Annotated in this window: 55 protein-coding genes and 1 tRNA gene (1 of these 56 cut by a window edge); 33 read left to right on the top strand and 23 right to left on the bottom strand. The window is 61.2% G+C overall.

The window, feature by feature from the left end; all coding sequences use genetic code 11:
* A protein-coding gene (locus I9P22_RS04625; RefSeq protein ID WP_009503776.1) for an NAD(P)-dependent alcohol dehydrogenase crosses the window boundary here: on the top strand, positions 1 to 278 show its end. 703 nt of this gene lie to the left of the window's left edge; only the last 278 of its 981 coding nucleotides appear in the window; the start codon falls outside the window, past its left edge; its stop codon occupies positions 276 to 278.
* A gap of 32 nt (positions 279 to 310) precedes the next feature.
* On the opposite strand, the gene I9P22_RS04620 is transcribed toward I9P22_RS04625, so the two are convergent.
* Positions 311 to 1,024: a helix-turn-helix transcriptional regulator gene (locus tag I9P22_RS04620; protein WP_199258200.1), complete on the bottom strand. Its 714-nt coding sequence runs from the start codon at positions 1,022 to 1,024 to the stop codon at positions 311 to 313.
* 88 nt (positions 1,025 to 1,112) lie between these two features.
* Here I9P22_RS04620 and I9P22_RS04615 point away from each other — a divergent pair, with 88 nt between their 5' ends.
* The 14 genes from I9P22_RS04615 (at position 1,113) to I9P22_RS04550 (ending at position 15,810) form a co-directional block, all read left to right on the top strand.
* On the top strand, positions 1,113 to 2,057 hold the full coding sequence (locus I9P22_RS04615; RefSeq protein WP_199258199.1) for an alpha/beta fold hydrolase: 945 nt from the start codon (positions 1,113 to 1,115) through the stop codon (positions 2,055 to 2,057).
* Between the two features lie 121 nt (positions 2,058 to 2,178).
* Positions 2,179 to 3,066 (top strand): LysR family transcriptional regulator, encoded by an 888-nt coding sequence (locus I9P22_RS04610; RefSeq protein WP_009503779.1) that lies wholly within the window; start codon positions 2,179 to 2,181, stop codon positions 3,064 to 3,066.
* Between the two features lie 107 nt (positions 3,067 to 3,173).
* Entirely contained in the window at positions 3,174 to 3,797 is a 624-nt protein-coding gene (gene wrbA, locus I9P22_RS04605; RefSeq protein ID WP_150282710.1) for an NAD(P)H:quinone oxidoreductase, read from the top strand.
* Positions 3,797 to 4,435 carry a DsbA family oxidoreductase gene (locus I9P22_RS04600; RefSeq protein WP_199258198.1) on the top strand — a complete coding sequence of 213 codons (639 nt, stop codon included), beginning with the start codon at positions 3,797 to 3,799 and terminating at the stop codon, positions 4,433 to 4,435. Before wrbA ends, I9P22_RS04600 begins: the two co-directional genes overlap by 1 nt.
* Before the next feature lie 183 nt (positions 4,436 to 4,618).
* Positions 4,619 to 5,608 carry an EamA family transporter gene (locus tag I9P22_RS04595; RefSeq protein ID WP_199258197.1) on the top strand — a complete coding sequence of 330 codons (990 nt, stop codon included), beginning with the start codon at positions 4,619 to 4,621 and terminating at the stop codon, positions 5,606 to 5,608.
* Entirely contained in the window at positions 5,608 to 6,306 is a 699-nt protein-coding gene (locus I9P22_RS04590; protein ID WP_199258196.1) for a DUF4386 domain-containing protein, read from the top strand. Before I9P22_RS04595 ends, I9P22_RS04590 begins: the two co-directional genes overlap by 1 nt.
* A gap of 99 nt (positions 6,307 to 6,405) precedes the next feature.
* Entirely contained in the window at positions 6,406 to 6,921 is a 516-nt protein-coding gene (locus I9P22_RS04585) for an AAA family ATPase (protein WP_150282707.1), read from the top strand.
* A gap of 757 nt (positions 6,922 to 7,678) precedes the next feature.
* Positions 7,679 to 8,608: a DUF2493 domain-containing protein gene (locus I9P22_RS04580; RefSeq protein WP_199258195.1), complete on the top strand. Its 930-nt coding sequence runs from the start codon at positions 7,679 to 7,681 to the stop codon at positions 8,606 to 8,608.
* 539 nt (positions 8,609 to 9,147) lie between these two features.
* Entirely contained in the window at positions 9,148 to 9,354 is a 207-nt protein-coding gene (locus I9P22_RS04575; protein WP_007120662.1) for a hypothetical protein, read from the top strand.
* A gap of 560 nt (positions 9,355 to 9,914) precedes the next feature.
* Positions 9,915 to 10,508, top strand: a complete 594-nt coding sequence (locus I9P22_RS04570; protein WP_199258194.1) for a helix-turn-helix domain-containing protein — start codon at positions 9,915 to 9,917, stop codon at positions 10,506 to 10,508.
* On the top strand, positions 10,495 to 12,828 hold the full coding sequence (locus I9P22_RS04565) for a relaxase/mobilization nuclease domain-containing protein (RefSeq protein ID WP_199258193.1): 2,334 nt from the start codon (positions 10,495 to 10,497) through the stop codon (positions 12,826 to 12,828). Before I9P22_RS04570 ends, I9P22_RS04565 begins: the two co-directional genes overlap by 14 nt.
* A gap of 8 nt (positions 12,829 to 12,836) precedes the next feature.
* The gene (locus tag I9P22_RS04560; RefSeq protein WP_199258192.1) at positions 12,837 to 14,837 is read left to right on the top strand and encodes a type IV secretory system conjugative DNA transfer family protein; all 2,001 of its coding nucleotides are present in this window, start codon (positions 12,837 to 12,839) and stop codon (positions 14,835 to 14,837) included.
* A gap of 290 nt (positions 14,838 to 15,127) precedes the next feature.
* Positions 15,128 to 15,571, top strand: coding sequence for a hypothetical protein (locus tag I9P22_RS04555; protein ID WP_199258191.1), 444 nt, complete (start codon positions 15,128 to 15,130; stop codon positions 15,569 to 15,571).
* A 14-nt stretch (positions 15,572 to 15,585) separates the two neighbouring features.
* Positions 15,586 to 15,810: a PQQ-dependent sugar dehydrogenase gene (locus I9P22_RS04550; RefSeq protein WP_199258190.1), complete on the top strand. Its 225-nt coding sequence runs from the start codon at positions 15,586 to 15,588 to the stop codon at positions 15,808 to 15,810.
* An 8-nt stretch (positions 15,811 to 15,818) separates the two neighbouring features.
* On the opposite strand, the gene I9P22_RS04545 is transcribed toward I9P22_RS04550, so the two are convergent.
* Together I9P22_RS04545 and I9P22_RS04540 are read right to left on the bottom strand one after the other, a co-directional pair.
* A tRNA-Gly gene (locus tag I9P22_RS04545) sits at positions 15,819 to 15,892 on the bottom strand.
* Positions 15,893 to 16,010: 118 nt separating this feature from the next.
* Positions 16,011 to 16,496 (bottom strand): fasciclin domain-containing protein, encoded by a 486-nt coding sequence (locus I9P22_RS04540; RefSeq protein ID WP_233253208.1) that lies wholly within the window; start codon positions 16,494 to 16,496, stop codon positions 16,011 to 16,013.
* A gap of 542 nt (positions 16,497 to 17,038) precedes the next feature.
* Here I9P22_RS04540 and I9P22_RS04535 point away from each other — a divergent pair.
* From I9P22_RS04535 to I9P22_RS04515, 5 genes are all read left to right on the top strand, one after another.
* On the top strand, positions 17,039 to 18,835 hold the full coding sequence (locus I9P22_RS04535) for a sigma-54-dependent Fis family transcriptional regulator (protein WP_199258189.1): 1,797 nt from the start codon (positions 17,039 to 17,041) through the stop codon (positions 18,833 to 18,835).
* 276 nt (positions 18,836 to 19,111) lie between these two features.
* Entirely contained in the window at positions 19,112 to 21,265 is a 2,154-nt protein-coding gene (locus tag I9P22_RS04530) for a hydantoinase/oxoprolinase family protein (RefSeq protein ID WP_245794946.1), read from the top strand.
* A gap of 21 nt (positions 21,266 to 21,286) precedes the next feature.
* A complete protein-coding gene (locus I9P22_RS04525) occupies positions 21,287 to 23,596 on the top strand; it encodes a hydantoinase B/oxoprolinase family protein (protein WP_199258188.1) in 2,310 nt (769 codons plus the stop codon).
* A gap of 60 nt (positions 23,597 to 23,656) precedes the next feature.
* Positions 23,657 to 24,160 (top strand): acetone carboxylase subunit gamma, encoded by a 504-nt coding sequence (locus I9P22_RS04520; RefSeq protein ID WP_078528923.1) that lies wholly within the window; start codon positions 23,657 to 23,659, stop codon positions 24,158 to 24,160.
* Positions 24,161 to 24,333: 173 nt separating this feature from the next.
* Positions 24,334 to 25,371 (top strand): zinc-dependent alcohol dehydrogenase family protein, encoded by a 1,038-nt coding sequence (locus I9P22_RS04515; RefSeq protein ID WP_078573432.1) that lies wholly within the window; start codon positions 24,334 to 24,336, stop codon positions 25,369 to 25,371.
* A 204-nt stretch (positions 25,372 to 25,575) separates the two neighbouring features.
* Here the strand turns inward: I9P22_RS04515 and I9P22_RS04510 are convergent, their stop codons facing one another.
* Positions 25,576 to 26,025 (bottom strand): ArsR family transcriptional regulator, encoded by a 450-nt coding sequence (locus I9P22_RS04510; protein WP_199258187.1) that lies wholly within the window; start codon positions 26,023 to 26,025, stop codon positions 25,576 to 25,578.
* 143 nt (positions 26,026 to 26,168) lie between these two features.
* Between I9P22_RS04510 and I9P22_RS04505 the strand changes: the two genes are divergently transcribed.
* A complete protein-coding gene (locus tag I9P22_RS04505; protein WP_199258186.1) occupies positions 26,169 to 26,558 on the top strand; it encodes an MAPEG family protein in 390 nt (129 codons plus the stop codon).
* Here the strand turns inward: I9P22_RS04505 and I9P22_RS04500 are convergent.
* The gene (locus I9P22_RS04500; RefSeq protein WP_038149006.1) at positions 26,518 to 27,450 is read right to left on the bottom strand and encodes an IS5 family transposase; all 933 of its coding nucleotides are present in this window, start codon (positions 27,448 to 27,450) and stop codon (positions 26,518 to 26,520) included. The two genes, I9P22_RS04505 and I9P22_RS04500, sit on opposite strands and share 41 nt — an antisense overlap.
* Positions 27,451 to 27,480: 30 nt before the next feature.
* Here I9P22_RS04500 and I9P22_RS04495 point away from each other — a divergent pair, with 30 nt between their 5' ends.
* Together I9P22_RS04495 and I9P22_RS04490 are read left to right on the top strand one after the other, a co-directional pair.
* A complete protein-coding gene (locus I9P22_RS04495; protein WP_199258185.1) occupies positions 27,481 to 29,424 on the top strand; it encodes an AAA family ATPase in 1,944 nt (647 codons plus the stop codon).
* 436 nt (positions 29,425 to 29,860) lie between these two features.
* Positions 29,861 to 31,534: a reverse transcriptase domain-containing protein gene (locus I9P22_RS04490; RefSeq protein WP_199258184.1), complete on the top strand. Its 1,674-nt coding sequence runs from the start codon at positions 29,861 to 29,863 to the stop codon at positions 31,532 to 31,534.
* Between the two features lie 43 nt (positions 31,535 to 31,577).
* Here the strand turns inward: I9P22_RS04490 and I9P22_RS04485 are convergent, their stop codons facing one another.
* The 15 genes from I9P22_RS04485 to I9P22_RS04415 are packed head-to-tail and all read right to left on the bottom strand — an operon-like array spanning position 31,578 to position 43,057.
* On the bottom strand, positions 31,578 to 32,654 hold the full coding sequence (locus I9P22_RS04485) for a type IV secretion system protein (protein WP_199258183.1): 1,077 nt from the start codon (positions 32,652 to 32,654) through the stop codon (positions 31,578 to 31,580).
* Between the two features lie 12 nt (positions 32,655 to 32,666).
* Positions 32,667 to 33,080: a hypothetical protein gene (locus I9P22_RS04480; RefSeq protein ID WP_199258182.1), complete on the bottom strand. Its 414-nt coding sequence runs from the start codon at positions 33,078 to 33,080 to the stop codon at positions 32,667 to 32,669.
* Complete coding sequence (locus tag I9P22_RS04475) at positions 33,077 to 33,271, bottom strand: DUF4177 domain-containing protein (RefSeq protein WP_199258181.1); 195 nt, start codon at positions 33,269 to 33,271, stop codon at positions 33,077 to 33,079. The genes I9P22_RS04480 and I9P22_RS04475 overlap by 4 nt, the downstream gene beginning before the upstream one ends.
* Positions 33,258 to 34,253, bottom strand: coding sequence for an ATPase, T2SS/T4P/T4SS family (locus I9P22_RS04470; RefSeq protein ID WP_199258180.1), 996 nt, complete (start codon positions 34,251 to 34,253; stop codon positions 33,258 to 33,260). The genes I9P22_RS04475 and I9P22_RS04470 overlap by 14 nt, the downstream gene beginning before the upstream one ends.
* Positions 34,254 to 34,257: 4 nt before the next feature.
* Positions 34,258 to 35,637 (bottom strand): TrbI/VirB10 family protein, encoded by a 1,380-nt coding sequence (locus tag I9P22_RS04465; RefSeq protein WP_199258179.1) that lies wholly within the window; start codon positions 35,635 to 35,637, stop codon positions 34,258 to 34,260.
* Positions 35,634 to 36,329 carry a TrbG/VirB9 family P-type conjugative transfer protein gene (locus I9P22_RS04460; RefSeq protein WP_199258178.1) on the bottom strand — a complete coding sequence of 232 codons (696 nt, stop codon included), beginning with the start codon at positions 36,327 to 36,329 and terminating at the stop codon, positions 35,634 to 35,636. Before I9P22_RS04460 ends, I9P22_RS04465 begins: the two co-directional genes overlap by 4 nt.
* 2 nt (positions 36,330 to 36,331) lie before the next feature.
* The gene (locus I9P22_RS04455; protein WP_199258177.1) at positions 36,332 to 36,985 is read right to left on the bottom strand and encodes a virB8 family protein; all 654 of its coding nucleotides are present in this window, start codon (positions 36,983 to 36,985) and stop codon (positions 36,332 to 36,334) included.
* A gap of 17 nt (positions 36,986 to 37,002) precedes the next feature.
* Positions 37,003 to 37,812 (bottom strand): type IV secretion system protein, encoded by an 810-nt coding sequence (locus I9P22_RS04450; RefSeq protein ID WP_199258206.1) that lies wholly within the window; start codon positions 37,810 to 37,812, stop codon positions 37,003 to 37,005.
* Positions 37,812 to 38,966, bottom strand: a complete 1,155-nt coding sequence (locus I9P22_RS04445) for a lytic transglycosylase domain-containing protein (RefSeq protein WP_199258176.1) — start codon at positions 38,964 to 38,966, stop codon at positions 37,812 to 37,814. The genes I9P22_RS04450 and I9P22_RS04445 overlap by 1 nt, the downstream gene beginning before the upstream one ends.
* On the bottom strand, positions 38,956 to 39,123 hold the full coding sequence (locus I9P22_RS04440) for a hypothetical protein (RefSeq protein ID WP_199258175.1): 168 nt from the start codon (positions 39,121 to 39,123) through the stop codon (positions 38,956 to 38,958). The genes I9P22_RS04445 and I9P22_RS04440 overlap by 11 nt, the downstream gene beginning before the upstream one ends.
* A complete protein-coding gene (locus tag I9P22_RS04435; RefSeq protein WP_199258174.1) occupies positions 39,120 to 41,495 on the bottom strand; it encodes a VirB4 family type IV secretion/conjugal transfer ATPase in 2,376 nt (791 codons plus the stop codon). Before I9P22_RS04435 ends, I9P22_RS04440 begins: the two co-directional genes overlap by 4 nt.
* Positions 41,485 to 41,763, bottom strand: coding sequence for a type IV secretion system protein VirB3 (locus I9P22_RS04430; RefSeq protein ID WP_199258173.1), 279 nt, complete (start codon positions 41,761 to 41,763; stop codon positions 41,485 to 41,487). Before I9P22_RS04430 ends, I9P22_RS04435 begins: the two co-directional genes overlap by 11 nt.
* The gene (locus I9P22_RS04425) at positions 41,756 to 42,049 is read right to left on the bottom strand and encodes a TrbC/VirB2 family protein (RefSeq protein ID WP_199258172.1); all 294 of its coding nucleotides are present in this window, start codon (positions 42,047 to 42,049) and stop codon (positions 41,756 to 41,758) included. The genes I9P22_RS04430 and I9P22_RS04425 overlap by 8 nt, the downstream gene beginning before the upstream one ends.
* On the bottom strand, positions 42,046 to 42,660 hold the full coding sequence (locus tag I9P22_RS04420) for a lytic transglycosylase domain-containing protein (RefSeq protein WP_199258171.1): 615 nt from the start codon (positions 42,658 to 42,660) through the stop codon (positions 42,046 to 42,048). The genes I9P22_RS04425 and I9P22_RS04420 overlap by 4 nt, the downstream gene beginning before the upstream one ends.
* Positions 42,661 to 42,703: 43 nt before the next feature.
* On the bottom strand, positions 42,704 to 43,057 hold the full coding sequence (locus tag I9P22_RS04415) for a hypothetical protein (RefSeq protein ID WP_076535508.1): 354 nt from the start codon (positions 43,055 to 43,057) through the stop codon (positions 42,704 to 42,706).
* Between the two features lie 210 nt (positions 43,058 to 43,267).
* On the opposite strand from I9P22_RS04415, the gene I9P22_RS04410 reads away from it, so the two are divergent.
* The 3 genes from I9P22_RS04410 (at position 43,268) to I9P22_RS04400 (ending at position 44,292) form a co-directional block, all read left to right on the top strand.
* Positions 43,268 to 43,519 (top strand): hypothetical protein, encoded by a 252-nt coding sequence (locus I9P22_RS04410; RefSeq protein WP_072794323.1) that lies wholly within the window; start codon positions 43,268 to 43,270, stop codon positions 43,517 to 43,519.
* Positions 43,520 to 43,643: 124 nt separating this feature from the next.
* Positions 43,644 to 43,901, top strand: coding sequence for a helix-turn-helix domain-containing protein (locus I9P22_RS04405; RefSeq protein ID WP_199258170.1), 258 nt, complete (start codon positions 43,644 to 43,646; stop codon positions 43,899 to 43,901).
* A gap of 166 nt (positions 43,902 to 44,067) precedes the next feature.
* Positions 44,068 to 44,292, top strand: coding sequence for a hypothetical protein (locus I9P22_RS04400; protein ID WP_199258169.1), 225 nt, complete (start codon positions 44,068 to 44,070; stop codon positions 44,290 to 44,292).
* Positions 44,293 to 44,395: 103 nt separating this feature from the next.
* Here the strand turns inward: I9P22_RS04400 and I9P22_RS24515 are convergent, their stop codons facing one another.
* The 3 genes from I9P22_RS24515 to I9P22_RS04385 form a co-directional block, all read right to left on the bottom strand.
* Complete coding sequence (locus tag I9P22_RS24515; RefSeq protein ID WP_233253206.1) at positions 44,396 to 45,151, bottom strand: hypothetical protein; 756 nt, start codon at positions 45,149 to 45,151, stop codon at positions 44,396 to 44,398.
* 121 nt (positions 45,152 to 45,272) lie between these two features.
* A complete protein-coding gene (locus I9P22_RS04390) occupies positions 45,273 to 45,752 on the bottom strand; it encodes a thermonuclease family protein (protein WP_199258204.1) in 480 nt (159 codons plus the stop codon).
* Positions 45,753 to 45,892: 140 nt separating this feature from the next.
* Positions 45,893 to 47,191 (bottom strand): peptidoglycan-binding domain-containing protein, encoded by a 1,299-nt coding sequence (locus I9P22_RS04385; RefSeq protein ID WP_199258168.1) that lies wholly within the window; start codon positions 47,189 to 47,191, stop codon positions 45,893 to 45,895.
* 201 nt (positions 47,192 to 47,392) lie between these two features.
* On the opposite strand from I9P22_RS04385, the gene I9P22_RS04380 reads away from it, so the two are divergent.
* The 7 genes from I9P22_RS04380 to pglX are packed head-to-tail and all read left to right on the top strand — an operon-like array spanning position 47,393 to position 56,289.
* Positions 47,393 to 48,247 carry a WYL domain-containing protein gene (locus I9P22_RS04380; RefSeq protein ID WP_199258167.1) on the top strand — a complete coding sequence of 285 codons (855 nt, stop codon included), beginning with the start codon at positions 47,393 to 47,395 and terminating at the stop codon, positions 48,245 to 48,247.
* A complete protein-coding gene (locus I9P22_RS04375; protein ID WP_199258166.1) occupies positions 48,244 to 48,888 on the top strand; it encodes a DUF1819 family protein in 645 nt (214 codons plus the stop codon). The genes I9P22_RS04380 and I9P22_RS04375 overlap by 4 nt, the downstream gene beginning before the upstream one ends.
* The gene (locus tag I9P22_RS04370; protein ID WP_108641831.1) at positions 48,885 to 49,487 is read left to right on the top strand and encodes a DUF1788 domain-containing protein; all 603 of its coding nucleotides are present in this window, start codon (positions 48,885 to 48,887) and stop codon (positions 49,485 to 49,487) included. Before I9P22_RS04375 ends, I9P22_RS04370 begins: the two co-directional genes overlap by 4 nt.
* 4 nt (positions 49,488 to 49,491) lie before the next feature.
* Positions 49,492 to 53,013, top strand: a complete 3,522-nt coding sequence (brxC, locus tag I9P22_RS04365) for a BREX system P-loop protein BrxC (protein WP_199258165.1) — start codon at positions 49,492 to 49,494, stop codon at positions 53,011 to 53,013.
* Complete coding sequence (locus tag I9P22_RS04360) at positions 53,013 to 54,194, top strand: AAA family ATPase (protein WP_199258164.1); 1,182 nt, start codon at positions 53,013 to 53,015, stop codon at positions 54,192 to 54,194. The genes brxC and I9P22_RS04360 overlap by 1 nt, the downstream gene beginning before the upstream one ends.
* On the top strand, positions 54,191 to 54,691 hold the full coding sequence (locus I9P22_RS04355; protein ID WP_199258163.1) for a hypothetical protein: 501 nt from the start codon (positions 54,191 to 54,193) through the stop codon (positions 54,689 to 54,691). Before I9P22_RS04360 ends, I9P22_RS04355 begins: the two co-directional genes overlap by 4 nt.
* A complete protein-coding gene (gene pglX, locus I9P22_RS04350; RefSeq protein ID WP_233253205.1) occupies positions 54,691 to 56,289 on the top strand; it encodes a BREX-1 system adenine-specific DNA-methyltransferase PglX in 1,599 nt (532 codons plus the stop codon). The genes I9P22_RS04355 and pglX overlap by 1 nt, the downstream gene beginning before the upstream one ends.
* The last annotated feature ends 67 nt before the right edge of the window (positions 56,290 to 56,356 follow it).

Here is a 56,356-nt window from a genome sequence, read left to right as displayed (position 1 = left end):
TGACGAATAACGGGCGCTATGTCTGCCCCGTGCTGACGCTGCCGCTTCTGGGCGCGATGTTGCAAAGCCGCCTGATCGGCCATCGCCGCGCCTTGTTCGCCGCTGCGGGCCTGCAGTCGCCGGAGATCCTGCGCGCCCACCTGGTACATCTTCTGGCAATGCTTGAGGCCGGAACCTTGTCGCCCGTGCTCGACCGGATCTATCCCCTGACCGATCTGATTGATGCGCACCGCCACATGGAAACGGGACACAAGCGCGGGAACGTCGTCGTCGTTTGACCTCCGCTGCCCTCGCCGCCAACTGACCGCCGCTAGGCGTATCGAACGGGTTGCACGCCATCATCAAACTGGACGCGCCTCGTTCGAAATGCCGTGCCTTCGACCACTTCGGGCCGGCTGATCCGGTCCATGCGGAAATGCCGGAAATCCTCGCGCATCGGATCCCAGGCGACCAGGTACCACAGTGGCGGTAGCATCAGCATGGCCTGCGGCTCGACCTGCCTTTCGGTCTCGGTCCCTTTGGCGTCGCGATAGCGGAACCTCAGGCACAAGCGCTCGAGAAACGACTGCTCGAATGCGGGCAACAGGGCGGCCTCCATATCTCCAAGGTTCGACGTGTCGACTTGGGGAGCCAGGGGCCCGACATAGAGACAATCGAGGAGGCGGCGCAGATCTCGGAGCTTGTCGGATGGCAAGGCCTTCTCGATCTTGGCAAGCCCGGCATCGGCAAGGCTTGCGAACGGAAGCGTCCGGGCGGCGCGCATGCTTGAGACGCCGATGATGAGCGCGAACACCTCCGCGACCGAAAGCCGGGCCGTGGTCTGCACCGAGCCCGGATCGAGGTACAATCCGCCGCCGCGGCCCTGTTCGGCGTGGATCACATAGCCCTCGTCGCGCAGCGCCGACAGGTCTCGCATGATCGTGCTGCGCGACGCACTGACCTCTCGGACCAGCGCGTCGATTGTGCTTGTTCCGTTACGGCGCAGGGTCCGCACGATGGCGTCTTGTCGGCTACGGCTCTTCATGGAGGCTTAATACCATACAAAGGTGTCAGGATTTGAAACCTTTTTGAGATAGGCGAGCGTCGAGGCAATTAACAAAGGATAGACTGCCATGAACCGAAACGCTGATTTCCCCGCGCCCACGCTCGTTTCGCTGGGCAATTCCCACCTCGAGGTCTTCGAGGCCGGTCGAGAGAATCGAGGAAACCCGATCGTGCTGTGCCACGGATGGCCCGAGCATGCCTATTCGTGGCGCCACCAGATACCGGCGCTGGCGGCGGCGGGTTACCACGTCATCGTTCCAAACCAAAGGGGCTACGGGAACTCGTCACGCCCGACCAAGGTGGAAGACTACGACATCGCTCATCTGACGGACGATCTCGCAGCGCTTCTCGACCACTTCGGGTACGAAGCGGCCACCTTCGTTGGTCATGACTGGGGCGCAAACGTCGTCTGGAGCATGGCACTCCTGAATCCGGCTCGTGTGACCCGGATCATCAACTTGGCGCTGCCCTACCAGCCTCGCACCCCAGTCCCATGGATCGAGTTCATGGAAAGCGTATTTGGGCCCGACAATTATTTCGTCCACTTCAACCGTCAGCCCGGTGTCGCGGACGCTGTGCTGGATGCCCACACCGATTGCTTCCTACGCAACCTGTTCCGCAAGAACCTGCCGCCTGCGCCGCCCGAGCCGGGCATGATGATGATCAACCTCGCCACGGCCGCAGCCCCCGCAGGTGATCCCGTGATGAGCGACGCGGATCTTGCCGTGTTCATCGCGGCCTTCGAGGCAACCGGGTTCACGGCAAGCATCAATTGGTACAGGAACATGGATCGCAACTGGCACATTCTGGCGGAAGTGGACCCCATCGTCCGGCAGCCGGCACTCATGATCTACGGAACGCGAGACATGATTCCGCCGTCCGAAACCATCGCGGATTTCGTCCCGAATGTGGAGGTGCTCAGCCTCGACAGCGGCCACTGGATCCAGCAGGAGAAGCCCAACGAGACCACTCGGGCGATCCTGGACTGGCTTGCGGTTCGGCAGGCGGCTTAGGCGGCGGTCACGGTCCATCGGCGGGCGCGAACGCAATCCGTTCGCGCCTTGCCGTGCCCGTGATAGGGTCGAGGTACATGCGACCCGCAAGGGGCGCTCACGCGAGGAACGACCGAGAAGAATGGACAAGCTTTCCGTCATGCACGCCTTCCGCCGCATTGTCGAGCGCGGCAGCTTCGCGCGTGCGGCGGAGGATCTTGGCGTGTCGCCTGCGCTTCTGAGCCGCGAGATCAAGCTGCTCGAAGAGAGTCTTGGCACGACGCTGCTCACCCGAACGACCCGCTCCATGTCGCTCACTGATGCCGGGCGGCTCTACTACGACGAGGCGACAGGCATTCTGGATGCCGTTGCCGGGGTCGAGACGCGCATCCGCGATGGTGCCGGGGCGGTGCGGGGGCACCTCAAGGTCAACGCCTCCAGCTCGTTCGGGCAGACCGTGATCGCGCCGATCCTGCCCGGGTTTCTCGACGCCTATCCCGATCTGCGTCTGACGCTGTCCATGGACGACCGGGTGGTGGACATGGTCGAGGGCGGGTTCGATGTCTCGATCCGCATCCGGCCTGCCATGCCGGACTCGGCGCTGGTGGCGCGCAGGGTCGGGACGATGCGGCAGCGGATCTTCGCGGCACCCGCCTATCTGGAACGGGCGGGCGTGCCGGTTGTCCCGCAGGACATCGCCCGGCACCGGGTGATCGGCTTCCTGCTTGCGGACCACCTGACCACATGGGCGCTGACAGGCCCTTCCGGCACGGTCACGATCGACGTCGATCCGCCGGTTCGTGTCGGCAACAGCCTCGTCCTGCGCGATCTCCTGATCGCGGGCCAGGGCATCGGCACCTTGCCGGACTTCGTCTCAAACGAGGCCGAGGCGCGGGGCGCGCTGGTGCGCGTCCTGCCCAACTGGGAGCTTCCCGCGCCGGAGATCTTCGCCGTGACGGCCTCGCGGCTGGGGATGGACGCGAAGGTCACGGCCTTCCTCGACCACCTGCGCGCGACGCTCCGGTCCTGACATTCTTCAACTGGCGTAAAGAATGAAGTGACAGTCAGCGGGTTATTGCGGCCCGACCGATCCCCCATCCTCTCAGGCATCGAAACCCAATGCACTGAGAGGATCCCATGACCCGCGTTCTTGTTCTTTACTATTCCAGCTATGGCCATGTCCGCGCCCTTGCGCAGGCCGAAGTCGAAGGCGCACGCAGCGTGCCCGGTACCCATGTCGACATGCGTCGCGTGCCTGAAACTGTTCCCGAGGAAATCCGGCAAAAGGTCGGCTTCGCCCCAGATGACACGCCCGTGGCTGCGCCGGCCGATCTGGAGGCCTATGACGCCATCATCTTCGGCACGCCGACGCTCTTCGGCATGATGGCCGGGCAGATGAAATCCTTCCTCGACCAGGCTGGTGGCCTCTGGGCACGGAATGCTCTGGTCGGCAAGGTCGCCGCCGTCTTCGCCTCCACCGGCTCGCAGCATGGCGGGCACGAGGCGACGCTGCTGTCCACTCAGATCCCGCTCCAGCATTTCGGGATGCTTATAGCCGGAATGCCCTACACCTTCGCCGGTCAGACGACGGCCGAAGGGATCGTCGGCGGTGCGCCCTATGGGGCGGGCACGATTGCAGGCGCAGACGGCTCGCGCGCACCGACAGAGACCGACCTCGCCGGCGCGCGTTTTCAGGGCGCGCATGTGGCCCGGATCGCCGCGCGGCTGGCTGGGGGCAACCTGTCAGAGGAGGCCGCGTAATGCCCTCCCTCACCATCGACTTCTTCCACGACGTCGTCTGCTGCTGGTGCTTCAACATCTCGTCGCGGATGCGGACGCTTGCCGCTGAGTTCGACCTCGACATCCGGCACCGCACCTTCGTCCTGCAGGCCAGCCGTGCCGAGATGGCCACCCGCTGGGGCACGCCCGAGGACGCCCGCGAGACCATCCTCGGGCACTGGGCGGTCTGCCGCCAGGTGAGCGACCGACCGGACCTCGTCGATATCGACGCCATGCGGGCCGCGCCCTTCGACTATCCCCACGGGCTGACGGCCGCACTGGGATGCAAGACAGCGGAGCAGCTTGGCGGACAGGCCGCCCACTGGGACATGTTCGACCGCCTGCAGCGCGCGCATCTGACGGAGGCGCGGAACGTCGCTGACCCAGCAACGGTGCTGCACGCCGCCCGGGAGCTGGGCTTCGAAGCTGCGGCCTTCGTCGATGTTTTCGAGGACCCGGAAACCCTTCGAGCCGTCGAGACCGACCGGCAACACGCCCGTGCCCTACAGGTCCGGTCCATTCCAACCCTCATCGTCCGCGAGACCGGCGCCCGGCTCGTCAACGGACCGCGCGAGGATTTGGCCGCGCAACTGCGCGCCGCCCTCCGCCTCGTCGCCTGAAAGGAAATGCCATGACCCTCTCATTTCTCCGCACTGCAGCCCGGCACAGGCACCGCATTCCGCGCGGCGTGCCGCGCGATCTGCCGCCTCATCTGATGCGCGACATCGGCCTTGATCCCTGGCCGGACCGCCCGCGTTTGCCCTTCCATCCGCTTTGGTAAGCCCCCGCCAGGAGATACAGCCATGTCCCGCACCACCGACATCCTTCTAACAGCGCTCGCCCCGGCGGTCTGGGGAAGCACCTATCTCGCCACGACCGAGGCGCTGCCTGCGGGATATCCCGTGACCCTTGCCGCGCTTAGGGCCTTGCCAGCCGGACTGCTGCTGCTTGCTGTCACGCGTTGCCTGCCACCCCGTGCCTGGCTCGGTCGCGTCTTCCTGCTCGGCAGTTTCAACTTCGCGCTGTTCTGGGCGCTCTTGTTCGTGGCCGCCTACAGGCTTCCCGGCGGGGTGGCGGCCACGCTGGGATCGCTGCAGGCCATGATGGTGATCCTGATGGCACGTGGGTGGCTCGGCACGCCGATCCGGGCAGGTGCGGTTGCCGCAGCTGCAACTGGCGTTCTGGGCGTGGCGCTTCTGCTGATCTCGCCGGACGCCGAACTGGACCCCGTGGGCATCGCCGCAGGGCTTGGTGGCGCGGCATCCATGGCGGCGGGCACGGTCCTCAGCCGGAAATGGCAACCGCCCGTCTCGGCCCTCAGCTTCACCGCCTGGCAGTTGACCGCCGGGGGGGTGATCCTGTTGCCGCTGGCGCTGATCGTGGAACCTGCGCTGCCGACACTCACGGCGACGAACCTGGCCGGACTGGTCTGGCTCGGGCTCATCGGTTCTGCGGCCACCTATGCGCTCTGGTTCCGGGGCGTCGCCCGGATCGAGCCAGGCGCGGTCTCGATGCTGGGCATGATGAGCCCGGTGACGGCGGTGATCCTTGGCTGGGTGGTGCTGGGCCAGTCGCTGTCCCTGCTGCAGGGATTCGGCGCGCTGATCGTCCTCGGCTCGGTCTGGGCAGGTCAACGGGCGAACCGCCCGACGACGCCAGCGTCGGCAAAGCCGGAGGCGGGTACCGCCCCAGCTGGCGGAACGATCATGAACCGCACCGGTGCGTTTCTGGCAATGTTCGGGTCGAATCCGTTCCGGTATGTCATGGCCAATCGCACCGAAAGGAGGCCCTGATGACCGATCCCGCACTGACGCCCGAGTTTGCCCGCCAAGCCCGCCTTGCAGGCATGCTGTACCTGCTCATCATCGTCGCGGGCCTAGGGGCCGAGCTGGGCCTGCGTGGCCCGTTGATCGACCTTGGCGATGCGGCAGGCACCGCGGCGGCGATCCTAGCCGCCCCGGGCCAGTTCCGGCTGGCCATCGTCGCCGATCTGGTGATGGCGCTTTCCGATGCCGGGCTCGCCATACTGCTTTATCTGATCTTTCGGGCCGCGTCGCCGGGGCTTGCCCTGTCCGCGATGGTGTTCCGGCTGATCCAGACTGTGCTGGTCGCCGCGAACCTCATGGTCCTGCAAGCCGCGTGGCTTCTGATTTCTGGCCCCAACGAGCTTGTCGATGCCAACGCGCTTGCGCTGGTGTTCCTCGATCTGCACGGTCATGGCTATGATCTCGGCCTCATTTTCTTTGGCGTCAATAGCTTGATCATGGGTCTGCTTGTCTGGCGATCAGGTCATTTTGCGAAGGTCTTCGGGGCCGGCCTGGCGATCGCCGGGCTCGTCTATCTGATCGGCAGCGGCCTGCGCTTCTTCTCCCCTGAATGGTCCCAGGCATTCGTACCGGCGTATCTACTGACGATCCTCGCCGAGACGGCGTTCTGCATCCGGCTGCTTTTTCAAAGGAACAGCCACCGAGAAAGGAATGCGGTGGCATGATCTGTCAATGCCTTGGCGGACGAGGCCAATACTTTGGCATCAGATCCCGCTACAGGCCAATCCTGAAATCTTTTCATCCGTAATGAGGGAGACATAGCAATGTTGTCTGAATCTCCGACGCTGCACATGCTGTGCGGTAAGATCGCATCCGGGAAGTCCACAATGGCCGCCCAGCTTGGGGCCACGCCCGGAACGGTTCTTATCGCTGAGGACTCCTGGCTCGATGCGCTCTTCGCAGATGAGCTGCATTCGCTGAAGGATTACGTGCGGTGCTCATCGAAACTCCAAAGTGTCATGGGGCCTCATGTGGTCGCCTTGCTGAACGCGGGTGTGTCGGTCGTCCTCGACTTCCCGGCAAACACCGTCGCGCAACGCGCCTGGATGAGGGAGATCATCGCCAGCACTGAGGCTGCGCACCAGCTTCATGTGTTTGACGTGCCAGATGACGTCTGCTTGGCTCGGCTGCGCGCGCGCAACGCGGCGGGAGACCATCCTTTCGCGGTCACGGAGGCACAGTTCCACCAGTTTTCCAGTCACTTCGCATCGCCGACTGCCGAAGAAGGCTTTGATCTGGTGGTGCATGGCGAAGCACTCGATCAGGTACAGGAGACCTAAAAATCAGACCAGAAGCCGTGCGGAATACGCACCCTCAAAATCAATTGGTCGCAAACTATCTGCGCGCTGCACGCAAATCATCTTGCTGGCGGGTGTTCGCGGCTTCATCGCCATGCCCCACTAGTGTTTCCTGAGCCGCTTGGTGAGGCCAGACTACCCACATGACCTGCGCCCGCATCACCGCGTAGTCGCCTGCACATCAACCTTGGCATAAGCCTTGCGGCCTCCCCAGCTCGGCTTCGCGTGTCGCAGGGGAGAACGGCCCTTCGGGCCGTCGCGCATTCGGCCATCCGGCCTCACCGCGGCGTTGCGCTTGGCATCCCGGTTTGCCCGCCTCGCGAGCACGTCCCTCCCCGGCCGCTCCGCCGGATTGCGCTCTGGTCTGTTTTGGCCCAAGGCCAAAACGATCCCGCCGCTCCATCCGTCTCCCGCGTTCGGTCGGGCCGTTTGCCTGCTCGTGTCGGGCAAACCTACCGTCAAAACACACACACATGAGTGCGGAAGCATATCCTCCGGATGGCCCCCAAATCAGCCCGCGTCAAGGATCGCAAAACTTTTCGGCGAGGACGGGGCCTGTGGCTTGGGGCGGTCCCGTGCGTGAGGGCGCGCATGTGTCATTTGCTGCACGCGGAAAACTTTTGCGCCCGGCAAGCCGGCGGCTGCGCCGTCCCTGACCCGGGCAGATTCGGAAACCAGGCATTCGGCCATGCCCCCACACTCACGTGGTGGCCTTGGAACCGAACACTGGAGACCAGACATGGCTTACGACAACGCAAACACCTACGAGACCATCGAACTTTTCGGACTGACTGAAAAGGACGCGCAGCTGCCGATCCCGGAGGATCACGTTCTGACCGACCACATCGTCCGCGAGAGCTTCGAGGCTTTGCTCGGTCAGCTGCGCGGGACCGGGCTTGAAGCGGAAATCGAACCGCTGGCCCATGGGCTCGCGACGATCCTCCAGCGGCGCAAGGTGGCGCTTGGTAAGGAGGTCGACCGCACCGCCGACAAGATCGGCGCGCTGGCAAAATCCCATGACGGATCGGAGATCGCCGAGACCGCGATTGAGGAGGCGCAGGCGCGCTTTGTGCAGCTGCGCGAGATTGTCGGCGCCATCGAGGTGATGAGCGAGGCAGCGGCGGAATGCTACGAGATCGAGACGGGCCACGCCTTCATCCCGGCAGCCGGGTCCCGCGCAAGCGTCCGGGCGCAAGAGACCGGGGCGATCTTCGAGGCGCGGCAGCTCCTGGAGCAGCACGACCGCGAGACTGCCGAGAAATCGAAAGTCGAGGGGGTGCCCCTGATCGTCTCAGGCGCCACCGACTGGACCGATGTCGATGTGATCTTCAACACGCTCGACAAGGTTCGCGAACGGATCAAGCAGAACCGCAATCAGGAGATCTTCCTCTGCCACAAGGGTGGCAAGCACGGGGCGGAGATGATTGCGGCTCGGTGGGCGCGCGCACGGGGTGTCGCACAAGCGCGCTTCGATCCGCGCTGGTCCGCGCATGGGCGGGCGGCACCGTTCAAGTGCAATGACGAAATGCTGGACGACAAGTTCGCGGCGACGGGGGTTGTACTCTTCGGCGGCAACGGGGTCGCGCTGAACCTCGGGCAGAAGGCGGAAGCGAAAGGTCTGACGGTCATGCGGGTTGCGGACCCGGCGAAGAAGGCGTCGCAGGATTGAAGAGAGGGGGTCGCGCTTGGCGCGGCCCTTTCGTCATGTCTCATGGCGCGTGCGGTCGGTCACGCGTGATCGGGAGCTCGCGGCGGCCAGCACCGTTATCCCTCTACCAAGTCCGTCAGCGTGCGGCCCATCCGCATCGGTACGGGTTGGGGATGGTGCGCACCTCACGCACATCGTCAGCATCGCAAGACACGAAGGCTCGAAACGTCGCACTTGAGGCTGAAGACTTGTGCGTCCCTCGGGTGGTGTTTCGGAATATCGCATCCACGCGGGCGGGCTCCGTCAGCACCCCGGCCAGGCTCGGCGGGACGCGGACGCGGATGATGGCGGCTGCGTGATGGCAAAGATCATCCGGATCACTCCTTTTTGCTCATCGATGTGGATCGCACGGGGTCGGCCCGTCCGTGCCCTCAGCTCACGCTTCGGCAAGCACAAATACGGCTTCCACGGCGGAGCCGCGGACCCTCCGCATTTGCGCTTGCGACCGGGCCTCTTGCCCCCATGCCGGGTGATCCCCATCGCAACAAGGAGTAACCCAAATGACCAACCACTACGTCGCCACCGTCCCCGTCAAGTTCACCGACACCGATGGCCAGGAGCGCACCCGCTTCCAACGCGTGGGTGCGATGTTCCGCAACACTCGCAACGGGGACGGCTCGGAGTTCTTCAGCCTCAAGCTCGACTTCCCGGTCGCGGTCTCGGAGCTGGTCATGTTCCCGCCGAGTGCGAAAGATCCCCAGGACTAAATCCTCTGACGAGGATGGGCCGCCCCAGGATGATCTTGGGGCGGCCCGATCCCTGTTCCAGGGATGCCGTGTCCGGCGGTCAGATCGCCCGAGGCGACTTCACGAAGTTGCCGGTCGCTGCGCATTCATCAGACGCACCTCCCCCGGAATGATCAGGTAGCGACAGACCGGCCAGTCAGCCTCAAGGGGGCCATCCACAAAAACCTATCGGCCAGGGCCTCCCGGTTTTTGCGGCAGAGATTTGGGGGCCAAATCTGGCCCTCCTTGACCCTGCCTGTCCGCCCTGTCGGTGGGGTTTGCGCCCGCCCGCGGTTCCGTCCGAACACGTGGTGTTCGGCCAGACCCTCGGGCGGGGCTGGTGGACGGGACCCCTAGGACAGGTGGGTCGCCCGGTGGTGAGGGCGGCAGAGCCGCGTCCCTGCGGGCCGCGGCGTGAAGCGGACACCAAGGCTGCCTGAGACTGAAAGCGACGGAAGTATATAATTGACAGCTTGGTATATTATCGTAAGGTAGGGGCAGCCTTGGTGGAAGGTGGCAGGAAATAGGGGGCCTTTCTTCGCATGTCGCGCTCAAAACGTCTCACAGATGCGGACCGCATGGAGATCGTTCGCGAAGCCGCGGAAGGCGTTTCCACTTCAGTGCTGGCGGAACGGTTTGGCGTGTCGGTGCGGGCGATCCAGTACACGCTCAAAGCCGATGCCGAGCGCCAGACGGATGCCGCAATTCCGGTCTCAGCGGTCAGTGTGAAGGTCACGGCGGCGGAGCTGGCGGCGCTCGACGAGGTGCTGGCGAAGGCGGGGATCGAGAGCCGGGCCGAGGGGCTGCGGCGGCTCATTCAGGCGGCAGGCGGGGTGTTCGTTCCGGACGCGCAGATGGCGGCCGAGATGGCGCGCTACCGCGCTTCACTGCACGAGGTCGGCAATGGGGTCACGCAAATCGCCAAGCAGATGACGCAGGCCAACCGGCGGGGGCAGGGGGCCGTGGGGGGCACGAGTGCCGAGTTCACCGAATTGCGCCTTGCCCAGATGCGCGGGTTGGCGCGGTTCATTCTGGATTCTGCTGACGAGATCGATCTGCTTCTGCGCCGCCGTCGGGACGCAATGCAGCTGCAGGCCACGGCCGCGCTGAGGGAGTTTGCGCATGCGGCTGAATGATGCCGTCCATGCCGTCACGGGCGAGGTCTTTCGGGATGGCTGGAGCCGCGTTCGGGGCTCGATGCAAGGGCTGCACGTGGCCAAGCAGACCCAGCTGACGCGCGCGGCAGCAGGGCACCGTCCGGCGGTCTTCAAGGCGATCCGGGGCGGGGGCACGCATACCAAATCGCAGCTGATGAACCAGCTCGATTACCTCACCACCAAGTCTACCCATATCGTGGACAGTAGCGGGTTCCTGGATGGCAAGGCGAAGCTCGAGGCGGGTGACATCAAGGACCTGACCGTGCGCTTTGCCAAACGGTGGGATGCGGGCTTCAAGCCCAAGCTCGGACAGACCACCCATATGCTCATGTCCTTCCCCATCGGCACGCGCGGGGAGGATGTGCGCGACATCGCGACGGACGTGGCCGAGCGGTTCTTCCAGACCGACGAGGGGCATTTCGACTACATCATCGCGGTGCATGAGGACCGCGATCACCCGCATGCGCATCTGGTGCTGAACCGCCGCTCGCAGGAAGGCGAGTTCTTTTTCCTGGGGCGCAACCACCGCTTCAACTATGACGACTTCCGCCTCGCCATGGTCGAGGAGGCGGAGAAGTACGGCGTGCGCCTGGAAGCCACGCGCCGGGTGGATCGCGGTGTCGTGCATTACCCGGCCCGCACCAGCGAGGTTTATGCGGCGAAAGAGGAGGGGCGCGCGCCCCGCGAGCGGGAACGCGTCGGGGCCGACCTGACCCGGACGCTCGTGGAGATCGCCAACACCAGAACCGTCTACCACGCGCTTGCCGCGGAGGCCTCGCGAGAAGCCCGCGAGGATATTGCCGCAGCCCTCTTCCGCGCGGGCGAGGTGCTGGCGCGCGGCGGGCAGGTGGACCGAACAGGAGATGTGTATATGGCCGAGGATCAGAGTTTCGAGGATCTGAGAAGCCTCTATGCGGAGAAGCTCGCACGGGTGCAGGGCATGATCGCCGAGAAGTCTGACGCCGAACGTCCCGTGCTGGAAAAACGCCTCATCGAGATCCAGACGCAGGTCCAGCACATGCAGCCACTCGGATTGCGATCATCCACGCTGTCAGAGCCCCCCTCAGAGGGCGGGATCTATTCCGAGGCCAATATTGACGCCAGCCAGCGCGAGCGACTGGCAGAGCCCGATCTGAGATCGCGCATTGACGCGGCACTACACGGCACCGGGATCAGCACATCGGAAGTGGTGGCCCGGATCGAGACGGGCGCCTCAAATGCAGCGCTCGAGCATCAATGGATCGCCAATGATCTCTCCAAAGTGGCTGAGGCGCGCGATCTGAACCTCGAGCGCCGCGCCGATCTGGAACAGGCGCGCGACATTCTCAACGATGTGCATGTCGCGCTTGGCACGCTGCTGGAACGGGAGAACGTGCTGCGCCGGGATGGTGTCATGGAAGCGGAACCGGTCAGCGAGCAGTTCCATTATCATGAGGGCGCGGTCCGGGCGATGGAAGGGACAATCCGTCAGGAGATGCGCGCAGAGGGCCTGACAGCGCAGCAGATCGAGGACCGGGATCGGGAGGTTGTCTCAAGGGCGGAGCGCCGGATCGAGACCGAGCAGCGCGCGTATCTCGAAGCACACCCGGACTTGCTCGCACGCCCTGGCGATGTGATTGACCGGTCTGAGCCCTACAGGGAGACCATCACCGATGCGGCCCGCGCCAGTGAGATCACCCGCGAGGTCGACCGGATCATGGAGGGACGCGACGTCCGCACGCCCGTTGCAGATGCTGTCACGGATGACTTACGCGCGCGCTATCCGGACATGCCGTCCCACCTCGCCCGTGGGCTTGGCGCGACCTATGCGGCCGTCGTCGAGATCCGGGACACGGAGGCCATCAATCAGGTCCGCCGCGAAAACGAGATGCGCGACGGGCTTGCGTCTGGCACGCGCGACGCGCTCCTCGCAGCCCGCGGTGAAACTGCGCCGCAGTCTCACCGTGCCGACCGCCTTGCAGACGAGATTGCGCGTGTTCTGGACCATGAGCGGGCCGGGGAGTTGTCCGCGCCCTTCGAGACCGAGGCGGAGCGGGACGCCTTCCGTGGCGAGATCGCGCGGGTGCTGGACGTTCGCCAACTCGACCGGCTCACATCTGGCGATGCCGATGCGCTGGACAAGGTTCTCGAGGACCGCCTCGACCGGCTCTATGTCGCCAAGGTCTATCTGCAATCGGATGCAGCGACGGCCAACACGGAGGCCTTGCGCCAGGTGGTCGATGATCTTGCCGACACCGAATACGAAAAACACCGCGCGACAGATGTGGATGGCGAGACCGAGCGGGGTCAGGTCCATTGAGCGCCTCCATGGGAAAAGCGCGGATCGCCACGGGCGTCCTGCTTGTGACGCTGGTGACCGGGGCCATAGGCTATACCATCGCCTCGGCGGTGCTGACCTACCAGGATCTCGGCTTCGGGGCCGAGATCGACTTTGCATATATCGCGCAGAACTATCTGGCGATCCTGGACCGCCGCCCGGAGGACGCGCAACTTATTCACCTGATCATCGGAAGCTTCGCCGCCGCCGGCCTGATGCTGAGCCTCGCCCTCTCGGGGTCCGCCCTGACACGGTTTGGCCAGACCCATTGGCAGACCGCGCGCGAGATGAAGGCCAATGGGTTCTTCGGGGCGCCAGGGACCGGGTTCATCCTCGGCAAGCTGGGGCCGCCGGGCTCCCGCGCCAACTACATCTGCTCCAAGGTCTTCCCCCATGCGCTGATCGTGGCGCCCACGGGCCGCGGCAAGACCACGGGCTTCGTCATTCCGAACCTGCTGACTTGGCAAGGCTCCGCCGTGACGCTCGATGTGAAGGGCGAGTGCTTTGAGGCCACGGCCCGGCATCGCGCAGCCCAAGGTGACAAGGTCTATCGCTTTGCCCCCACCGATTGGGAGGGCAAGCGCACGCATCGCTACAACCCGCTCCTGCGCATCTTTGAGCTGAAAGATCCCGCGCGCCAGCAGATGGAATTGCAGCTCCTGGCGACGCTCTTCCTCCAGAGCGACAATGACCGGGTGCAGGGTCTCCTCAAGGGCGGGATCGATCTCTTCGTGGCAGCAGGCCTGCTGGCCTTCCAGCGCAAGCGCCCCACCTTGGGCGAGATCTATCGCATCGCGGCCTCGGGCGGGAACAAGCAGAAGGAATACTTCGCGCGCGGCCACGAGGTCGACAACAGGGCCGCCAAGCTGATCTTCACCCGGCTGGCGTCCACCAACAATGACACGCTGACCTCTTATGTTTCGCTCCTGATGACCTCGGGGCTCGACCAATGGCAGAACCCGGCCATCGATGAAGCGACGGCAGTCTCGGACTTTGATTTCCGCACGATCCGGAAAAAGCCCTTATCGGTCTATCTCGTGGTCCAGCCGCTGATGGTAAAGCCACTCGCACCGCTGATCCGGCTGTTTTTCTCCGACCTGCTCTCGGCCATGCAGGAAAAGGACCCCGGGCCGGATGAGCCATGGCCCGTGATGATCATGCTCGACGAGTTCAATCGCCTCGGCAAAATGCCCATCGTGGTCGAAAGCATCGAGACACTGCGCACCTATCGTGGTCACCTGGCCGTGGTCACCCAAACCATCCCCGCCCTCGATGAAATCTATGGCGAGAACACCCGCCGCGCCCTGCAGGGCAATGCGGGCGTGAAGCTCTACCTCACGCCGTCAGACGAAAAAACCGTCGAGGAGCTGAGCAAGGCGGTCGGCAAGACCACGAAGACCGTGGTCACGCGGTCCCAGTCCATCGGCAAGAACCCCTTTGAAGGGCGCAGCCAATCCACACGGACCGAAGAAAGTTCGTTGTTGCCTGAGGATGAGGCGCGCCGCTTGCCGCTCGACGAGATCGTCATGGTGATCGATGCCCAGATGCCGGTCCGGGCAAAGCGGATCCAGTATTTTGACGATCGGCTGTTCAAGGCGATCCACGCGGCACAGACGGGCGAGTTGCCGTTTCCGGAGCCGGGGGGAGGGGGGTCGCAGGGCAATCTGCCGCTGAGTGTGCGGGCCATGCCGATGTCACCGCCACCGGACGGCCCCTGTGGTTCTGAAACTGATGTGGAGCGGGCACGCGAGAGCGTTGACGGTCAACCGTCAGGGCAATCTGATGTTGTTCCAAAGAAGACCGCGCCTGTCGTTCAAGCCGTTATCGCCGAGGAACAGCGCCAGATGGAGATGGATTTTGGGGGACAGCTTGCGGATGCCGAGACAGCGGGGGTGGATGATGAGGCGCAGATGCGCTCTGCAGTCGATGGGTTAGAAGAAATGGAAGCGATGCTGCAGGAGGAGGGTGGCAAAAAGCCAATTCATCGGTAGGGCGGTGGGCATGGTCTGACGGTCATAGAGGGCGGGATGCTGACGCTCAGTGTACGTGCGAAAACATCCGTTTGCGAGTAAGAAAATGGAAGCTCGAGACACGTCATTGGCCAACAATCGAGTTCGGCAGAGCCATGGCTAGGGGGTTCAGCATTGTGCCAGATGATATTGACTTACGGCTGCCCGCAGGCACCAATCACGAGTGAGCGCCAATCCATCGGCGCTTGAGCCGAAGGATATTGAAGCTGGACACAAGGGTTCGAGTTTTCTTGATTTGATGGATTTGAAAAATGAATACAGTACCAAAACCAAAATTTTCCGTGTCCGCCCGATATCTCGGACCCGTCTTCACTCTCGATGGAGAGTTGACGAAGAGCAATCAAAACCTAGTTTTCGCGCGAAACGGTATCGGCAAGTCCTTCCTGTCGCGCGCCTTCCGGTATCTTGATCTGTACGGCCAGCAGGAAGATGTGTCAGGCGCCGCTCTCAACCTTGTTTCTGACGAATCCACCGATGGCTCCGGCTCGTTTGCGTTTTCTCGCGGTACGACGGCAATGGGAACTCTCAACCTTCAAAAGGCTGGAGATGCGGTCACAGCAACGGTCAATGACACAATCTTCCACGTGTTCTCCGAGGATTTCGTGCAAGAAGAGTTGCGGGAACGAAAATACGAACTGGATGGCGAGATTGAAAACCAGATCGCCGTCGATAGAAGCTGTGGTGGACGCCGGTGATCGCACCCTCGGGGATGACGGTCTACGAGGGCGGCGACTTCCCGCAATGGCGAGGCGATATGCTGATCGGTGGATTGGCGGGGAGCGGCGTGGCGCTGATCGCTGGAGATGGCTCGGACCAGCTTGCGCGCTGGGATCTGGAGATGCGCGTGCGCGATGTTGCGGTCGGTCCGCAGGGGCAGGTCTGGATCATCGAAGACGCCGATGACGGCGCGCTCTACCGGCTGGTTCCGAACTGAGGGGAGCTTGGAGCGGGTAGCGGGAATCGAACCCGCGCGTTCAGCTTGGGAAGCTGACAGGCTACCATTACATCATACCCGCATGGTGCGAGCGCAGAGGTAAGTCAGGCGCCGCGCCCGGTCAAGAGGGATCGCGCAGCAAAACGCCCGGAAGGCCAGAGGCCGACCGGGCGTTTCTCGCAAACCCTAAGGGAGCGGGCTTACATCTTCGGCAGCATCACGGTCGAGATCACGTGGACCATGCCGTTCGACTGGCGCACATCAGCCGTCTCGACGGTTGCGACATCGCCCTTGGGATCGGTGAGCATCACCATGCCATCCTTCATGGTGGCCGTCAGCTCGCACCCGCCAAGCGTCTCGATCTTGGCCATGCCTTTGCCCTTTTCGATCGTCGCCACGATGTTCTCGGCGGTGATCACGCCCGATGCCACATGGCAGGTCAGGATCTTCGTCAGCGTCTCCTTGTTCTCGGGCTTGACCAGCGTCTCGACGGTGCCCGCGGGCAGCTTGTCGAACGCGTCATTGGTCGGCGCGAAGACGGTGAAGGGGCCGGGGCCGGACAGGGTCTCGACGAGGCCCGCAGCTTTCACGGCCGCGACGAGCGTGGTCAGGTTCGGCGCCGCCGAGGCATTGGCCGCGATCGGCTTGCTCTCATACATCTTGGCGCCGCCGACCATCGGGTTCATGTGATCGTCCGCAAGGGCGGGGCCCGCGACAGCAAGCGTTGCGGCAGCCGAAATCGACGCGACAAATGCGCGGAAGTTCAAAGACATAGTGGTTCTCCCTGTGATGTGACGGAGCGTTTCCGTCTGGTGCAAGGGCTACGCAGGAGAGGCGGGATAGCGATCACTCGGGCGCGATCACGAAGGCGTGAGCGCAGATCCAATACCAGTGTCAGACCTCTCGGGGGCTTCGTCGCAGAGGGGGCGGGGCTCCCTTTCGGCGCGCTCGGAGCGCGGCCATCGCGCAGCCGCGACGGGGCGTCAGACGCGACGCAGGTGCACCGCGAAAAAGGGTGGCGGAAGAAGACGCTCCGGCCGACAGCCGTCATTTGGGGGGATGCTGCGGGCGTCCGAAAATCGGACACTCGGATTTCATCGTCTTTGCTATGAAAGTGTCCAGCATCCACGGCCGCATGATTCGTGTATTCTGAATCAGTGCGGAGGCTTTCCGGAGCGAGAAGGTCCGTTGGCTTGCTCTGATGACCTGTCTTTTCGGGGAGGAGAAGATGGAGCAGACAGTACAGAAGGGAGATTGGGAAGACTTCATGGCCGTAGGGCGGGTTCCACGCCAAATCCGCCTTGAGGTTCTCGAGAGCTGGAAGCGTTCCGCGCGCCATTCCTTTTCCCATCTCAGGTTTGCGCCGGCCCTGACGGAAGATGAATTGGCGGCGCAGCGAACATCTGCGCGCCGGTTGCGCCGCGGCGCGCACACGGCGCTGCAGCGCGCCGGGCGACTGCTGAACAAAAGCGGCGAGATCCTGTTGCTCTGCGATGATGCGGGGGTGGTGCTCGACGCCGTCGGCGACAGCCGGACACTCGCGCGCGGCAGCGAAAACCATCTGAACCTTGGCGGGCAATGGACCGAGGAGGCCATCGGGACCAACGCGATCGGAACGTCGATCAAGCTGGGGCTTCCGGTCATGATCCGCGAGGCGGAACATTTCTGCGAGGCGATCCAGAGATGGAACTGTGTCGCGACGCCGATCGCCGAGCCGGGGACCGGCCGGCTCCTCGGGGTGGTCGATATCTCCTGGCCGGAAGCTCTTCATCAGACCAGCGCGGCCGCCTTGTCCGCCGCGCTGGCCTTGCAGGTGGAGACGGAACTGACCCGCATGGTTTCGCGTGAACGCGAAACTCTGGCCGAACGCATCCACTTGCGGCGTCTGCGTCGGGGGAATGATCCGTTGCTGATCATGGATCGCAGCGGCGCAGATGTCTTCGCGACCGAGGATTTCGCGCGGTTCTGCGAGGATGATGAAGCGCTCACATGGCTGCGCGGTCAGGTGCCCCAAATCATCGACCAGACCCCCGACACGATCGCCGAAACTCTTGCCGATTGCCTGCATAACGCGGATCTGGAAGTGATCGAGGATCAGGGCGAGGCGATCGGTGTCATGCTCTGCATGCGGCAACGCCGCGCGAAGGCCCTCGATATGTCGGCGCAGCTGGATCAGGCAAGCAAGCTCGGAGAGGCGAGCGCGCGGCTTTGCGCTCAGGCCCGAAAGCTCGCGCAGACCACGATCCCGATCCTCATCGAAGGCGAGACGGGAACCGGGAAGACCTATCTGGCGGAAGCCATTCATCACGCGAGCACCGAAGCCGAGGGTCCCTTCACCCTCATCGATTGCCCGCAACTGACGGAAGCGGGGCTTCGCGAGGATCTCGCCGAGGCTCGCTACGGATTGGAAGTCGGGGTGCTGTGCCTCAACAGCCCGGGCGCCGCGATCGCGCCCGTTCAGAAGCTCTTGCTGGCGGCGGTCGAGCAGGCCTCCTTGCGTGGAATGCGTATCATCTCCCTGTCGCAGCGTTCGCTCTATGACGAAATGCGCAAAGGGGCTTTCCGAAGCGATCTCTACTATCGGATCGCCGGGGTGCGGCTCCACATTCCGCCTCTGCGTGAGCGCCCCGAAGAGATCGCGCCGCTTCTCCAGCAGCTCGTCCGTTGTCACAGCGCAAGGCAATGCGGTCGCGAAATTCGCTTCACGTCCGGTGCGATGGATGCTCTGAAAGCCTATGCCTGGCCCGGCAATATCCGCGAGATGCGCAACCTTGTCGCAACACTCGACGCCTTGTCTCCGACCGGGCTCATTGATGACCGGACGCTCCCGCCGGAGTTCCGTCAGCGCGACACGCGAAACGGGGCGGAGACGACTTTGCGTGATCTGGAACGGGCCGAAATCATCAGCGCGATCGCTGCCGAGAACGGCAATCTCTCTCAGGTCGCGCGCCGCCTCGGGATCGCGCGCTCGACGCTCTATCTCAAGCTCGACAGTTTCGGGATCGCGCGATCGCAAAAGGCCTGAAGGCCTATGGGGCGGCAATCCCCCTGCGACCCGTGAGTGACGATCACTCACGGGATTTTCCTATCTTTGAAGACATTCCGAGCTGAACGTTTCGACAGCTCTTCCCGGGTGGCCCTCGATATGGCCGTATCGGGCCGACCTTCGCCGCGATTTCGCGTCCGCAGCGTGTCCGTCAGACCCGTCGAAAATCGGACACCGCGACCTGAAATCACGCTGCCATCCTGTGACTCAGCCGCGCCCAGGTCGGGCCGGCTTTGGCTAAGGGAGGAGTTTTTCGTGCCACTGGACAAGAAAAACAGCCGTTCCGTGCAGGTGCTGGGCATCGACGCGGGCGGGACGATGACTGACACGTTTTTTGTCGATGCGGATGGGGAATTCGTCGTCGGCAAGGCGCAATCGACGCCGGATAACGAAGCGCGCGGCCTCATCGAGTCGAGCCGCGAAGGGCTGGAGCACTGGGGCTTGTCGCTGGAGGAGGCGCTGGGCTCGATCCAGACCGGGGTTTATTCCGGCACCGCGATGCTCAATCGCGTGGTTCAGCGCAAGGGGCTCAAGACCGGGCTGATCGTCAATGCGGGGATGGAGGATTTCCACCGCATGGGTCGCGCCTGTCAGGCCTATCTGGGGATGGCCTACGAGGACCGCATCCACCTCAACACCCATTACTATGACGATCCGCTCGTGCCGCGTCACCTGACGCGCGGCGTGATGGAGCGCGTGGACATGTTCGGCGACGTGGTCATTCCGCTGCGCGAGGACACGGCGCGCAGCGCGGCGCAGGAGCTGATCGCGCAGGATGTCGAGGGCATCGTGATCTCGCTTCTGCACAGCTACAAGAACCCCGCGCATGAGCGCCGGGTGCGCGATATCGTGGCCGAGGAGGTCGAGAAATCGGGCAAGCAGATCCCGGTCTTCGCCTCGACCGATTACTACCCGGTGCGCAAGGAGACCCACCGCACCAATACCACCGTGCTCGAGGCCTTCGCCGCCGAGCCCTCGCGCCAGACGCTCAAGAAGATCTCGGCCGCGTTCAAGGACAATGGCTCGAAATTCGATTTCCGGGTGATGGCCACGCATGGCGGCACGATCAGCTGGAAGGCGAAGGAGCTGGCGCGCACCATCGTCTCGGGGCCGATCGGCGGCGTGATCGGCGCGAAATATCTCGGCGAGGTTCTGGGCTACAAGAACATCGCCTGCTCGGATATCGGCGGGACCTCCTTCGACGTGGCGCTGATCACGCAAGGCGAACTGACGATCCAGAACGACCCCGACATGGCGCGGCTGGTGCTGTCGCTGCCGCTCGTGGGGCTTGATTCCGTGGGCGCAGGCGCGGGCAGCTTCATCCGCCTCGATCCGTATACCAAGGCGATCAAGCTTGGTCCCGACAGCGCGGGCTATCGGGTCGGCGTGTGCTGGGCCGATAGCGGCATCGACACGGTGACGATCTCGGATTGCCACGTCATTCTGGGTTACCTGAACCCCGACAACTTCCTCGGCGGTCAGGTCAAGCTCGACCGGCAGCGCGCCTATGATGCCATGAAGGAACAGATCGCCGATCCGCTCGGGTTGACGGTCGAGGAAGCGGCGGCGGGCGTCATCGAGCTTCTGGACAGCGACCTGCGCGACTATCTGCGCTCGATGATCTCGGGCAAGGGCTACTCGCCGTCGTCGTTTACCTGCTTCAGCTATGGCGGGGCCGGTCCGGTCCATACCTATGGCTATACCGAAGGTCTGGGCTTCGAGGACGTGATCGTGCCGGCCTGGGCCGCGGGCTTCTCGGCCTTCGGCTGCGCCGCGGCGGATTTCGAATATCGCTACGACAAGTCGCTCGACGTGAACATCGCCGAAGAGGCGTCGGACGATGCCAAGGAGATCGAGGCGAAGACCCTGAACGACGCCTGGCACGAACTGGCTGAGCGCGTGCTCGAGGAGTTCGAACTCAACGGCTATTCGCGCGATCAGGTCACGCTGCAACCCGGCTACCGGATGCAGTATCGCGGCCAGCTCAACGATCTCGAGATCGAAAGCCCGATCGAGTCGGCCAAGACGGCGGCGGACTGGGACAAGCTCGTCGATGCGTTCAACGACACTTACGGGCGGGTCTATGCCGCCTCGGCGCGTTCGCCCGAGCTGGGCTATTCGATCACCGGCGCGATCATGCGCGGCACCGTGCCGATCCCGAAACCCAACATCCCCAAGGAGGAAGAAGGTAGCCCGACCCCGCCGGACGAGGCCAAGCTTGGCACCCGCAAATTCTATCGCAAGGGCAAATGGGTCGATGCGCAGCTCTACCAGATGGAAAGGCTCGTGCCCGGCAACCGGGTCACCGGTCCCGCGATCATCGAATCCGACGCCACGACCTTCGTCGTGCCGGGAGGGTTCGAGACATGGCTCGACGGTCACCGCCTGTTCCATCTGAAAGAAGTGTGACGGCCAAGGGAGGAAGAACCAATGAATATGCAAACTGACATCAAGGGCATCGTCCGTGGCGGTCAAACGCTCAAGCAGCACCGCGACGAGATCATGGCCAAGACCAAGGGCACCGGGCATTATGCCGGGCTCACGGAACGGGCGCTGCACAAGGAAAGCCCGATCCTCTACAACAAGCTGTTCTCGCGCTTGCGGGCCGGCGTTGTCGATGCGCGCGAAACCGCGAAGAAGATCGCCGCGTCCCCGATCGTGGAGCAGGAGGGCGAGCTGTGCTTCACCCTCTATAACGCGGCCGGGGATTCCATCCTGACCTCGACCGGGATCATCATCCATGTCGGCACCATGGGCGCCGCGATCAAATACATGATCGAGAACGACTGGGAGAGTAATCCGGGGATCAAGGACAAGGATATCTTCTGCAACAATGACAGCCTGATCGGCAATGTCCATCCGTGCGACATCCACACCATCGTGCCGATCTTCCACGAGGGCGAGCTGATCGGCTGGGTCGGCGGCGTGACCCATGTGATCGACACCGGCGCGGTCGGCCCGGGCTCGATGACGACGGGTCAGGTGCAGCGCTTCGGCGACGGCTATTCGGTGACCTGCCGCAAGATCGGCGAGAATGACGAGCTGAAACGCGACTGGCTGCATGAGAGCCAGCGCGCGGTGCGCACCACGCGCTACTGGATGCTAGACGAACGCACCCGCGTCGCCGGCTGCCACATGATCCGCAAGCTGGTCGAGGAGGTGATCGCCGAGGAGGGGATCGAGGCCTATTGGAAATTCGCCTATGAGGCGGTCGAGCATGGCCGGATCGGTCTGCAGAACCGGATCAAGGCGATGACCATCCCGGGCACCTATCGTCAGGTCGGCTTCGTCGACGTGCCCTACAACCATGAAGACGTGCGCGTGCCTTCGGATTTCGCCAAGGTCGACACGATCATGCACACTCCCTCCGAGATGACGATCCGCAAGGACGGGACTTGGCGGCTCGATTTCGAGGGCTCGTCACGCTGGGGCTGGCACACCTACAACGCCCATTCGGTCTCGTTCACCTCGGGTATCTGGGTGATGATGACCCAGACCCTGATCCCGACCGAGATGATCAATGACGGGGCCGCCTACGGGACCGAGTTTCGCCTGCCCAAGGGCACCTGGATGAACCCCGACGACCGGCGCGTGGCCTTCGCCTATAGCTGGCACTTCCTGGTCTCAAGCTGGACGGCGCTCTGGCGCGGGCTCTCGCGCAGCTATTTCGGGCGCGGCTATCTCGAAGAGGTGAACGCGGGCAACGCCAATACCTCGAACTGGCTGCAGGGCGGCGGGTTCAACCAGTATGACGAGATCCATGCGGTGAACTCCTTCGAATGCGCGGCCAACGGGGTCGGCGCCAGCGCCATCGCCGACGGCATCAGCCACGCGGCGGCGATCTGGAACCCCGAAGGCGACATGGGCGATATGGAGATCTGGGAGCTGGCCGAACCGCTGGTTTATCTGGGCCGCCAGATCAAGGCCAGTTCGGGCGGCGCGGGCAAGTATCGCGGCGGCTGCGGCTTTGAATCCCTGCGCATGGTCTGGAACGCGAAGGACTGGACGATGTTCTTCATGGGCAACGGCCATATCAGCTCCGACTGGGGGCTGATGGGCGGCTATCCGGCGGCTTCGGGCTATCGCTTCGCGGCCCATGACACGGGGCTGAAGGAAAAGATCGCCAACGGTGATCCCATTCCCTTCGGCGGCGATACCGATCCCGAACACCCGACCTATGACGCGATGGTAAACCCCGAGGGCATCAAGCGCGACAAGCAGGCGATCACCACCGAGGAGATGTTCAAGGATTACGACCTCTACCTCAACTACATGCGTGGTGGTCCGGGCTTCGGCGATCCGCTTGATCGCGAGGCGCAGTCGGTGGCCGAGGATGTGAATGGCGGCTACCTGCTCGAACGCTTCGCCGAGACGGTCTACGGCGTCGTGCTCGCGAAAGGGTCCGATGGTCTGTTTGCGGCGGATGAGGCGGGCACCGAGGCGTTGCGCGCGCAAATCCGCAAGGACCGTCTGGCCAAGGCCCAGCCGACCCGCGAGTGGATGGCCAGGGAACGCGAGCGCATCCTCGCGAAGGATGCCGGCACCCATGTCCAGCAGATGTTCGCGGCGAGCTTCAAGCTCGGCCCGAAATGGGAGGAAGGGTTCCGCAAGTTCTGGGATCTGCCCGAGGAGTGGCAACTGAAGGAAGAGGATCTGCCGATCCCCTCCTATGGTCGCGAATATTCCATGGACCTCTCCGATCTGCCGGACGTGAAGACCGTCAAGTTCGTCGAGGAATGATCCCGCGGGGCGCCGTATCCGCCTCCCGCACGGCGCCCCGAGAAACTCAGGAGAAAAGCAATGGCTTACACGAAAGCGAAGATCAAAGACCTGGTCGATGGCAAGATCGACCGCGACACCCTGCAGACGATGCTCTCCACGCCCAAGGATGCGGATCGCTTCGTCAAATATCTCGAGATCCTGCAAGAGCAGGTCCCGTGGGATGACAGGATCATTCTGCCGCTCGGGCCCAAGCTCTATATCGTGCAGCGGGCCTCGGACAAGAAATGGGTGGTCAAATCGCAGGCCGGTCACGAATTCTGCGACTGGCGCGAGAACTGGAAGCTGCACGCGGTGATGCGCGTCCGAGAAACCCCCGAGGAAATGGAAGAGCTCTATCCCAAGCTGATGGCGCCTTCTTCGGACTGGCAGGTGATCCGGGAATATTACTGTCCGAAATCGGGCGATCTGCTCGATGTCGAGGCGCCGACGCCCTGGTATCCGGTGATCCATGATTTCGAGCCCGATATCGACGCCTTCTACACCGACTGGCTGGGCCTCAAGATCCCCGAGCGGGCCGCCTGATCGGGCGCCCCGAGACTGGCGCCGCGCATCTTCAGGATGCGCGGCGCTTTTTGGTGTCCGACGGCTCTCGCACGGGCTGTCCGAAAACCGGACAGGCGCGCTGCCGCTGGTGCCGCTAGGGTCGCATCCGGGGCCGGTGAACCGGCCCGCGAACACAGGCTGGGAGGCGTGTCATGAAGGCGCTTGTTTACAACGGACCGGGGCAGAAAAGCTGGGTCGAAAAGGAAAAACCCGAAATCGAGAAACCGACCGACGTGATCGTGCGGATCACCAAGACGACGATCTGCGGCACGGATCTTCACATTCTCAAGGGCGATGTGCCCGCGGTCACGCCCGGGCGCACCCTGGGCCACGAAGGCGTCGGTATCGTCGAGGCGGTCGGCGATGCCGTGGCGAATTTCAAGCCCGGCGATCCGGTGCTGATCTCCTGCGTGACCTCTTGCGGGAAATGCGCGAATTGCAAGCGTCAGCTCTATGCCCATTGCTCCGATGGCGGCTGGATCCTCGGGCACCTGATCGATGGCACGCAGGCGGAATATGTCCGCATCCCGCATGGCGACAACTCGCTTTATCCGATCCCGGAAGGTGCCGATGAAGAGGCGCTGGTGATGCTTTCCGACATCATGCCGACCGGGCTTGAGATCGGTGTGCAATACGGCCGCGTCAAACCGGGTGATACGATTGCCATCATCGGCGCGGGGCCGGTGGGGATGTCGGTTCTCCTGACCGCGCAGTTCTATTCCCCGGGCCGGATCGTGATGATCGACATGGACCCGGCGCGTCTTGAACTCGCGAAGCAATTCGGCGCGACCGACACGCTTCAGGTGGGGGCGGATGATGTCGTCGCACGGATCATGGAGATGACCGGAGGGCTTGGCGTGGATGTCGCCATCGAGGCGGTGGGCGTGCCCGCGACCTTCGATACCTGTCAGAAGATCGTCTCCGCCGGTGGCTCGATCGCCAATGTCGGCGTGCATGGCAAGCCGGTCGAGCTGCATATCGAAGAGCTCTGGATCAAGAACATCAACATCTCGATGGGGCTGGTCAGCACCAACACGACGCCCATGCTTCTCAAGACGCTGGGTTCGGGCAAGGTCGACCCGGCCAAGCTCGTGACGCACCGCTTCAAGCTCGATGAGATCCTCGACGCCTATGAGGTGTTCTCGAATGCCGCGCGCGAGAAGGCGATGAAAGTCATTCTCAACGCCTGAGGGCGCAAGCAGGTCCGGCAAAGCGAAAGGGCCTTGGCCTGCCCGAAATCAGACCAGCCTCCCGCTTTTCGCGGGGGGCTGGAACGCTGTCGGCGCACGTAGCTACCTTGCCCCGTTCGATCGAGGGCAGTGGGCGCGTCCGCCGTCTCTCGGGGGCGCAAATCCGTGACGCCTCTTCGCCCGCCCCGGTCCCTGTCGCGATCCTCAGGGCGGACAGAAAGGCCCGTCCCCTTCGCCCTCCTTCAGCACGCCCCCGCGATAGAGGCGACGCAGCGCCGCAACCATGGCCTCGAAGGATTCATCGAGCGCCCCGCAGGTTTCGTCGGTCGGCACGAGGTAAACGGATTTTCCCCGCCGCTCCCGGCGCAGATGCCCGCCTTCGACAAGATCCGCGACCTTGCGATGCAGCGTGGCGATCGGAAGCCCGAGCGCGGCCGAGAGCGCGCTGAGATCATAAAGCCGCCCCTGAAGCCGACCCTGCACCACCATCCGCACGATCAACGCATCGACCGGTTTGCCCCACATCTCGGTCTCGAGCATGTAGAACCGGTTGAGGCATTCGATGATCTGCGCCTGCGTCTGCACGCGCACCGCAAGGCGCAACTCCTCGGGGAGAGGGGTGTCGTAGATCGTCTCGGCTCGGTTCCGGGTCATCTGTCACTTCCTGACGTTTCCGCTCTGGAAAGGTTGTCGCTTGGCCTCCGGGGGAGGGGCGGTCCAATAGTGACGCGACCCGCGCCCGAGGCCAAGTCGCGGACGACACTGGCTCGGGTTTTCGCGCACAGGAAAGGACGAAGATGACAATCCCCCTTCTGGCACTCCTTGGCTTCGCGCTCTGGACTCTTCTCATTCTCTTTGCCTTCGTCGGCCCCTATCGCTGGGTGCGCATTCTCAGCGGTCGCACGCGCGCGAGCCACTGGACGGCCGATCCGAACGCTGGCGCCGGTCTCTACCCGAGGGCGATGCGCGCGCATATGAACTGTATCGAGAACCTTCCCGTCTTCGGCACGATCGTCTACGTGATCGACCGGGTTGGCCTGGAGAGCCTCGCCCTCGATGCGCTGGCGCTGATCGTTCTGGGTGCGCGTATCCGGCGCTGTTGCGCAAATCAGCTGATGATCGCACTTGCCCTTTCCCCGGACACTCTTATCCCGCGGCCACGGTCATCGGGATACCGAGTGCCGTGAAGCGGTTGAGGACCGCCGCGCGGATCTGGACCTCTGCCACTTGGCGGTCAAAGTCCCGCGACATCAACCGCTGGCCGAGCAGCTTCACGCAGTTCATTTTTGTTTCGACCCTGCTGCGGCGGTGATACCCGCTCCAGTTCCGCCAGAGCGCCCGGCCCAAGTGCTTCGATGCTCGCAGGATCTCGTTGCGCGCGCGGGCTCCGGCTGTGTCCGGCTTCCATGGCCTGGCATTCCGTCTCGGCGGGATGATAGCTGCAGCATCGCGCGCGGCGATGGCGTCGTGGCAGGCGCGGGTGTCATAGGCACCGTCGGCGGTGACGGTGGCGATCTCCTCCTCCGCCGGGATCTGGGCAAGCAGGTCCGGCAGCATCGGCGCATCGCCGACATTGCTGGACGTGACCTCGACGGCCCGGATTTCCAATGTTTCCTCGTCGACTCCGAGGTGGATCTTGCGCCACACGCGCCGTTTCGAGCCGCCATGCTTGCGCGTATGCCACTCACCTTCACCTTCCACCTTGATGCCGGTGCTGTCCACGAGCAGGTGCAGCTGCCCCTTCGAGCCGCGATACGGAATGATCACGTTCAAGGTTTTCTGGCGGCGTGACAGAGTGCTAAAGTCCGGCACGGACCAGTCGAGCCCAGACAGTTCGAGCAGGCTCGCCACGAAACCGGTCGCTTGGCGGAGCGGCAGCCCGAGGAGGATCTTGAGGGTGAGGCAGGCCTGGATCGCCGCGTCGCTATAGGCCTGCTGACGGCCGCGACGCCCCGACGGAATGGCTTCCCACTGCATCGAGGGATCGAACCAAACGGTCAGTGATCCCCGCTGCCTCAGCGCCTGATTGTAGCTTTGCCAGTTGGTGGTCTTGTAGGTCGTCTTCGGAGGTCTGCTCATGCTGCCCAGCTAGCATGCCGGATTCACAACATGAATCCTCCCGGATTTGCGCAACAACGCCCCGTCGATAGCGAAAACATCAAGCTCGATGATGCGAAGAAGGTGCTGGAAGAAGCAAGGGTGAAGGTTTCCGAGGCATACAATGCGCTTGACGGCAAATTTACCGCCGCGAAAGAATCCGAGCTGCACGAGAAGGCAGGCATCAACAAACAACTGAAAGAGTACAAGGCTCTTTCTCTGGAAAAGCTTCTGGAGACCTTTCAAGAGAAGCCAGAAGCGCCGAAGCAATCTCTCACCGACATCATCAGGGACCTCGATAGCCTCAAGGCAATACCTGCAGAACCTGCCTATCCTGGGCAAATTGAACCCATTGCAACCAATGATGTCGATCTCGACGCCCTTGCTGTTTCGCTTGAGCGCCCGACCTCCCCATCAAGTGTCTCCGACGCAATCAAGAAGAAGATCGATGCGCATCACGGCTTTTACGAGGAAGGCGCAAAGATCATTCGAGATGAGCACCGGACCGTATGCCCCTTCTGCGAACAGGGTATCACGGACCCTGATCCTAAGGCGGTGATTGATGCCTACATTGAATATTTTGAAGACGAAGAAGAGAAACACAAAGCGGAATTGAGGGACTTCTTTCGAAAGCTCAGACAAAAGGAAGCGCAGCTGGATCCGACGGCAACCCAGCTTGCAAGGCAGAAGTCCCGCTATGACGCACTTAAGCGTCATGTGCCATCGAAAAAGGATACAGAAGTCAGCGACGGCGCGGATGCGCTGAAGAGCGTGCAGGAAGCGATCGCGGCTATAAAGTCGGTGATCGAACAGAAGGCCTCAGCACTTGGAACCGCGGCTGCGCTTCCTGCCGAGAACCTGTCCGCTTGTATCGCGGCGATCAACAAGGTCATCGGCGAAAACAATGAGAAAGCGGAAGCGCTGAATTCAGCTGTCGAGAAAGCTGATGAAGAGCGCAAGACTCTACAGCGCAAAGCCTGCGCGGTGTTTGAGCGCGAATTCGCTATCGGCAATTGGCCCGACATCGAAAACCTGCGGGGACTTCATGCCGATGTTGTCTTGAAGCAGAACGCTTTGGGTGAGCTGGAAAAGGCAAGTCCGTCGGCACAAGCACGGGATCGTGTTGCCGAGACCTTTGAATTGCTCCTGAAAGAGTTCTTCGCCGACAAATACGTTTTCGACAAGACCAGGTTTGTGCTGAAGCGCGGCCAACAGGAAATGGCTCGTGGGACGCATCGGACGTTGAGTGACGGCGAGAAGACAGCAATTTCTTTCTGTTATTTCATTGCATGCACGCACAAGAAGGTAGCAACAGGTAGTGATTATAAGAAGCTGTTTCTCGTCTTTGACGATCCGATTACGTCAATGTCTTATGATTTTGTTTTCGCAATTGCGCAAACTCTCAAGAACCTGAACATTTCGGATCAGGGTGAGATTTCGATAAATCCAGGAAAGATTGATGGCAAAAAGTGCTGGAGGCCGGAATTACTCTTGCTCACCCACAGCAGCTATTTCTTCAATATTTCGCTTACGAACCGTGTGGTCGATGATAATGCAGCGTTTGTACTTCACACCGACGGCAAGAGCCACAGTCTTGCACGCCTGAACAAGTACATCGCCCCCTTCCAGGAGCAATTGGTGGACATCCACGAGGTGGCGAACGGCAAAGACCCTGATCATAGGACCGCAAATTCAGTCCGCTCGGTGCTGGAGGCAATTGGCCGCTTCTGCAGGCCGGACAAGTCCGACAGCCTGACAGATTTCGTCAAGCATCTTGCGGGCGAGGAGGGCATGACTCTCAAGAGTGTCCTGATCAACTCCCTATGCCACGGTACCTACTATGACGAGGCGCCGCCGCCTGATGATCTGGTTCTCGCCTGCAGGGAAACATTGGTTGTTGTGGAGCGCTATGCGGTCGGCCAACTGGAGCTTATCAAGAAAGCTGCACGCGCATAAAGTTGCGAAAGCAATCAGTCAGCCGGCGATTGTTGTCGTCCTGTTTATCGCGCACTCAGGTCGGGACGAGCGCCTGTAATCATGCCGCCTAAATGTATGGCACGAAACAGTTGTGAAGATGCACGATTTAGAACGGAGCGCGAATGGCAGCAAAGGGCCGGAAACGACTTGGTCGTGGTCGGGACGGGAAGCAGCCATTCGCTGCACTCCGAATGAATGACTGCAATGGAAGCAACCGACACTCTGCCACCGTTGCCTCCACTCAAAGATCAAGATACACGTGACCGAGCATCAGCGGCCTGCAATCAACCAAGTGTTGTGTTACCTGCGACACCTGCGAGAAGGTTACTTTCAACTCGCCCCGCTACATGCTGTTACGGAATTGCGAAATTCCCGCGATGTTGGGAATGCGAGATTGTAGGTCGTTGATGCACCCATGTCGTTAAAGCCCTTTGCCAACCTTAGACAAATCGCCTTTGCGCTTCGCCGGAATTATCGGAAGAGATTTGTCTACATCGCTTACGGACTTGCTCCAGGTGCGCGATACAAAGAATTCACCATACCGAAGAAAAGTGGTGGGACACGGCGTATTTGCGCACCGCGTATTGCGCTTCTCGGGTTGCAGCGTGACATCCTGCGCCTTCTGGAAAGCGACTATCGTCCTCGCGCCCACGTCCACGGTTTTGTCGGCGGGCATCAACGCAGCATAGTGAGCAATGCTCGACAACACGTCGGTAAGCGCTGGGTGCTCAACATTGACCTTGAAGACTACTTCGAGACCATTCACTTCGGTCGCATTCGCGGGCGTTTGATGGCCCCGCCTTATGACTATCCAGAAGAGATTGCCCAGTTCATCGCGCACATCGCTTGCTTTCAAACAGAAAAGGAGGTCGAAGGCAGTCTTCGAACAACCCATGTCCTGATGCCTGGCGCCGCACTGTCGCCAATACTTGCAAACATCGTTTCAGACAAACTCGATGCTGAGTTGGCTCGATTTTGCAGGCAACTTGGATGCACCTACACGCGATATGCCGATGACATCACAATCTCCTCCAATCGCAGGACCTTTCCGGCGCCAATCGGACGTTTTGCAAACCCCGACAGCCACGATGACTTCATTCTATCCGACACCTTTCAGCAGATGATTGAGGACAACGGATTTAGAATTAACCACGCAAAGACACGACTGCTGGGCGCCGCCTTTCAACAGGAAGTCACCGGTCTGGTTGTGAATGAGAAAGTTAACGTTAAGCGCAAATTTGTTCGCGATGTCAGGGCGATGCTTCATGACTGGGAGTTTAATGGCTATGCTGCGGCATCGGCACGCCACTTCAACGATAAGCGCCCAGATAGAGGCCGGTTGCCGGAGCAGGAAGCTACGAACTTCGAATGGGTGCTCCGAGGGAAAATAGAGTTTATTCGGCAGGTGAAGGGATCCACTGACCAGGTCTTCCGCGGCCTTGCCGCGAGGTTCAACGCATTGTCCTCGGGCGGACAATTTTCGATTCCATTGGTCGAGGATAGCGAGGTTCTAAACGCAGCCGTTTGGTATCTCGAAAATGACACAGATGGTGGATCAGTGGGCACTTGTTTCGCCGTAGCCGAGAACCTGTTTGCGACCTGCGCGCATTGCCTTGGACCAAATCTGCGCATCTTTCCGCGACAAAGCCCGGCATTCGCAATGGAAGCGGACGAAGTAGCCCGCGACGAACACAACGACCTTGCGCTCATTCGGTTAAGAACTCCAATGCCCGCATTCAATCCAGCAGCCACGCTGCAAATGGCCTCGACAGCCGAAGCTGGAGCGCTCGGCATCCGCTCTGCGGTGCAGGCTGCGGGCTATCCTTCCAATCTGGACAGCACGTCTCTGACGATCCGCGACACCGAGGTGACAGGTTTCTCGCGGCAGACCTTTGACGGCACGCCCGCCACATCCGATAACGTGATCGCCTTGTTGTCGGGAACTTACGAGGGAATGAGTGGTGGTCCCGTGCTATTCTCTGGAAAAGTTGTCGGCGTAATCGTTAGGGGGCCAAACGACGACGACCGGACAATCCCCTTCCTCGCGGTCAGGTCAGAGTTTGTTGATGCTTTGCTTGCAACCCTTTAGCGGACATTGACGACCAAGGTGAGCGACCGTCGGCGAAGGGCCGTCACCGTCGTCCAAGTCGACCCAGTCTCGCCAGCTGCGCCAGCATTTTTGACCCCGAGTCAGCGGATCCTGTGCCTACTGCGGAACCCGTCTGCCCCATGCCTTGTCTCACGGGCATCTGCTGCACGCCGAAGAACTGCCGCGCCCTGAGGGCGGCGTATTCTGCGCCACTTGCCCCGCCGATCAGATAGCGATTGTAGACCTGCTGGCTGCCCATTGCGGCGCGGGCAAAGCTGTAGCCACCGCCGAGACCACCGGAGAGGGCGGGCATCATGATGTTTCCGGAGATCGCGCGGACGATGAAGGGCGTGGCAATGATGAAGCCCTTGGCCATGAGGACCATCATGAAGAAGGGGATGAGCGCGCCTATGTTTGAAGCCCCTTCCGGGTCGCCAAGCTCACCGATCAGAGCGGAAGAGACGCCAGTGATAGTTGCGAACACCCCTGCGACGACGATTGGGTAGAGTGCGAAGGAAACCAGTGCCGACAGCCAGCGTGCGAAGTAATCTTTAGTCACCTCGAAGAGGGTGAGGAAGATCATCACCGGCGCGATCCCGATTAGAAGTGCGATCATCAGGCGGGATGCCACAAGGATGAAGGCGGCCAGCCCGCCGAGTATCGAGAGCAAGAGGACCCCGACAATGTCGAGCATGGCGCCGGCCATCCAGTTCAACTCTGAACCTGCGGCATTCAAGTAGTCCCCCAACTCGGCGATCAAACGGTCGAATTCTTCGGCGAAAGTTCCAGAAGGGCCAGGAGTTCCACCGCCGACCGAAGCCACGAGCGCCCCCGCAATGCTGTCGATCCCGGCCAAGATGGCGGAGGAGAGGGCGTTGAACTGCACCCAGTTGGTTGCAAATATCCCGATGAGCCCGATCTTGACCGCGAGCCAAAAGGCCGTGCGCCCGTCCATCGCCTTATACTGGTAGATCATGTTCAGGAAGACGAGGATCACCACGAGTGTTGTTCCCAGCACCAGAAGTGTGCCCACCGTTGCCGCAACCGATCCGAACTGGGTTTCGGCGGCGGTGTCGAGATAGCCCTGGGAGGTTTCAACGAAATAGGTGACGACGCTCATAACGGGGCTGCCTTACCAATTGCCTGCGGTTTCGCAGATGGCTTTAGCCTCAAGGCGAACGTCGTTGGCGCGCTGATTGTAGGCGTCGGATGCTTCCAGCGTTTTCCAGCGTTCGTCACTCGCGTGCTGCTCATGAAACTCCGCCTCGGCAGCGTCCCAAGACGGGAACCGGATTTCACAGTCGCAGCTTTCGGTCTCGATGATGCGCTCGAGATTCTGGGCGCGGTAGATATCCTGGACCAACACGCGTTGATAGGCTTGGCGCAGGGGTATTTCTTGCATCCAGTTGGGCTCAGCGGGCCGGTCCGGACAGACGTCAAAGCTGCGATCGAGGGTCGGCACCATATTGCGCTCGGCGAAGGCAGGGACAGCCAGTAGGCTCACGGCCAGCGCGATTAGCGCAAGGGTTAGCCGCGCCGGCTTCATTCCGTGGCTCCGATGGTAGTGGTTTCGCGCTTTAGGAAAACGGTGTGCCCGATATTGGCGAATTCCGAAGTGCTGATCGACACCACCTCCCACCCGTCTGCGCCCTTCTCGTTCAGGCTGGCCTGCATGTCGGAGAGGATGGTCTTACGGGTCATGGGAAAGGACAGGATATTGTATTCAAACGTCTTCATGGGAAATTCCAATCTCAGTTGCGCCGGGGAGGTAAAATTCGGTGATGCCGCGGCGGCCGTCATGGCGACCGGCCTGGATGATCACGTCGATGGAATTCTCGATGTATTGGATCATGTCGGCATAGGTCATGGGGATCTCGGTCTTGAGCGCTGCGATCGCAAGCCGCTGCACGGCGAGTTGCGGGGTTTCTGCGTGCAGCGTGGTCATGGAGCCGCCATGGCCGGTGTTGATGGCCTCGAGGAAGGTCATGGCCTCCTTGCCGCGCACCTCGCCCAGGATGATCCGGTCGGGGCGCATGCGCAGCGTGGCGGTGAGAAGCACATCGGCGGTCTGGAATTCCGCGTCACGATTGGCGATGAGGGTCACGGCATTTGGCTGGGTCGGTAAAAGCTCGGCCGCTTCTTCGATGGTCACGATGCGTTCCTCGGCCGGTACGTGAGAGAGGATCTTGCGCGCGGCGACGGTCTTGCCGGTGGAGGTGCCACCCGAGACGATCATGTTGAGTTTGTTCTCGACGCAGAAGGCCAGCGCATCATCGATCAAACCAGCGGCCACCACTGCGCGCAAGGCGCGCTTCTTTTCCACGCGCAGGTCTTCGAGCTTGCGCTCTTTTCCGAAGAGGAAATCGAGCGCAATGCCCTCGAGTGGCAGGCTTGAGAAGAACCGCAGGCTGATCGACATGGCCGAGAGCACGGCGGGCGGGGTGATGACCTGTGCGCGGATCGGGCGCCCCTTGTAGGTGATCGAAACCGAGACGATGGGGCGGTCCTTGCTCATCGTGGTATTGGCCGATGAGGCGATCTGGTTGCCGAGGTCCCTGACCTGAACGCCGGTCAGCCTCTGGTCCAGCGCGCGCATGAAGTGATCGCCCTGGAATTCGCCCCAGCAGGTCCCGTCGGGGTTGATGCAGATCTCGATGACATCGTCGCGGGCGGCGGCGTCGATCCGGTCGAGTGAGGTTTCCAGATAGCTCAGCGACATGGGCTCAGAATATCTCCAGATCGCGGTCGACCATGACCGTGACGCGGGCGCCCTGGTTGACATAGATGACGGGGCCGATGGAGAGGTAATCGCCGATGACGCTGTCCGTGGCATCTGCCAGATCATCGCCAACGTCTTCGAGAACGTCGGCGGTAGTCTCATCCTGGACCTCGGAGGCGGCGGCACCAGGTGCTGCCGAAATCAGCGAGATCAGGGCGGCCGACCCGAAACGCTCGGCAAAGCGCGTGTCCACGAAACCTGTGACACCGGAACGGCCCAGTTCATCGCCCCCGAAGGAGCTGATCTGGACGGTTTGGCCCGCGGGCAGGATAATCCGATCCCAGGCGATCGTGACGCGGCGCTGCGCGATATCGACGCCGGCGCGGTAGCGCCCGATAAGACGGGATCCGCGCGGGATCAGGAGGCGCGCGCCATCGACGCTGTAAACATCCTCGGACACCACGGCACGGGTCTGGCCGGGCAGGGAGCTGTCGAGGGCGGTTTCCATGACGGCCTGGATCATGGTGCCCTGGATGATGGTGTTGGAGGGATTGGCGATTACCTCGGCCTGCGTCACCGTCGAGGGCAGCGCCCCGTTCAGCACGAAATCCGTCACCTCGCCAAAAGTGCGTTCAGTCAGAGCCGTTTCATTCGCTCCTGACGTGCCGCCAAACGCGATGGTGGGCGAGGCGATGCGCCGCTCCTGGAAGGCGCGTTCCTCCGCGGCGCGGCGCTCCAGATCGGCCATGCGCCGGGCTTCTTCCTCCCGGCGCAGTCGCTCTTGCTCGCGTGCGCGCAGCTCATCTTCCGTGGGGCCCGCTGGGGCGGGTTGGGGTCGGCTGGCCTCGAGTTGGGCCAGTTCCAGATCCATGCGGAGTTGTTCAAGACTTCGATCCCGCGCCGTCAGTTCGTCCTGGAATCGTTGCTGTGCGGCTTCCGAGGCGGCTTGTAGCGCAGCGATCTGAGCGGTCAGCGCGTCAATTGCCTCTGCGGCGGCGGTGTCTTCCTCGACAACTGGTTCAGGGGCGTTGCGCAACTCCTCGATCTGGGCCTGCAGGGCGGTGATCTGCGCCAGAAGCTCCGCGTTGGGCTCGACGGGGTCTGGTCCGACGAACACAACCTCGGGCTCGGGCGGGGGCAAGGTCTCGATAGCGCCAAAGCCATCCCCTTCGTTTTGGAAGACGTCCGGAGTGGCCGTCGGCAAGGCTTCCTCTTCGTCGGGCTGTGAGAGGAGATAAAGCAGGGCACCACCCGCGCCGATGACGAGGACCACGACCAGCGCGAGAAGGGGCGACCGGCGCTGCGCCGCTATGGGCGCGCGGGCACTGCCTTTCTCAAGGGCGGCGAGGCGCCTTTCCAGCTCGGTGTTCCCGGTATCGCTCATGAGGTGGCCTCCGCGGGCGGGATCGCCTCGATGCAGACCACCTCTTCGCCAAGTCGCAGGACCCATTGGCGGTTCACGCCGCTGACGCGGATCACGCCGTCCTCAGGGGCTTGCGTGTTGACCGTGCGCTCACGGCCGCCCGCGTAGCGAAAGATCGCGGGCACAGGCGCGTTTCTTGGAAAAGCGAAATACGTGAACGTCCCGTCATCCCAGATGCGGGTTGGCGTGAACTCGGTCCGCGCGCTGGCACCGTAATTGTAGTTTGGTGCTTGGGCGGCGATGGCCCGGGTCGGGCGCGCATCGTCCTCCGGATAGCGGAACTGCACCACGTAGAAGGTCGGGCTGCGGACCTCCTCGACGTTGAAATAGTAGCTTCGCCTGTTCGTGTAGACCGTCACATTGGTATGGACACCGCGCGCGACGGGCTTGATCGCGAAGGCCTGCCCGCCCGGCACGCCATCGATCTCGAAGCCCTCGGTATCGCCCGCGATGATCGAGCGGATGCTTTCGCCCTCACCGAATTCGACCGTGGTGACATGGGTAAGCGAGACGCTGAGACGGTAGACCTGACCCTCCTGGTAGGTGGCCAAGCGCACGCGGCTGTCGTTGGGACCGCCACGCGGGATGGCTTCGGCAGAGGCGAGGCCGGGCAACAGGGCAATGACAAAAATAAGCGATCTTATAAACAACAACGTCAGTTCTCCAATCTGTCGGAGCGGATGGAATATTCGAGAACGGTGAAGCCGAATGGATTGGTCCAGACCTCATCGATGGAGCGGCGGGTCTCCGGGCGGAACTCGAAGAGAAGCGTCGTAGTGAAGAGGCCGGTCTGGGTGCCGTTAATGGACGTCAGGCGCTTGCGCAGGCGGACCGTCGCGCGGTTGGTTCCGATCCGGTTGATGCTGAGGATTTCCACGTCGAGCCTGGCGTTGGGGCCATAGACGGTTGGCGGGTAATTCTCGTTGGCGCTGTTCCAGATCTGCCGCAACCCGCTCTCGGCGGCCCCGTCCGAGCGGCGCAGAACGCTGCGGATGCGTAGATCGTTGTCGAGCTGGTTATAGACTTCCCGGTCGGTCACATAGCGGAAGACCTCCGCCTCGATGATCGCCTGGTTGGCGGTGACGGATGTGGCCCCAACGGACGCCTCGGGCAGGGCAAAACCAGTGGCGGGATCATAGGGGACAACAACCGGGGGCGGGTCGACATCGAGGATCGAGACAGCCGCGGCACTCAGACAGCCGATGATGCCGAAGACAAGACCTGTCAGACCAAGGCGTTGCCAGAGCCGTTCGCGGCGTAAGGCACCATAGACCAGTTCTTCCTCGATGATTTCTTGTTCAGTCGCCACCCGTCAGGCCCCCACGATCAGTCTGCCCGGAGGGCTGGCAAGGTGAAATCCATGAAGCGCTGCTCCTCGGCGATGGTGGCGGCATCGATCACGCCGCCGGTGCCATCGCCCACCGTTTGAATCGCTTCCAGCTGCCACATCGCCACGAGGGCGATGGCCAATTCAGCTGTCACGCGCGTGTTGAGATCGATGCTTTCCTTCAGTTCGTCCATGTCATCGATCAGCCCGACCAGCCGGTCGACGCGTTCCAGCGATTGCCCGGCGTCTTCATAGCTGTTCTGGGCAGCGGCCGAGACGAGTGCGCCGGTCGTGGCCTGGGTTGCGACACGGTTGGCGCCGGGATTGCCGCTGGTGGCCATTTCCGAGAGCGTGTCTTCATCGAAGCCGAGATCGGCCAGCACCCGGTCCATCTGGGTTTCGATTTCGCCTGCGCCGGAGCCCGAGAGGCCCGAGAAATCCCCAGTCTTGATCGCCTCAATCGTGGCGAGGATGTCCCCGAACTCCTGGTCGAGCAGGCCATTGAGTTCGTCTTCCATTTCCGTCCGGATGATTTCGGGAAGCTCGGCAAGTCGGGTGAGCGCTTCATAGGTTCTTTGCAGCTCCGCGAGTTGATCCGTGAGTGTGGCAAGCTGTTCGCGGAGCTGCGTCAGCTGCTCGTTTTGCAGAATCTCGTCTTCGATCATCTGCCGCAGCTGCTGGATGTTTTGCGCGATGTTCTGGGTGTCGACGACCGGTACACCTTGTGCTGCGGCAGGGGGTAGGGCGCTGAACTGCAAGCCAACGCCAAGTGTCGTGGCCAAAGCTGTCCTCAAGAGCAGATGTCCCATCATTCAATCTCCCTGATCGTAAAATCCATGAACGCGCCTTCGGCCATGCGGGCGCTGGCCTGGGCCAGCTCTTCGGCAGAAAGGACGCGGGTGCGTGCCGCCTGAAGTCGGATGCGTGCAGCGACGAGGCGCACGAGTTCGGCGCGGGCATAGGTGTTGAGCGCGACGCTCTCCTGCACATCCTCGGTCTCGGAAATCCGTTCGACGATATCCGCAATACGCAGGGCGGCTTGCCTGATCGCGGCGGGTGAGTTGCTGCCATAAAAGGCCGCCCCATGACCCGTGAGCGAGAGGTTGGCATTGGCGAGAAGCGCGGGGTCGATCGTGCCAAGCGCTTCGATCCCGCCGATACGGGTCAGATAGAGATTGTAGCGTTCAGGGATAACCTGGACGTAGTGCTGGGTCTCGCGGAAGGGTGGGACGCCGCCATACTCGAAGACCCGGCCGGGTCCGGCGTTATAGGCCGCGAGGGCGTTGATGATGTTGCCATCGAATGTGTTGAGCTGGGTCGCGAGATAGCGCGCGCCGCCATGCACCTGAAGGTAGGGGCTGTCGTAATATTCCGGGTTGATGCCCAGATCGCTGGCGGTGCCCGGCATGATCTGGGTGAGGCCATAGGCGCCGACGGGAGACCGTGCCCCAATCGTAAACCGGCTTTCCTGCCAGATCAGCGCTTGCAGCAACGCGCGCCATTGGACAGGCGAGAGCCCTGCGCGGCCAACACCCGCAAAGCCGCTGGTCTCCTGGGCGACCCGGATGATGAGCTGCTCTATGTTTTCTGCCGCATCCCCGAACATCTGCGCACCGCCGGGATTGGGGTCGATCTCGCCCGTGCCATAAACGGCTTCCACGGCGCGGTCGGGATCGCCGCTGCCGTTTTCTAGCCCCGAGACCATAGCCGGCAAGCTCTGGCCGCCGAAGCTGGTCTGGGCATCGAGGATGCGTTGCAGGGTTTCCAGCTGTTCGCGCTCGATCTCCGCGATGAGTTCGCGCACGGCAAGCTTGTCGGCCTGAACGGCCAAGTCAGCCTCGCGATCGCCAGTCTCGACGATGTCACGCGCGGTCAGCCCACTGTCATTGGTCGGCACGCCTTGAGACAAAGCGAGACCGGGCAGCAGGCAAAGTGCCAGGATATGAGGCAGGCTAGACTTCAATGTCGCCCTCCGGTGCGCCAAGGGGCGTGAATGTGCAATCAGGCGAGATGGCTGTCGTGGAGGCGAGGAATGTGAAGCAATTGGCCTGCGGCTCCCGGTACTGGGTGCAGGAGGCCAGCGCGCCGAGCGCAGCCAAAGCGACAAGAATACGGATCATGAAAGCCTCCAAAAATCTGGGCGGTCGCGGTAATCGGAGCCGACAAGCGCTTCGCCCTTTTCCATGCCGCCAAGGATGGTGAGATTGGGCCCGAGTGCGCTCAGATCGGCATCGACGACGATCGAGCCCTGATCGTCGCGGATCAATGCGAGGCGGCTGTTGCTGCCCGTGTTGAGAAGGACGTCGAGCTCCTTCTCCGTGAGGTTCAGCATGGCGTAATCCGCAGGCTGCGCGCGGATATTGGGCAGCAGGATCTGCGTCGGCACGGCCTCGACGATGGTCTTGCCGGTCCGGGTGCGCTCAAGCTGGCTGGCATATTGCGTCATCATCACCGCGACGGTGTTCTGCTTGCGCGCTGTCACCAGCCAGTTCGACAGCCGCTCCGCGAAATATGCGTTGTCGAGCGCCTTCCAGGCCTCGTCGATCACGATGATGGTGGGGCGGCGGTCCTCGATCTCGCGCTCGACCCGGCGGAAGAGATAGGACAGGACCGCCATCCGTTCCTTGTCGGCCTCGCTGTCGAGAATGCCGGTCAGATCGAAGCCCACCACATCGCCTTTGAGCGAGAACGTGTCCTCGAGGCTCTGCCCGAAGATCCAGCCGTAGCGGCCGTCTTCGGTCCATTCGAGCAGGCGCTGGTGCAGATCGCCACCATCATCGGTCGACACAAAAAGCGATGCGAAATCCCGCCAGTTCCGCAGTGCCGGATTGGTGGCCTGGGCATTCTGGCGCACGACCTCCTGGATGCGGTTGGTCTGCGCCGGGGTCAGGGGCTTGTCGGCGCGGTAGAGAAGCGTCGCGAGCCAGTCCGAGAGCCAGGCCGTGCCGCGCGCATCGGTCTCGGTCCAGAGCGGGTTGAGGCCTGTGGGCTGACCGGCGTTCAGGGACGCGTAGCGCCCGCCACCCGCGCGGACCGCCATCTCCATACCAAGACGGTAATCGAAGACGAAGATCCGCGCCCCTGCGCGACGGGCTTGGGTCATCAGAAAGGCCGAAAGCACCGATTTGCCCGACCCGGGCCGCCCCATGATCAGGGTATGGCCGCTGGTCGGTTCTTTGTCGGGCGATCCCTGCTCGTGATAGGAAAATCGGTAGGCGCTTTGCTCGGGCGTAGGCAGATAGGTGATGACCCGGCCCCAGGGGGTAAGTGCTGCGGGTTTGCCGAGCTGCGTTCGGTGGAAGGCCGCGAAATCCGCGAAGTTGCGATTGGTGACGGCGCTGGCACGCACGCGCTTGGGCTGGTTGCCGGGATGCTGGCTGAGGTAATGGGCCTTTGCGGCGACCCGCTCACCGATCATCTTCACGCCTTCGGTCGCGGCGGCGTTCACGATTTCGGCGCTGAGCGTCTGCAGCTCATCCAGCGTTTCGCAGAAGAGCGTCACGACCATATGGTGTTCGCCGAAGCTTTGGCGCTTGGCCTCGAGATCATCGGCGGCGATATCGAGGGCTTCCAGGAGCGAGAGGGCCGCGTCCTGGCTGGCCTGCATCTGGCGCTTTTGCCGTTTGATGCGGCCCGCCATGAGGTTCGAATTGATCGGCGTGAAGGAGTGCGTCACGATCATGTCGACCGGCAGGTTCAGCATGTCGAACATGGTGCAGGAGGTGCCTTCCGAGTATTCCCCGATGGTGAAACTCTTGCCGTAGCGATGCCCCACGACGCCTTCGGAAAGCTCGAAATGATCGCCATGAAACGTCACGCGGGTATTGGCGACGTTGAAGGACAAAAAGCCGTAGGTGTTTGCCGGATAAAGCGGCAGCTCGGTGCCCGTGTTGAGAGCCCCCAGAAACCCCACCAACTCCCCCGATGCGGCCGACAGCAAGCGCGGTTTGAGCTCGGCGAGGCCAGACAGAAAGACGTTCACGGCCTCGCCCAGGCGCTGCTGGCGTTTGCGGGTCTCTTCTCTCAGGCGGTCCGGCGCGCTGCGGCTGAGGAACGGCAAGAGGCTTTTCGGGGGCGGGCGGTGAATGACGGTGAGCGTCAGTGTCTTGTCGCGAAGCCCGCTGGTTTCGAGTTTGGCGCGCCAGCGCCGGTCCACCTCGCCTGCGAAGCTGTCCTCACGAATTGGGTCGAGATCTGGTTTGATGGCCTTGGAGACCTTGTGGACGTAATAGCTGAATTCCGGCCCGAGCTGCGCGACGATGCGGGCAAAAAGTGCCGTCACCTTGTCGAGATAGGCATCGTCGGTCGTGTAGCTGTTGATCCCCTCGAGCCGGATGCACCGGAAGAGTTCGTTCACCCGGGTCCGCACGGTCTGGTCGTCGACGAGGCTCACATAGGGCAGCATATGCGCGAGGCGGGTCTCGCGCGCATACCAGTCCGGCGTCATTGTGCGGGGGTCGAGCGCAGCATCACGGGCGTCATCACGGGGCATAGCTGTCCCCGCCATGGATGCTGTGGTTTCGCGTGGGTGGCGTTTCCTGCAGCGCCGTCATCATCACGTCGATGAAACGCGGGTCCCAATCTGCGGCCTTCCACAGCACCGGATAGAGAAGGGCGGCCACGCCCAGCACCGCGATGTGCTGGACCCAGACGAAGAGAAGCACCGAACCGAAGAGCCAGACCATCGCGTACATGATGGGCAGGCCCAGAAGCTTCGGCGGGCGCACGAGGCCGAGAAAGAGAGGCGTGCGCTCAGCCACCGGCAAAGACCGCGGCAACGATGGTGGGGGCGGCGGCAACACCAGCGATGCCCACGAGGACCCAGAGCGCCTGGCGCAGATCGATGATGTTGAAGAACCAGCTGAGAAAGACCCCGAGAACGGCAAGCGTCGCGATGACAACGCCAAGTGGGCCGGTCAGCGCATCGACGATGCCCTGCAACAAGCTCTGGATCGGGGAGAGATCGATGCTCTGTGCAAGGGCGGGCTCGGCAATGAACAGGAATAGCGCCAGCGAGGCGACAAAGAAGTTTGAAATCTGTTTCATGAATTTGATCCTTCCAATCGGGCCACGACGGCCATGACGCGGGCCACGTGGTTCTGGGTTTCTCGGTAAGGGGGAATGCCACCGTGTTGGCGCACGGCGTCCGGCCCCGCGTTGTAGGCCGCCAGCGCCAGATGCGGATCGCCGAAGCGCTCCAGCATCATCGCGAGGTAGCGGGCAGAGCCGTCGAGGTTCTGCAGCGGATCACGCGGGTCGACGCCCAGATCACGCGCCGTCGCTGGCATCAATTGACCAAGGCCAATGGCACCTGCACTTGAAATCGCATCCTGCCGGTAGGCGCTCTCAACCTCGATATTGGCCCGATAGAGAGCCAGCCAATCCGTCACGGAAAGCCCCGCGCGACGCAGGCCAGGATGGCCGGCATAGCGCAAGGCCGTGGTCTGAATCCCGGAGAGGACATCGGCGCGGGGCAGGGGAGTGGGGCGGGCAAGGGCCGTGACTTGGACGCCCTCTTGCCCGGCCGCTACCTCGCCGAAGATCGCGATCCCATCGGAGGCCGAACCCTGACCAATCCCGTCATTGTAGTTTCGAGCAAAGCTGCTTTGGGAGCGGGACGGGATCAGGGAGCCGTCGCTCTCCATGACCAGGACCATTTGAGCTGAGGCAGGTGCTGCGACCAGCCAGAGGCAGACGAGGTTAGCTGCCAGCGTCCTTGTCTGATGGGGCGAGCTTGTGGCTCCGGCTTGTCCCCGCTTCAAGCGGCAGGTCGACATGCGCAAAGCCAAGGCCAATGAAGAAAGACACCACGCCGGAGATCGTCTTGAACTCGCGGATCTTGATATCGTTGTAGGTCGTCCGCGTGCGGGCGGTGACGAGGAGCTTTTCCACGCCCTCGTCAGAGACAACGCGCATGATCCAGACCCCGTAATAGCTGGGGCCTTTCTTATGTGCTGACTCCTGGCACAGGATTTCTGCGCTATAGCCGCTTTCCACGAGCTCGCGGAACCTGGCTTCCGTAACCACATTTGGTGCTTCGATGTCCCAGTTCATGGCCCGGCTCACGCTTTCTCCAATGGCGCGACCCCAGGCATTCCCACTTGAAGCCCAGAGTTACGATAGTATACTATCAACCGCAAGATGTAATATCGTGCATTAGCTGTAGTTTGGTCACGCAAACACTAGTCACGGCCAGTGTCTGCGATCAAGGAGATAACAGGTTTGAGAAACCCAAGGTTGACATGCCTGCTCCCATTGCAAGCTATAGTCCTTCTAATCTGCGTTCCCGGGCCGGTTTTGGCGGAATCCTGCTTCGCCCCGGCCCGCCCCTTCCTACCAAGCGATTCGCAGGCGGCGCGGGACTATGCGGACATCATCCGTGGCGATTTCGAAAACTACATCCAGGATATCCAGAGCTACTTCCGTTGCCTCGACAGCGAACGCGCCCGCGCTTTCGAGGAAGCGCGCGAAGTCAGCGAGGACTATGGCCGATTTCTACAATTGGTAGGGGATTGATGGGCAACCTCGGGAGCATCAGACTTGCAGCCCATGGAAACCAGACGCCGATAACACCCTCATATATCTACTTTTTAGATAACAGATTTCATCCGCTAGCGACGTCACAAAAGGTATGTGACGCGTGGCAAAGACAATCAGAAGCAAAGGACAGGTGGCACTCTGCCAAGCATTGGTCGACGCCCGCATCAAGGCGGGACTCGGTCAGGAGGACTTGGCGATCAAGCTCAAGTGCCATCAATCCCTCGTGGCGCGCATTGAAAGCGGCCAGCGCCGGGTCGACGTCGTCGAACTGGTCGTCCTCGCCCGCGCCATCGGCTTTGACCCCTCCGAGGTTCTGGCGATCGTTGAAGCCGCCACGGAGCCCGACCACCGGATTTGAGCCATTTCATCTTTCGAGAACACGGGAGCTGACTTCTCCCAGTGTGAATTCGTTACCGCGAGGACGAACAGTAACCGATTTTAACGAGGCCCGGCACACGGTTGCAGCAAACGCTTTGGATCTGAGCTGCTATCCGCAACGCCAAATTGCAGGAAGTCAGTAAACAGTGAACGAAAATGAGGTCGAAGGCGTCGCGATCGCCAATTTGATTGCAGCCGATGAAGAAACCATTGTCGGCTGGGTATATCGCTGGAACACAGGTGCTCTGGCAATCCGGTGGGACATCCATGGCCCGCAGCGTGTCTCAAAGATTTACCCGGAGCTCTGCGATGCGGATAAAGCCGAAATTGACTTCGCGTCTCTCATGCAGCTGCCCTGTCGCAACGACTGACATGGTAGAACATGGCCTTTATGGCCCTCGATTGTGTGAGTGTGCCTGCGTTGCAGGTTTGATTTCGTGCAAGGCTCTGCGCGACGTCGTGGCGCCTCAACAGTCAGTAATTGACCTGCTCGAAGCCGTAGTTCCCGCTATAGTCACGCCACTCTACGAAGACGGATCTGTGATAAATGTTCGGGCAGTGCTCGCCCCACCGCTCGAGACCGTCATGCGCAGCAGGAAGCGCTGCGGGTGACGACGCCCTCCAAGAAAAATCGCCCTGGATCCCGTAGGTGCCGAGGACAACGACGGCGCTGCGGTTGCAGTCGCCATCTCGCCCGGATTCGTGCTGGCGGGCATAACGAACGTCAAAGACGCGGATGGAGCGCACGAAATTGAATTCCGGCCCGCTGATATCGATATCGGCGCGGTCTTCTACGAGCTGGAGGGCGTAATCAGCCCGCACGAGGTTCCCCCAGACAGCGTCGGAGCCTTTCAGCCCGAGCATTCCGCCAGCCTTGGCTGCCTGATCGAAGAGCGGGGCTGAAGAGTTTGGTGGGGTTCCTGAACCACCATATAGGGCATCGAAGATCCGGTCCGTGGGGCGCGACCTGGCAGGCCCATCGTAAGACGCACCCATGGGGCAGCGCCAAATCTGCAGCGGCGGCTCCACCGGCCATGGTGTGATGCGCCGGATGAACTCGGCCCGCGCGCGTGCGCATGGCACGGAAGCCGGCCACCCACCGGACAAACACAGCAGGATGGCGCAATCGATCTGATAGGTTTGGGCGCGTGCTTGCGTCGGAACTGTTGGGCCGATCAAGGCGAGAGCTAAAAAGGCCACCAGAGGGAGATTTTTGAATTCGAAGCGCATGGCAAGGACCCTTGACGATCTTCACCCAGCATACATACGAAAATATACTATTGCAACATTGATGATGCGTGTTGCGGTTGCGGTGGTAGGCAAGATCGCGAGCCGACAGCCTCGCACTTCATCATCCGCCACCTTGCGCGCGGCGCCAGTCCCACGGCATGTCAAAGCGTCCGGACCAGATATTGCGCCGTGCGGATCTGGCTTCGGTCTCATCGCGGATGTAGTCGCGGCTGTATCGGCGATAAGCCACGGCCCACCCTTCACGCACAAGCCAAGCGTTCAGATCGGTACCGTCTTGATGACAGACCGCAATGAAGCGGCCATAGCGGTCGGTATCGCGAACGGTGCAACTGACCTGCCTGCGGCCGATCCTGTCGGCGAGAGACAGCGCCGCTCGCTGCCCGCATCGCCAGCGCTGACCCTCGGCTGTGGCACAAAGCTGCCGACTTTCGGGTGCGTCAATCCCATGCAGTCGGATGCGTTGCCCACGGATTTCCAGAGTATCGCCATCAATGACACTGGCAACGCCGGTCAACCGATCGGCATGTGCCTGTGGGACGGCAGCAAACCAGAACAGAAGGAAGCCGAGTAGACAGCGCATAAGACGAACCTGTTTTGAGAAAAGGTGACCAGACATAAACGGATCATCCTGCAGTGAACACTAAAGCCCTGTGAAGCCGCCGGTTGGCCACTGCAACAAGACAGGGAGGATTTTGAGCCAGGGCTGTGTGGGCAAGGTTGCTATTCGCCGGGCTGGACGCCCAATGCCTCGAGGGTTGCGCGATCTGGCGCGCCAGAGGCTGGCAAGCCCCTTTGCTCCTGGAATGCGCGCATCGCATTCCGCGAGCCGTTACCCCAGACCCCGTCCGGGGTGCCCGCTTCAAACCCGCCGGCGTTCAGGAGAGTCTGGATCGCGCGGTAGTCGTCGGGCGAGAGATCGAGCGTCGACCACCCGCAGGCACCAGCCACGGCCTCGATCGCATCCTGAATTCCGGCGAGATCAAATTCTGCATCGTACCGTCGGCCATTGCCGTCCGTGAGACGGATGAAGAAGGCTTCAGCATCGTAAAGGCCGCGCAGGAACCCCTCCGAGCCAGAGCCGAAGAGCCCGGCCCCCTTGTTATTGGTCAACTCGTTCCAGCGCGTAGATTGCGCAGGATTGCTGTCGATCCGGTAGGTGATGTCGAACGAATCCCGTCGGATGGCACTCATCAAGAAATCGTCTTGGATAAACACCACCGACGTCACGCCCTCACGGCATTGCGCGAGTAGGGCTGTAGGACCCCCAAAGCTGCGCGCGTCATAGGCAGAGTAGTTGACGGCCACCACCGACGGGCTGTCGTCGATTGCTGCACGCTCTTCATTGATCACCCACCAGCCTGCGATCCGGTCCCCTTCATTATGCGCCTGCTCGAAAGGCGTGAGGCTGTAGTCGATGTCCGGGTGGTCCGGGTCGGCCCAAGGTAGTGCGGTCTCAGCGACCTCGTCGCCTTGGATCAAGGCAGCGGGCGCAGTTGGGTCGGTTATGGGCGGCGCTGAATTCGTACCGGTCGGTGTCACCGGGAAGGCGATGCCGTAACGGGCCTGCAGATAGGCCATTTGCAGTTGAGCGAGCGTGAGCTTTTCCGTTTCCACACGGCTGAGGGCCACCGCCTGAATCAATCCCCCTGCCGAGGCCGCTTCTCGCTCCGCGGTCTCGACACGATTCTGTTGTGCGGCCATTTCTCCTAGAAGCTGCTCGGCGCGCTCTGGATCTGGCTCTACCGCCGGTACGGTGACCTCGATCATCGCGCCAGCGGCTTCCGCCGCCTGTCGTGCCTCCACGACCGTGCGCAAGAGAAGCAGAGCCTCGCGGCGGCTCTCGGCCAGCATACGGATCAATCCCCCATCATAGCGGGAGATCGTCGCATCGACTTCGGAAATCTGGCTGTCGATCGCTGCAATTTCTGCGTCCAGCGGAGAGCTTTCTTGTGCGACGGCGCCTGCCGTCAGGCAGGTGCTGATCAACAGGGATGCGGTGAGCGTACGAATTTTCGTCATGCAAAAGCTCCTTTTCCCTTCCAGTGAGCGGTGCGGGAGGGTAATGCTGGGGCGAGCCCCCAAGTTTGTGATACGTCTAATAACGCGACGGGCTTGTCACGAATCGACTTCCTGACACTTCAAGAGTCATATGGTCTGATTTGTGAGTCAATCTAAAAACTGGACGCGTGTAACTTTGCGACATATATATGAGGGCACTAAGTGACTCGCAAGAAGGGCAAGCAGCTGAACTGGGGTGTCGAACGTCGATATGAGTTCATCGAGTTTCGCCTGTTCTGGCAGGGGCGGATAAACCGAGGGGATTTGATGGACGCGTTCGGGGTTTCAACACAGCAGGCATCGCTGGACCTGAACGCCTATATCGATCAGGCCAAGCGGAACCTCGTCTATGACAAGAGCCTGCGCACCTACCTGCGCGGCAAACAATTCAAGCCCAAATATCTCAAGCCCGATGCGGAGGAGTACTTCGCGCAGCTGCGGGCCGTCGATCAGGGGTTGGTGAGCGCGGAGCAAAGCTGGATCAGCGTCTTTCCGGGCTTTGGAGCAACGCCGACACCTGCCCGAGGCGTGGCACCTGAAACGCTGCGCGATGTTCTCGCGGCGATCCGTTTGCCGGCCGCCTTGCAGGTGACCTATCAGTCGATGTCGCGCCCTGAGCCAAGCGCGCGCTGGATCGAGCCCCATGCTCTTGCCTTTGACGGCTTCCGTTGGCATGCCCGCGCGTTTTGCCAGAATGACCAGGTTTTCAAGGATTTCCTGCTCTCTCGCATCGTGGAGGTCGGGGACCAAGGGCCTGTTACATCGGACCCTAGCTCCGATGGCGCTTGGCACACAGACGTCTTGCTCGAGATTGGGCCGCATCCGGACCTCTCCGACAACCAACGCCGCGCGATAGAGATGGATTATGGCATGGAGGCGGGCCACGCGCAGATCGTAGTCCGCCGCGCGCTGTTGTTCTACGCGCTCAAGAGGCTGGGGCTTGATACCGACCCCGCCGCTCGAAAACCGCAGGACCAGCAGATCGTGCTGTTGAATCGAGACGAGGTCGTTGGATGACCATGGCAGCACGGAAAGCAGACTTCGGAGCAAACCACCAGCCCTACAAAATGTCCTTCACCTCTGGGGGGCTGTTTCTGAACGAGAGCGTGATCGTCGCCGAACTGCACGTAGCTGGTGAAGATTGGAAAGTAACGCTTTCACGCGCGCTCGAAGAGGGGGCGACGTCTTTGCCGAAGGCGGCTTCAAACCGGCGCACCCTCCGCGAAATCGTCAACCGCCTGATGACGCTGACCGAAGACGAAATCCGGTTTTTCGTCAGTGAGCCCGGTCGACAAGAACAACAGCACCTACTGTGGATCGCCACATGTCGGGCTTACAGGTTCGTGCGTGAGTTCGCTGTTGAGGTCATTTGTGATCGGTATCTCGCCTATCAGCTGGACCTGCCGCTCGAGAGCTTCGACATATTCTTTGATGCCAAAGCCGATTGGAATGAGGGGCTGGCCTCGATCAGCGACAGCACCCGCAACAAGCTTCGGCAGATCCTATTCCGCATGATGCGGGAAGCTGGCGTTATCTCTGGCGATAACCGGATCCAATCGACGTATCTCTCGGAGCAGTTGCGGCAGATAATCGAGGCGACCGACCCCACCGATCTTGCGGTGTTCCCTAGCGTTGCGATCGAGGGAGGCTCATCATGATCCCGCAGTTGTCACGCAAGGAACGCGCCGAGCACCTCTACCGGGTCATCACCAGCGAACGGTTCCTGACCAAGCAAGGCCTCGGCAACGAAGTGCCATTTTTCATCTGCCCGTTCCCGGCGGAAGAAGGCGTCACCATGATCGAGGACCGACGCGACCTGATCGAGCGGATCGCGCATGCGGGCGTGACAGCGCTCGACCTGAGCCTCTACGATATCTCCCTTGGGCTTCTCGAGGAACGTGGCATCCTCGAAGACATCCTTGCCGCAGAGCCTGACATGGAGAAGTCAGAGCTGCGCGAGCTCTTGCAGGGCGTTCTTGATGTCCACGAGCACCTGATCCCAAAGATTGGTGCGGCCATCGCCGCTCAGCCGCATGACGTGATCTTTCTCTCCGGTGTGGGCGAGGTCTATCCGTATATCCGCTCGCACAATGTGCTCAACAATCTCCAGAGTACGGCCAAGGACAGGCCGACCGTCCTGTTCTTCCCGGGCAGCTATACGCACTCCACGGCAACCGGAGGGTCCCTTGATCTCTTCGGGCTGCTGCATGACGACAAGTATTACCGTGCATTCAACATTTTGAACTACGAGGTCTGATCCGATGACCACCGCTCTGAGAAGCATTTTTGCAAAGCCTGTCGACCGCCCGATTGATGGTGTGATCAAAGCGGACGACGAGGCGAGCCTGCGCGTCGAACTCGACGAGTATGTTATCACCGATGAAATCGGAAAACGTCTTGAGACCTTCCTCGACGCCTATAACAACTACGACACCGCCAATGGAGTCTGGATCTCGGGCTTCTTCGGATCGGGTAAGTCGCACCTCTTGAAGATGCTCGCCCTTCTCATGGAAAACCGGGAAGTGGATGGGGTCCGGGCATTCGACATCTTCGAAGAGAAGCTGGCCGATCAGCCCATGCTTCAAGGATCTCTGCGCAAGGCTGTTTCCGTGCCATCGAGATCGATCCTGTTCAATATCGACCAGAAGGCCGACGTCATTTCCAAAGCCGACGTCGACGCGCTTCTCTCAGTGTTCCAGAAGGTTTTCGACGAAGCCTGCGGATACTATGGAAAGCTGCCACATATAGCGCAGTTTGAACGAGACCTCGATGATCGCGGCCAGCTGGCTGCGTTCAAGGACGCTTATGAGACCGCTGCAGGCAAACCCTGGGAGCGAGGCCGTGAGCAAGCAGCGCTTGAGCGGAAGAACATTGCGACCGCATTTGCCGTGGTCACGGGCGGGGACCCGGCGGATGCCGCGGATATTCTGGGCCAGTACCGGGCGGATACGCGCGTCTCAATCGAGGATTTTGCGATCAAGGTGAAGGCCTGGATCGACAAACAGGGGCCAAAGTTCCGGTTGAACTTCTACGTGGACGAGGTCGGCCAGTACATCGCCGAGAACGTCAAATTGATGACGAACCTGCAGACCATCGCCGAAAGCCTGAATACGAAATGCAAGGGTCAGGCCTGGGTCATCGTCACGTCGCAACAGGACATGGAAGCCATCATCGGGGACGGTAAAGCATTCCAGTCCCAGGACTTCTCAAAGATTATGGCGCGCTTCGGCGTGAAGATGCCGCTGAACTCGGCCGACGTGGCAGAGGTCATCCAGCGTCGCCTATTATCCAAGACCGACGAAGGTCAGGTCAGGCTTGGCAACCTGCATGATCGCGAAGAAAACAACCTCAAGACCCTTTTCGATTTCACGGACGGGTCAATAAAGCTGAAAAATTTTGATGGGCGCGCCCACTTCGTTTCAAGCTACCCGTTCCCGCCCTACCAATACATGCTGTTCCAGATGGCAATCACGTCGCTGTCTCAGCACAACGCTTTCGAGGGCAAGCACAGCTCGGTCGGCGAACGCTCGATGCTGGGTGTGTTCCAGGAGGTCGCCAAAAAGATGGCGGACCAGCCTGTGGGCGACCTTGCTACGTTCGATCTTATGTTCGAGGGCATCCGCACCGCCCTGAAGTCTGCCGTCCAACAGTCGATCCAGATTGCCGAAAAGGAAATCCAGGACATCGACCCATTTGCGATCCGGGTGCTGAAAGCGCTCTTCCTTGTCAAATACGTCAAGGAGTTCAAGCCAACGGTGCGCAACATCAGCGTCCTTTTGCTCTCTGAGTTCGATACTGATCAGATCAAACAACGCCGCAAGATTGAGGAGGCGCTGTCCTTCCTCGAACGAAACACGCTTATCCAGCGCAATGGCGAGGTCTATGAGTTCCTGACAAACGAGGAGAAGGATGTCGAGGCCGAGATCAAGGCGCTCGATGTCGACCCGTCCGAGCTGTCGAAGGAAATGGAGACGCTGGCATTTGATACGATCTTGCGCCATCGCAAGATCAAGCATCTGACCACCGGCAATGAATACAGCTTCAGCCGTAAACTGGACGATCACCTCTTGGGCCGGGAGCATGAGCTCTCGATCAATCTGATCAGCCCTTTCAACGACGATGTCGCCTCGCCCGAGGCTGTGCGAATGCGGAATGTGAGCCGTGAGGAACTAGCGGTCGTATTGCAAGCTGATGTGCGATTCATTCGTGATCTGACGCTCTTCAAGCAAACCGACAAGTTCATCCGGCAGGCCCGAGCAGGCTCAGAGCAGCCGGGGCGCGACCGCATTGTCGCGGAGAAGGGGGATCAGAACAGCCGCCGCTACAAGGACCTCGAACTGCGCTTGCGCAAGCTCATGGCAGAGGCGCGGATGTTCGTGCGCGGCGATGAGCTTGATATCGGCGGCGAAGAGCCACAAGAGCGGATCGTGAAAGGCTTCCAGGGCCTCGTCGACAAAGTCTATGTCAACCTCCCGATGTTGCGGGGGGTGACCTATTCCGAGGCCGACATTCTGAAGGCCGCAACGCCTGAAAGCGGGCTATTTGGCGACAACGGCGAAGGTCTGACCGAAGCCGAGCAGGACGTGTTGAACTACGTCCAGTCTCAGGCCCGGATCGGCGTGAAGGTCTCCGTCAAGTACCTTACAGAACGGTTTGGCGGTAAACCTTATGGGTGGCCTGTCACCGCAGTTCTATGCCTCGCCGCCAGCCTATCCGGTAAAGGGAAGCTCGAAGCTCGCTCGGACAGCATGGTGCTTGAGCGCGCCGAACTCGCCAAGGCGCTCAATAACAGCCATGCCTTGGCCAATGTCCTTCTGACTCCGCAGACCGAGTTCACCTCCGCCCAAATTCGGAAGGCGAAGGAGCTCTACAAAGAGCTGTTTGATCTCCCCACGGACGGCACCGACGCCCGCACGATTGGGGCGGAATGGCTGGAAAGCACTCGGACACTGTCGGAAGAACTGGGAAAGCTGCTGGCCCAGAAAGCCCAGTATCCGTTTGTCGTAGCGCTTGAGCCTTTGGCGGCGAAAGTCTCGGCTATGGCGGGCAAACCCGCCACATGGTACATAACTGAACCTGCTGCGCAGGAAGACGACTTGCTCGACGCCAAGGAAGACGTGCTCGACAAGGTCCGCAGTTTCATGGGCGGCGCACAGCGCGAGATCTATGACGATGCGCGCGATTTTTTGCGCGATCAGGAAGCGAATATTTCCTACGTCGATGCTGTTGCGGGCGAGGCCTTGGCCCGCACGCTGGCAGATCCTACCTGTTACAGAGGCACGGCCATTCAATCCCTCAAGACGGAACTTTACGGACTGAAGGACCGCGTGGAATTGACCGTGCTCGAGGAGCGCAAGGCCGTGATCACGGCCATCGATGAGTGTTCGGCCAAAGTTGCGCAGACGCCAGAGTTTCAGGCACTCTCAGCAAATGACCAAGCGCACATCAAGCGTAACATCGACAGCCACAAAGCCGGGCTCGACAGCGTCAAGATGATCCCGATCCTGCGCGACAGGGCAAACGGTGCGAAGCTCGATCTGCTGCCGCGCATACTGGCGGAGGTCGAACGGCTCAGTCGACCGGCCGCGCAGCCGCAGCCCAACCCCGGTATGGGCGAAACCTCGGCCCCCGCCCCGCAGCCCACCTATGTCAACGCTTCGGAAATCAAAGTGGGCTTCGCCAAGCCCTACCTGACAGAAGAGGCGGACGTCGAACAATATGTCGACGCAATGAAGAAGACCCTGCTGGAGCAGATCCGCGCGGGCAAGAAGGTGATCGTCTGATGTTGACCAAGATCGAGTTCGAGAACTTCACTGCGTTCGAGCAGTTGGAGCTTTCCCTGTCCCCGAAAGTCAATGTCATTATCGGTTCCAATGGGACGGGAAAGACCCATCTGCTGAAGGCCATCTATGGTTTGGGGCTAATCGCGGACCGTAAATATCCTGATCGCGCAGACGAGGGTTTCGCAGCCTCTGCATCAGGAAAGTTTCTGCGCATATTTTCAACCGAAGACAACAGGGTAGGAACCCTTTCTTCTAAAGGAGCTTCATCACCGACACGGCTACGGTTGGTGAACAGCGATGAGGTCTCCTTAGAGGTGGCTTTCAGTGCGAGGTCTCAATATTTGGAATTCACCTCAGGTGCTGTTGACCCTCAGCCTGCAGACAAGCCTGTCTACATCCCGACCAAGGAAGTACTTTCCTTGGTTCACGGCATTCGCCACCCGAAACATGATCGCGCTACTGTCGAGATGATTTTCGATGGTGGCTATGTAAACTTGGCGGAACTTCTTGTGCAGTCCGGCTCTGACGAAGCGATACCCGACTCCATGGAGGACCCACGGCTGTCTACCGTCATTCGCAAACTGGTTGGTCTTGTTGGAGGCAGGTATCGTTTGAAGGACGGCGGCGGCTTCGATTTTGAGCCGGGGCGATATGAAGAGAAGCTGAAGGCTGATCCATCACGGTCCGAGTCGCAAACTGCGAGGGCATATCAAGATTCGACACAAACCCGCTTTGTTTCGAGCGATAGCCAGCCATTCCCAACTGGAATGACAGCCGAAGGATATCGGAAGATTGGCGTCCTTCATCGGTTACTAAGCAACGGGTCAATAAATCCCGGAGAAACCGGCGTTCTTCTCTGGGACGAGCCGGAAGCGAACCTGAACCCAAAGCTGATGAAGGAAGTGGTTGAAGTCCTTTTGGAGCTTTCGCGAAATGGTCAGCAAATTGTTGTCGCCACCCACGACTACGTGCTTCTGAAGTGGCTGGATCTGCTAATGGACAAGAAAGGCAAGGAGGACCATGTCCGATATCACGTGCTGCAAAGGCGCGATGAAGACGGAAGGATGTCTGTCTATTCGACAGATGACTACGGACAGCTTGTGACAACGGGCATATCGAAGACCTTCGGAGAACTTTACGAGGCGGAAATTGAGCGGTCGCTGAAGGGTATTGAGTTATGACGACGGTGCAGGAATTCGACCTGGAGCTCTCTTTTCCCGAGGCACAAGTAGTAATCCATTTCGATGACAGCGATTACCATGCAAGCAGTACGGTCCAGCGCGTCGATTTCATCGCAGAATACGAGGCGCATTACCTGTTCGTTGAGATCAAGGACCCTGACATTCCCGGGGCTGAAAACCCTGCTGCTTTTGTCACCAAATTGAACTCCGGAAAGCTGGTTCAAAGCCTCGCGGGCAAATTTCGGGATACCCTTTTCTTCCGATCAGCGCAGGGCAAGAATGACCGTAAAGTCCTCTATCTTGTCCTGCTCTCAATGCAGAACCTAGACAATGCTTTGCTGCTTGCAAAACAAGATGAACTGCGGAAGGCCATTCCGATCAGGCATGCGGACTGGGCGGACGATTGCGCCGCGAGCTGCATCATCCTGAATTTTGAACAATGGAAAAGACAATTCGGAGAGCAGTCACTACGCCGAATTAGCGAGGGGGCGGCCTGATGGACACCACGAAACTCAAGAAGTTTGCTCAGTTCGCGCGGCGCGCGCTCATTGAACAGGTCGCCGCGAAACTCGAGGCGGTGTCCGCTGAAGGCTCTGCCGCTCAGCGCGAACATCCGGCTGCCTTCAAGAAGCTTGAGGCCAGCATTGCCCAGCACGGCGAAGAAGAAGTTGTGGAGCGGGTCGCCTACATCTGGTTCAATCGCTTCACTGCCCTGCGATTCCTTGATGTGAACGAGATCAGCGCGGTTCGTGTCGTCTCTCCCTTGCCCGGGCAGTTCCAGCCCGAGATCCTCGCGGATGCGAAGGCCGGAAACATCAACGAACAGCTCGTGCCCGAGGCGACCCGCCGCAAGGTCAGTGACCTGCTGGAGGGGCTGATCCCCAGCCAGGATCCTCAGGCCGAGGCGTATCGGCTGCTTCTCGTCGCCATCTGCAATTCCTGGCAGACCAGCATGCCGTTTCTTTTCGAGCGGATCGATGATTACACCGAGCTCCTGCTGCCCGCCGACTTGCTGTCCAATGCCTCTATCCTCGCCTACCTACGTGAGGCTATGACGCCGGATGCCTGCCAAGACGTTGAGATAATCGGCTGGCTCTATCAGTTCTACATCTCCGAAAAGAAAGACCAAGTCTTCGCCTCGCTCAAGAAGAACAAGAAGATCGAGGCCGACAATATCCCCGCCGCGACGCAGCTCTTCACCCCGCACTGGATCGTCGGCTACCTGGTCGAGAACTCGCTGGGCCGACTGTGGCTGCTGAACCGACCGGGGTCAAAGCTGGCCGAGAAGATGGAGTACTACATCGCGCCGGAAGAGCCCGAGACGGACTTCCTGAAGATCGGCAAGCCCGAAGAGATCAAGATCTGTGATCCGGCCTGCGGGTCGGGGCACATGCTGACCTATGCCTTTGACCTGCTCTACGCCATCTACGAGGAAGAGGGCTATGACGCGACAGAGATCCCTGCGCTGATCCTGACGCACAACCTGACCGGTGTGGAGATTGACGACCGTGCGGGCGCGCTGGCGGCCTTTGCGCTGGCGATGAAGGCGGCGGCCAAGCTGGGGCGGCGGCGGTTCCTGCGGATGGAGGCAAAGCCCGACATCTGCGTGTTACAGAACGTGAGCTTCACGCACCCCGAGATGCAGGACGTGGCCGCCGTGGTGGGTAAGGATCTGTTCACCGATGAGCTGCGCGAAACGCTGGGGCAGTTCGAGCAGGCCAAGAACTTCGGCTCGCTGATCGTGCCGAAACTGCGCGACGCAGGTGATATGCGCAAGAAATGGCAGGCACTGTTCGGTCCTAACGATCTGGCCCCTGCCGCGTATGAACGTATTTTGGTCGTGCTGAGCATGGCCGAGGCGCTGTCGCCGAAAAACCATGTGGTGGTGGCCAACCCGCCGTATATGGGCGGGAAAGGGATGAATGAAAAACTTCAAGACTTTGCGAAAGCTTCTTATCCTGACAGCAAGGCAGACCTTTTCGCAATGTTCATGGAAAGGGCACTCGCACTGTCTCGGAAGAATGGCCTAATGGCCATGATCAACATGCAATCTTGGATGTTCCTTTCTTCTTTTGAACCCACATTCTCCAAGTAAGTCGCTGATTTCGCTGTCGTAATCGTGATATTTCGCATATAAATCATGGCGTTGACGGCTGCGAGGG

The sequence above is a fragment of the Paracoccus binzhouensis genome (assembly GCF_016446475.1).
GTDB lineage: Bacteria > Pseudomonadota > Alphaproteobacteria > Rhodobacterales > Rhodobacteraceae > Paracoccus > Paracoccus binzhouensis.
Note: the sequence above shows the minus strand (reverse complement) of the source record. Positions and strands in the feature narration are given on the sequence as shown.

Excerpts from the sequence above, each read along its gene's own strand:
- I9P22_RS04415 (WP_076535508.1), bottom strand. The coding sequence starts at position 43,057 with ATGAACTGGGACATCGAAGCACCAAATGTGGTTACGGAAGCCAGGTTC.
- I9P22_RS04575 (WP_007120662.1), top strand. The coding sequence starts at position 9,148 with ATGACCAACCACTACGTCGCCACCGTCCCCGTCAAGTTCACCGACACC.
- I9P22_RS04550 (WP_199258190.1), top strand. The coding sequence starts at position 15,586 with ATGACGGTCTACGAGGGCGGCGACTTCCCGCAATGGCGAGGCGATATG.
- I9P22_RS04565 (WP_199258193.1), top strand. The coding sequence starts at position 10,495 with ATGCGGCTGAATGATGCCGTCCATGCCGTCACGGGCGAGGTCTTTCGG.
- I9P22_RS04580 (WP_199258195.1), top strand. The coding sequence starts at position 7,679 with ATGGCTTACGACAACGCAAACACCTACGAGACCATCGAACTTTTCGGA.
- I9P22_RS04465 (WP_199258179.1), bottom strand. The coding sequence starts at position 35,637 with ATGAGCGATACCGGGAACACCGAGCTGGAAAGGCGCCTCGCCGCCCTT.
- I9P22_RS04360 (WP_199258164.1), top strand. The coding sequence starts at position 53,013 with ATGTTGACCAAGATCGAGTTCGAGAACTTCACTGCGTTCGAGCAGTTG.
- I9P22_RS04615 (WP_199258199.1), top strand. The coding sequence starts at position 1,113 with ATGAACCGAAACGCTGATTTCCCCGCGCCCACGCTCGTTTCGCTGGGC.
- I9P22_RS04620 (WP_199258200.1), bottom strand. The coding sequence starts at position 1,024 with ATGAAGAGCCGTAGCCGACAAGACGCCATCGTGCGGACCCTGCGCCGT.
- I9P22_RS04560 (WP_199258192.1), top strand. The coding sequence starts at position 12,837 with ATGGGAAAAGCGCGGATCGCCACGGGCGTCCTGCTTGTGACGCTGGTG.
- I9P22_RS04535 (WP_199258189.1), top strand. The coding sequence starts at position 17,039 with ATGGAGCAGACAGTACAGAAGGGAGATTGGGAAGACTTCATGGCCGTA.
- I9P22_RS04595 (WP_199258197.1), top strand. The coding sequence starts at position 4,619 with ATGTCCCGCACCACCGACATCCTTCTAACAGCGCTCGCCCCGGCGGTC.
- I9P22_RS24515 (WP_233253206.1), bottom strand. The coding sequence starts at position 45,151 with ATGCGCTTCGAATTCAAAAATCTCCCTCTGGTGGCCTTTTTAGCTCTC.
- I9P22_RS04610 (WP_009503779.1), top strand. The coding sequence starts at position 2,179 with ATGGACAAGCTTTCCGTCATGCACGCCTTCCGCCGCATTGTCGAGCGC.
- I9P22_RS04385 (WP_199258168.1), bottom strand. The coding sequence starts at position 47,191 with ATGACGAAAATTCGTACGCTCACCGCATCCCTGTTGATCAGCACCTGC.
- I9P22_RS04525 (WP_199258188.1), top strand. The coding sequence starts at position 21,287 with ATGAATATGCAAACTGACATCAAGGGCATCGTCCGTGGCGGTCAAACG.
- I9P22_RS04555 (WP_199258191.1), top strand. The coding sequence starts at position 15,128 with ATGAATACAGTACCAAAACCAAAATTTTCCGTGTCCGCCCGATATCTC.
- I9P22_RS04355 (WP_199258163.1), top strand. The coding sequence starts at position 54,191 with ATGACGACGGTGCAGGAATTCGACCTGGAGCTCTCTTTTCCCGAGGCA.
- I9P22_RS04470 (WP_199258180.1), bottom strand. The coding sequence starts at position 34,253 with ATGTCGCTGAGCTATCTGGAAACCTCACTCGACCGGATCGACGCCGCC.
- I9P22_RS04435 (WP_199258174.1), bottom strand. The coding sequence starts at position 41,495 with ATGCCCCGTGATGACGCCCGTGATGCTGCGCTCGACCCCCGCACAATG.
- I9P22_RS04485 (WP_199258183.1), bottom strand. The coding sequence starts at position 32,654 with ATGAGCGTCGTCACCTATTTCGTTGAAACCTCCCAGGGCTATCTCGAC.
- I9P22_RS04390 (WP_199258204.1), bottom strand. The coding sequence starts at position 45,752 with ATGCGCTGTCTACTCGGCTTCCTTCTGTTCTGGTTTGCTGCCGTCCCA.
- I9P22_RS04540 (WP_233253208.1), bottom strand. The coding sequence starts at position 16,496 with ATGAACCCGATGGTCGGCGGCGCCAAGATGTATGAGAGCAAGCCGATC.
- brxC (WP_199258165.1), top strand. The coding sequence starts at position 49,492 with ATGACCACCGCTCTGAGAAGCATTTTTGCAAAGCCTGTCGACCGCCCG.
- pglX (WP_233253205.1), top strand. The coding sequence starts at position 54,691 with ATGGACACCACGAAACTCAAGAAGTTTGCTCAGTTCGCGCGGCGCGCG.
- I9P22_RS04450 (WP_199258206.1), bottom strand. The coding sequence starts at position 37,812 with ATGGGACATCTGCTCTTGAGGACAGCTTTGGCCACGACACTTGGCGTT.
- I9P22_RS04505 (WP_199258186.1), top strand. The coding sequence starts at position 26,169 with ATGACAATCCCCCTTCTGGCACTCCTTGGCTTCGCGCTCTGGACTCTT.
- I9P22_RS04520 (WP_078528923.1), top strand. The coding sequence starts at position 23,657 with ATGGCTTACACGAAAGCGAAGATCAAAGACCTGGTCGATGGCAAGATC.
- I9P22_RS04500 (WP_038149006.1), bottom strand. The coding sequence starts at position 27,450 with ATGAGCAGACCTCCGAAGACGACCTACAAGACCACCAACTGGCAAAGC.
- I9P22_RS04480 (WP_199258182.1), bottom strand. The coding sequence starts at position 33,080 with ATGAAGCCGGCGCGGCTAACCCTTGCGCTAATCGCGCTGGCCGTGAGC.
- I9P22_RS04495 (WP_199258185.1), top strand. The coding sequence starts at position 27,481 with ATGAATCCTCCCGGATTTGCGCAACAACGCCCCGTCGATAGCGAAAAC.
- I9P22_RS04515 (WP_078573432.1), top strand. The coding sequence starts at position 24,334 with ATGAAGGCGCTTGTTTACAACGGACCGGGGCAGAAAAGCTGGGTCGAA.
- I9P22_RS04570 (WP_199258194.1), top strand. The coding sequence starts at position 9,915 with ATGTCGCGCTCAAAACGTCTCACAGATGCGGACCGCATGGAGATCGTT.
- I9P22_RS04425 (WP_199258172.1), bottom strand. The coding sequence starts at position 42,049 with ATGAAACAGATTTCAAACTTCTTTGTCGCCTCGCTGGCGCTATTCCTG.
- wrbA (WP_150282710.1), top strand. The coding sequence starts at position 3,174 with ATGACCCGCGTTCTTGTTCTTTACTATTCCAGCTATGGCCATGTCCGC.
- I9P22_RS04585 (WP_150282707.1), top strand. The coding sequence starts at position 6,406 with ATGTTGTCTGAATCTCCGACGCTGCACATGCTGTGCGGTAAGATCGCA.
- I9P22_RS04420 (WP_199258171.1), bottom strand. The coding sequence starts at position 42,660 with ATGGTCCTGGTCATGGAGAGCGACGGCTCCCTGATCCCGTCCCGCTCC.
- I9P22_RS04600 (WP_199258198.1), top strand. The coding sequence starts at position 3,797 with ATGCCCTCCCTCACCATCGACTTCTTCCACGACGTCGTCTGCTGCTGG.
- I9P22_RS04590 (WP_199258196.1), top strand. The coding sequence starts at position 5,608 with ATGACCGATCCCGCACTGACGCCCGAGTTTGCCCGCCAAGCCCGCCTT.
- I9P22_RS04375 (WP_199258166.1), top strand. The coding sequence starts at position 48,244 with ATGACCATGGCAGCACGGAAAGCAGACTTCGGAGCAAACCACCAGCCC.
- I9P22_RS04510 (WP_199258187.1), bottom strand. The coding sequence starts at position 26,025 with ATGACCCGGAACCGAGCCGAGACGATCTACGACACCCCTCTCCCCGAG.
- I9P22_RS04370 (WP_108641831.1), top strand. The coding sequence starts at position 48,885 with ATGATCCCGCAGTTGTCACGCAAGGAACGCGCCGAGCACCTCTACCGG.
- I9P22_RS04490 (WP_199258184.1), top strand. The coding sequence starts at position 29,861 with ATGTCGTTAAAGCCCTTTGCCAACCTTAGACAAATCGCCTTTGCGCTT.
- I9P22_RS04475 (WP_199258181.1), bottom strand. The coding sequence starts at position 33,271 with ATGAAGACGTTTGAATACAATATCCTGTCCTTTCCCATGACCCGTAAG.
- I9P22_RS04440 (WP_199258175.1), bottom strand. The coding sequence starts at position 39,123 with ATGATCCGTATTCTTGTCGCTTTGGCTGCGCTCGGCGCGCTGGCCTCC.